This window comes from Pseudomonas sp. PDM01, from assembly GCF_014852325.1.
Classification (GTDB): domain Bacteria; phylum Pseudomonadota; class Gammaproteobacteria; order Pseudomonadales; family Pseudomonadaceae; genus Aquipseudomonas; species Aquipseudomonas migulae.
In genome coordinates this window covers 858,410-916,080 of the sequence record NZ_JACVBK010000001.1, presented here as the reverse complement: position 1 = coordinate 916,080, position 57,671 = coordinate 858,410, and the positions used below count along the sequence as shown (strand labels likewise).

Annotated in this window: 47 protein-coding genes and 1 pseudogene (2 of these 48 running past the window's edge); 19 read left to right on the top strand and 29 right to left on the bottom strand. The window is 58.8% G+C overall.

Going from position 1 to position 57,671, the window contains the following annotated elements:
• The 7 genes from IB246_RS04090 to IB246_RS04060 form a co-directional block, all read right to left on the bottom strand.
• On the bottom strand, positions 1 to 618 hold the 5' end (the start) of the coding sequence (locus IB246_RS04090) for a BatD family protein (RefSeq protein ID WP_008042888.1). Its footprint begins 1,023 nt before the window's first position; 618 of the gene's 1,641 nt are visible here — the first part of the coding sequence; it begins with the start codon at positions 616 to 618; the stop codon falls past the left edge of the window.
• A complete protein-coding gene (locus IB246_RS04085) occupies positions 615 to 2,351 on the bottom strand; it encodes a VWA domain-containing protein (protein ID WP_008042894.1) in 1,737 nt (578 codons plus the stop codon). Before IB246_RS04085 ends, IB246_RS04090 begins: the two co-directional genes overlap by 4 nt.
• On the bottom strand, positions 2,348 to 3,427 hold the full coding sequence (locus tag IB246_RS04080) for a vWA domain-containing protein (RefSeq protein WP_008042895.1): 1,080 nt from the start codon (positions 3,425 to 3,427) through the stop codon (positions 2,348 to 2,350). The genes IB246_RS04085 and IB246_RS04080 overlap by 4 nt, the downstream gene beginning before the upstream one ends.
• Positions 3,420 to 3,914 (bottom strand): DUF4381 domain-containing protein, encoded by a 495-nt coding sequence (locus IB246_RS04075; RefSeq protein WP_008030120.1) that lies wholly within the window; start codon positions 3,912 to 3,914, stop codon positions 3,420 to 3,422. The genes IB246_RS04080 and IB246_RS04075 overlap by 8 nt, the downstream gene beginning before the upstream one ends.
• Positions 3,911 to 4,855, bottom strand: coding sequence for a DUF58 domain-containing protein (locus IB246_RS04070; RefSeq protein ID WP_008042897.1), 945 nt, complete (start codon positions 4,853 to 4,855; stop codon positions 3,911 to 3,913). The genes IB246_RS04075 and IB246_RS04070 overlap by 4 nt, the downstream gene beginning before the upstream one ends.
• 5 nt (positions 4,856 to 4,860) lie before the next feature.
• Positions 4,861 to 5,820 (bottom strand): AAA family ATPase, encoded by a 960-nt coding sequence (locus IB246_RS04065; protein WP_008030123.1) that lies wholly within the window; start codon positions 5,818 to 5,820, stop codon positions 4,861 to 4,863.
• Between the two features lie 276 nt (positions 5,821 to 6,096).
• Entirely contained in the window at positions 6,097 to 6,450 is a 354-nt protein-coding gene (locus IB246_RS04060) for a hypothetical protein (protein WP_008042899.1), read from the bottom strand.
• 503 nt (positions 6,451 to 6,953) lie between these two features.
• On the opposite strand from IB246_RS04060, the gene IB246_RS04055 reads away from it, so the two are divergent.
• The gene (locus IB246_RS04055) at positions 6,954 to 11,858 is read left to right on the top strand and encodes an NAD-glutamate dehydrogenase (protein ID WP_008042900.1); all 4,905 of its coding nucleotides are present in this window, start codon (positions 6,954 to 6,956) and stop codon (positions 11,856 to 11,858) included.
• Positions 11,859 to 12,041: 183 nt separating this feature from the next.
• On the opposite strand, the gene IB246_RS04050 is transcribed toward IB246_RS04055, so the two are convergent.
• The 4 genes from IB246_RS04050 to IB246_RS04035 all read right to left on the bottom strand — a co-directional run bounded on the left by IB246_RS04050 (position 12,042) and on the right by IB246_RS04035 (position 15,597).
• Positions 12,042 to 12,752 (bottom strand): hypothetical protein, encoded by a 711-nt coding sequence (locus IB246_RS04050; RefSeq protein ID WP_008042901.1) that lies wholly within the window; start codon positions 12,750 to 12,752, stop codon positions 12,042 to 12,044.
• Positions 12,753 to 12,977: 225 nt separating this feature from the next.
• Positions 12,978 to 13,388 carry a cupin domain-containing protein gene (locus IB246_RS04045; RefSeq protein ID WP_008030133.1) on the bottom strand — a complete coding sequence of 137 codons (411 nt, stop codon included), beginning with the start codon at positions 13,386 to 13,388 and terminating at the stop codon, positions 12,978 to 12,980.
• A gap of 359 nt (positions 13,389 to 13,747) precedes the next feature.
• Positions 13,748 to 14,041, bottom strand: coding sequence for a putative quinol monooxygenase (locus IB246_RS04040; protein WP_008042903.1), 294 nt, complete (start codon positions 14,039 to 14,041; stop codon positions 13,748 to 13,750).
• A 122-nt stretch (positions 14,042 to 14,163) separates the two neighbouring features.
• The gene (locus IB246_RS04035; protein ID WP_008042905.1) at positions 14,164 to 15,597 is read right to left on the bottom strand and encodes a PLP-dependent aminotransferase family protein; all 1,434 of its coding nucleotides are present in this window, start codon (positions 15,595 to 15,597) and stop codon (positions 14,164 to 14,166) included.
• 201 nt (positions 15,598 to 15,798) lie between these two features.
• Here IB246_RS04035 and IB246_RS04030 point away from each other — a divergent pair, with 201 nt between their 5' ends.
• From IB246_RS04030 to IB246_RS04020, 3 genes are all read left to right on the top strand, one after another.
• Positions 15,799 to 16,239, top strand: a complete 441-nt coding sequence (locus tag IB246_RS04030; protein ID WP_008030139.1) for a carboxymuconolactone decarboxylase family protein — start codon at positions 15,799 to 15,801, stop codon at positions 16,237 to 16,239.
• 75 nt (positions 16,240 to 16,314) lie between these two features.
• The gene (locus IB246_RS04025) at positions 16,315 to 17,295 is read left to right on the top strand and encodes a LysR family transcriptional regulator (protein ID WP_008042907.1); all 981 of its coding nucleotides are present in this window, start codon (positions 16,315 to 16,317) and stop codon (positions 17,293 to 17,295) included.
• A 173-nt stretch (positions 17,296 to 17,468) separates the two neighbouring features.
• Positions 17,469 to 17,990, top strand: coding sequence for a GNAT family N-acetyltransferase (locus IB246_RS04020; protein WP_008042908.1), 522 nt, complete (start codon positions 17,469 to 17,471; stop codon positions 17,988 to 17,990).
• 1 nt (position 17,991) lies between these two features.
• On the opposite strand, the gene IB246_RS04015 is transcribed toward IB246_RS04020, so the two are convergent.
• On the bottom strand, positions 17,992 to 18,684 hold the full coding sequence (locus IB246_RS04015) for an aspartate/glutamate racemase family protein (RefSeq protein WP_008042910.1): 693 nt from the start codon (positions 18,682 to 18,684) through the stop codon (positions 17,992 to 17,994).
• Positions 18,685 to 18,762: 78 nt separating this feature from the next.
• Here IB246_RS04015 and IB246_RS04010 point away from each other — a divergent pair, with 78 nt between their 5' ends.
• Together IB246_RS04010 and IB246_RS04005 are read left to right on the top strand one after the other, a co-directional pair.
• Positions 18,763 to 19,530 (top strand): helix-turn-helix domain-containing protein, encoded by a 768-nt coding sequence (locus IB246_RS04010; protein ID WP_008042912.1) that lies wholly within the window; start codon positions 18,763 to 18,765, stop codon positions 19,528 to 19,530.
• 69 nt (positions 19,531 to 19,599) lie between these two features.
• On the top strand, positions 19,600 to 20,094 hold the full coding sequence (locus IB246_RS04005) for a hypothetical protein (protein WP_008042914.1): 495 nt from the start codon (positions 19,600 to 19,602) through the stop codon (positions 20,092 to 20,094).
• 94 nt (positions 20,095 to 20,188) lie between these two features.
• Here the strand turns inward: IB246_RS04005 and IB246_RS04000 are convergent, their stop codons facing one another.
• Together IB246_RS04000 and ccoN are read right to left on the bottom strand one after the other, a co-directional pair.
• The gene (locus tag IB246_RS04000; RefSeq protein ID WP_008042916.1) at positions 20,189 to 20,410 is read right to left on the bottom strand and encodes a hypothetical protein; all 222 of its coding nucleotides are present in this window, start codon (positions 20,408 to 20,410) and stop codon (positions 20,189 to 20,191) included.
• A 14-nt stretch (positions 20,411 to 20,424) separates the two neighbouring features.
• On the bottom strand, positions 20,425 to 21,852 hold the full coding sequence (gene ccoN / locus IB246_RS03995; RefSeq protein ID WP_008030155.1) for a cytochrome-c oxidase, cbb3-type subunit I: 1,428 nt from the start codon (positions 21,850 to 21,852) through the stop codon (positions 20,425 to 20,427).
• 304 nt (positions 21,853 to 22,156) lie between these two features.
• Here ccoN and IB246_RS03990 point away from each other — a divergent pair, with 304 nt between their 5' ends.
• The 4 genes from IB246_RS03990 to IB246_RS03975 all read left to right on the top strand — a co-directional run bounded on the left by IB246_RS03990 (position 22,157) and on the right by IB246_RS03975 (position 26,554).
• Complete coding sequence (locus tag IB246_RS03990; protein ID WP_008042918.1) at positions 22,157 to 23,221, top strand: glycosyl hydrolase family 18 protein; 1,065 nt, start codon at positions 22,157 to 22,159, stop codon at positions 23,219 to 23,221.
• 125 nt (positions 23,222 to 23,346) lie between these two features.
• On the top strand, positions 23,347 to 25,020 hold the full coding sequence (locus IB246_RS03985) for a nitrite/sulfite reductase (protein ID WP_008042920.1): 1,674 nt from the start codon (positions 23,347 to 23,349) through the stop codon (positions 25,018 to 25,020).
• Positions 25,017 to 25,496, top strand: a complete 480-nt coding sequence (locus IB246_RS03980) for a DUF934 domain-containing protein (RefSeq protein ID WP_008042922.1) — start codon at positions 25,017 to 25,019, stop codon at positions 25,494 to 25,496. The genes IB246_RS03985 and IB246_RS03980 overlap by 4 nt, the downstream gene beginning before the upstream one ends.
• Before the next feature lie 89 nt (positions 25,497 to 25,585).
• Positions 25,586 to 26,554 carry a hypothetical protein gene (locus IB246_RS03975; RefSeq protein WP_008042927.1) on the top strand — a complete coding sequence of 323 codons (969 nt, stop codon included), beginning with the start codon at positions 25,586 to 25,588 and terminating at the stop codon, positions 26,552 to 26,554.
• Between the two features lie 131 nt (positions 26,555 to 26,685).
• Here IB246_RS03975 and IB246_RS03970 read toward each other — a convergent pair whose 3' ends face one another.
• Complete coding sequence (locus tag IB246_RS03970; protein WP_008036346.1) at positions 26,686 to 29,040, bottom strand: tetratricopeptide repeat protein; 2,355 nt, start codon at positions 29,038 to 29,040, stop codon at positions 26,686 to 26,688.
• Between the two features lie 213 nt (positions 29,041 to 29,253).
• On the opposite strand from IB246_RS03970, the gene IB246_RS03965 reads away from it, so the two are divergent.
• On the top strand, positions 29,254 to 29,925 hold the full coding sequence (locus tag IB246_RS03965; protein ID WP_008036344.1) for a DUF3313 domain-containing protein: 672 nt from the start codon (positions 29,254 to 29,256) through the stop codon (positions 29,923 to 29,925).
• A 117-nt stretch (positions 29,926 to 30,042) separates the two neighbouring features.
• Here IB246_RS03965 and IB246_RS03960 read toward each other — a convergent pair whose 3' ends face one another.
• The 12 genes from IB246_RS03960 to IB246_RS03905 form a co-directional block, all read right to left on the bottom strand.
• The gene (locus IB246_RS03960) at positions 30,043 to 32,556 is read right to left on the bottom strand and encodes a fused MFS/spermidine synthase (protein WP_008036342.1); all 2,514 of its coding nucleotides are present in this window, start codon (positions 32,554 to 32,556) and stop codon (positions 30,043 to 30,045) included.
• Positions 32,557 to 32,753: 197 nt separating this feature from the next.
• Positions 32,754 to 34,328, bottom strand: a complete 1,575-nt coding sequence (locus tag IB246_RS03955) for an arylsulfatase (RefSeq protein ID WP_008036341.1) — start codon at positions 34,326 to 34,328, stop codon at positions 32,754 to 32,756.
• 70 nt (positions 34,329 to 34,398) lie between these two features.
• Complete coding sequence (locus tag IB246_RS03950; protein ID WP_008030176.1) at positions 34,399 to 35,424, bottom strand: HAD family hydrolase; 1,026 nt, start codon at positions 35,422 to 35,424, stop codon at positions 34,399 to 34,401.
• A complete protein-coding gene (locus IB246_RS03945; RefSeq protein WP_008036340.1) occupies positions 35,421 to 36,851 on the bottom strand; it encodes a BatD family protein in 1,431 nt (476 codons plus the stop codon). The genes IB246_RS03950 and IB246_RS03945 overlap by 4 nt, the downstream gene beginning before the upstream one ends.
• On the bottom strand, positions 36,848 to 38,428 hold the full coding sequence (locus IB246_RS03940) for a VWA domain-containing protein (protein WP_008036339.1): 1,581 nt from the start codon (positions 38,426 to 38,428) through the stop codon (positions 36,848 to 36,850). The genes IB246_RS03945 and IB246_RS03940 overlap by 4 nt, the downstream gene beginning before the upstream one ends.
• A 1-nt stretch (position 38,429) precedes the next feature.
• Entirely contained in the window at positions 38,430 to 39,422 is a 993-nt protein-coding gene (locus IB246_RS03935; RefSeq protein WP_008036337.1) for a vWA domain-containing protein, read from the bottom strand.
• A complete protein-coding gene (locus IB246_RS03930; RefSeq protein WP_008036335.1) occupies positions 39,409 to 39,984 on the bottom strand; it encodes a DUF4381 domain-containing protein in 576 nt (191 codons plus the stop codon). Before IB246_RS03930 ends, IB246_RS03935 begins: the two co-directional genes overlap by 14 nt.
• Positions 39,981 to 40,928 carry a DUF58 domain-containing protein gene (locus tag IB246_RS03925; RefSeq protein WP_008036333.1) on the bottom strand — a complete coding sequence of 316 codons (948 nt, stop codon included), beginning with the start codon at positions 40,926 to 40,928 and terminating at the stop codon, positions 39,981 to 39,983. The genes IB246_RS03930 and IB246_RS03925 overlap by 4 nt, the downstream gene beginning before the upstream one ends.
• Positions 40,928 to 41,908: an AAA family ATPase gene (locus tag IB246_RS03920; protein WP_008036331.1), complete on the bottom strand. Its 981-nt coding sequence runs from the start codon at positions 41,906 to 41,908 to the stop codon at positions 40,928 to 40,930. The genes IB246_RS03925 and IB246_RS03920 overlap by 1 nt, the downstream gene beginning before the upstream one ends.
• 72 nt (positions 41,909 to 41,980) lie before the next feature.
• A complete protein-coding gene (locus tag IB246_RS03915) occupies positions 41,981 to 42,928 on the bottom strand; it encodes a transporter (RefSeq protein WP_008036329.1) in 948 nt (315 codons plus the stop codon).
• Positions 42,929 to 42,940: 12 nt separating this feature from the next.
• Positions 42,941 to 44,380: a DUF1254 domain-containing protein gene (locus IB246_RS03910; protein ID WP_008036319.1), complete on the bottom strand. Its 1,440-nt coding sequence runs from the start codon at positions 44,378 to 44,380 to the stop codon at positions 42,941 to 42,943.
• 14 nt (positions 44,381 to 44,394) lie between these two features.
• Entirely contained in the window at positions 44,395 to 45,186 is a 792-nt protein-coding gene (locus IB246_RS03905; protein WP_008036310.1) for a hypothetical protein, read from the bottom strand.
• A 343-nt stretch (positions 45,187 to 45,529) separates the two neighbouring features.
• On the opposite strand from IB246_RS03905, the gene IB246_RS03900 reads away from it, so the two are divergent.
• Positions 45,530 to 46,498 carry a hypothetical protein gene (locus IB246_RS03900; RefSeq protein ID WP_008036308.1) on the top strand — a complete coding sequence of 323 codons (969 nt, stop codon included), beginning with the start codon at positions 45,530 to 45,532 and terminating at the stop codon, positions 46,496 to 46,498.
• Between the two features lie 166 nt (positions 46,499 to 46,664).
• Here the strand turns inward: IB246_RS03900 and IB246_RS03895 are convergent, their stop codons facing one another.
• On the bottom strand, positions 46,665 to 47,090 hold the full coding sequence (locus tag IB246_RS03895) for a YciI family protein (RefSeq protein WP_008036306.1): 426 nt from the start codon (positions 47,088 to 47,090) through the stop codon (positions 46,665 to 46,667).
• A gap of 35 nt (positions 47,091 to 47,125) precedes the next feature.
• Between IB246_RS03895 and IB246_RS03890 the strand changes: the two genes are divergently transcribed.
• From IB246_RS03890 to IB246_RS03875, 4 genes are all read left to right on the top strand, one after another.
• The gene (locus tag IB246_RS03890) at positions 47,126 to 49,261 is read left to right on the top strand and encodes a hypothetical protein (protein WP_157222750.1); all 2,136 of its coding nucleotides are present in this window, start codon (positions 47,126 to 47,128) and stop codon (positions 49,259 to 49,261) included.
• A 415-nt stretch (positions 49,262 to 49,676) separates the two neighbouring features.
• On the top strand, positions 49,677 to 52,241 hold the full coding sequence (locus IB246_RS03885; RefSeq protein WP_008036300.1) for a hypothetical protein: 2,565 nt from the start codon (positions 49,677 to 49,679) through the stop codon (positions 52,239 to 52,241).
• Positions 52,242 to 52,306: 65 nt separating this feature from the next.
• Positions 52,307 to 52,663, top strand: coding sequence for a hypothetical protein (locus tag IB246_RS03880; protein WP_008036299.1), 357 nt, complete (start codon positions 52,307 to 52,309; stop codon positions 52,661 to 52,663).
• Positions 52,664 to 52,712: 49 nt separating this feature from the next.
• On the top strand, positions 52,713 to 53,294 hold the full coding sequence (locus tag IB246_RS03875) for a hypothetical protein (protein ID WP_008036297.1): 582 nt from the start codon (positions 52,713 to 52,715) through the stop codon (positions 53,292 to 53,294).
• Between the two features lie 268 nt (positions 53,295 to 53,562).
• Here the strand turns inward: IB246_RS03875 and IB246_RS03870 are convergent.
• A pseudogene (locus IB246_RS03870) lies at positions 53,563 to 53,631 on the bottom strand (YciI family protein); the annotation flags it as partial.
• Positions 53,632 to 53,666: 35 nt separating this feature from the next.
• Here IB246_RS03870 and IB246_RS03865 point away from each other — a divergent pair.
• From IB246_RS03865 to IB246_RS03855, 3 genes are all read left to right on the top strand, one after another.
• Complete coding sequence (locus IB246_RS03865; protein ID WP_177318154.1) at positions 53,667 to 56,135, top strand: hypothetical protein; 2,469 nt, start codon at positions 53,667 to 53,669, stop codon at positions 56,133 to 56,135.
• Positions 56,136 to 56,518: 383 nt separating this feature from the next.
• Positions 56,519 to 57,019, top strand: a complete 501-nt coding sequence (gene tpx, locus IB246_RS03860; RefSeq protein WP_008030203.1) for a thiol peroxidase — start codon at positions 56,519 to 56,521, stop codon at positions 57,017 to 57,019.
• A gap of 178 nt (positions 57,020 to 57,197) precedes the next feature.
• Positions 57,198 to 57,671: the 5' portion of an MdtA/MuxA family multidrug efflux RND transporter periplasmic adaptor subunit gene (locus tag IB246_RS03855; protein ID WP_032832279.1), read on the top strand. The gene runs 843 nt beyond the window's last position; the window shows 474 of its 1,317 coding nt (coding positions 1–474); it begins with the start codon at positions 57,198 to 57,200; the stop codon falls past the right edge of the window.

Below are 57,671 nucleotides of genomic sequence, written 5' to 3'. Positions count from 1 at the left end.
CGGGTAGATCGCGTAGCGCAATTCGATCACGCCATGGCGCAGGCCGTTGATGTCTTTTTCGTAAGTGCGCGACTCGCCCAACTGCTCGATGCGCGCATCGGGAATCTGCAGCGGAGTCAGGCTGCTGTCGTCATACAGCGACACGGAATGGTAGATGCGCAAGGTCAGGAGCGCCTGGGCCTGCACGTACACGCTGTTTTGATCGAGGCTGGCTTCGATGAATACCGGGGCCAGTTTTTGCGTGCTGTCCTGGGTTTCGCTCTCGACCACTTGCAAGGTGATCGGCTGGCTCTGCACATCGCCCAGTTGCAGCGACGGAATCACCACGCTGCCGTTCTGGCGAGGCAGCAGGGTGATGATCCAGCGGGTGGTGGCGCCGTTGCCGCCGTTAAGGGTCGTCAACTGGTTGACCTGGCGGGTGCCGCGCACTTCAAACAGCGGCTCCAGCGCCGTCAGGTCGGGCTTGCCGAACTGGGTGACATCGTTGGACTCCAGGGTCAGCTCGACCGTTTCGCCGGAGTTCAGGCGACTGCGGTCGACACTGGCGACCAGTTGCGCAGCCTGGGCCTGAACGGTCCAGATAAACAGAGCAAGCATGAAAGCGGTGAAGCGGGTCATCGGGTTTTTTCCTGATCCTGATGTTGCTGCTGTTCGTACCAGAATTTGCGCCTGAGCAATTCGCCCGGGTCGTCCGGGATCTTGCGCAGCCATTGTTCCAGCGCCTGGCGCTGTTCGCCATCGATGGTATCGCTGGCAGGGCGCAACGGCGGGGTGGTGCTTTGTTCGTCGCCCAACTCGCTGCCGGGCACCTCATTGGTGCCGGGGCGCGCCGGTGTCGTATCCGACTGTTCTGCATCGGGTGCCGTGGTCTGGGCATCGGACTTCGGTTCGCCACTGTTCGACTGTTGGGTGGCTGCGCCCGGCGGTGGTTCCTGCGGGGTCCCGGCCTCGTCGCCTTCGGTTTTGTCCGGTTCAACGGGTGCCGGCGTATTTTTCTGCTTGATCAAGCTTTCCACCAAGGCCTTGTTGGTCTGCGCCGGGCGCAGATCCGGTTGCCGCTCCAGTGCCTGATCGTAAGCATCCAGCGCGGCTTCCAACTCACCGCCTTTGGCCAGGGCGTTGCCACGATTGTAGTGGGCGTGGGCATCATTGCCTTCGGCGAACCGCTGGGCGGCGCCACTGTAGTCGCCGGCCTCGTAGAGCGCCACGCCTTGCCATTGCCGATCCTGGAAATGCTGCGCGGCCTCGGCCGGACGCTTCTTTTTCAACAGATGCAGGCCTTGCTGGTCAGGGCGCAACCACAAGTCTTCGAAGTCGAAGGCATAGCTCGGCTGCGGCAACAGGAACAGCAGCGGCAGGCAGAGCAACCAGCCGCGTCGCCCGGCGCAGGCCGCCAACAGCAACAGCGGCAACAACAGCCAATAACCCTGATCGGCCCAGCTATCGAGACGCAGGGTCTGGCCGTCATTGCGCAAGTTGCGCGGGCCATCGAGCAAACCGAGGGCGCGCAGGTCGGCATCGTCCAGGCGCGCGTGGCGATAGCGCCCATCGAGGCCGTTGACGAACGCTTTCAGGTTCGGCTCGTCGAGGTGCGGCACCAGAATCGCGCCCTGATCATCTTTGAGGAAACTGCCATCTTCCTGAGTGATCGGTGCGCCTTCGGCGGTGCCGATGCCGAGCATCAAAAACCGGGTCGACTTGCCGTCGAGCGCCTGTTGAATGCCTTCGCGTTCCAGTTCAGTCAGGGACGAACCGATCAGCAGAATCCGGCCGTCACCCAGCGCGGCCTGATTCAGCAGCGCAAGGGCTTTGGTCACCGCGAGATCGGCGCGATGGCCGGTCTGGGGCATCAACGACGGTTTGAGCGCCTCCAGCAGATTGCGGCTGGTAGACAGGTCATCCGACAGCGGCACCAGCGTGTGTGCGCTGCCGGCGTAGACGACGATGGCGGTCTGGGCGTCGCTGCGGTTTTGCAGCAGGTCGAACAGCTTGCGCCGGGCCTGTTCCAGTCGGTTTGGCGTCACGTCGGTGGCGAGCATCTCCGGGGTCAGCTCAAGGATCACCACCAGCGGGTCGGCGGGTTTCTGGCTGGCTTGCTCGACGCGCTCCCAGCTCGGCCCCAACAGCGCCAGAATCGTCAGCAGCCACGCCACACCGAGGGCGACCCACGGCAATTTACTGTCGCGACCGTTGCCGCCACTGAGCAGCGCAGAATGAAAGGCCGGCGGCAGAATCATCTGCCAGCGCCCGGCGCGCTTCTGTCGATGCCAGAGTTGCCAGAGCAACCAGCCGAGCAGCGGCAACAGCAGCAGCCACCAGGGACGGAACCAGTAAGGCCACAGCGCACTCATCGGCGCCTCCGCAGGCGCAGGCGCTTGAGTCGCTGACGCCAGTCAGGCAGTTGCGTTTGCAAGAACAGATCCTTGGTAAACAGGCGCTGCAACGGGTTATCCGGCCAGCGTTCGCGCGCCACCAGCAACAGGCTCAACAGCAGCGCCATCGCCAACGGCCAGTGATACAACGCCTGCGCCGGGCGGGCCTGGGTCGGTTGCTGGGTCACGGGTTCCAGTTGATCGAGGGTTTCCTTGATCGTTTGCAATTCCTTGCCGTCGCGAGCGCGGAAATACTGGCCGCCCGTGGCGGCGGCAATGGCTTTCAGCGCAGGCTCGTCGAGGTCCAGGCTCGGGTTGATGCCGAGGAATCCTGCGGTGCCGCTTTGCTCGGGATCGGCGCCGATGCCGATCGGGTAGATTTTCACGCCTTCCTTGGCCGCCAGCCGCGCGGCGGTCAGCGGGTCGATTTCGCCGCCGTTGTTGGCACCATCGGTGACCAGAATCAGCACACGGCTTTGCGCCGGACGCAGGCGCAGGCGTTTGAGCGCGAGACCGATGGCGTCGCCGATGGCGGTGTTCTTGCCGGCGATGCCGATGCGCGCTTCGTCGAGCCAGACCCGCACGGTGCGCCGGTCAAAGGTCAGCGGTGCTTGCAGGTACGCTCTGCTGCCGAACAGGATCAGGCCGACACGGTCGCCTTCGCGTCGCTCGAGAAAATCACCGAGCAAATGTTGCACCAGCGTAAGGCGGCTGACCTCATCGTCCTGCCACTGCATGTCAGGGAAATCCATGGAACCGGAAACGTCCACCGCCACCAGCAAGTCACGGCCACTGGCGGCAATCGGCAACGGTTCGCCGAGCCATTGTGGGCGCGCTGCAGCGATCAGCAAAAACAGCCACAGCAGGATGAACGGCGCTTGTTGCCGCCAGGCTGGCAGGTTGGCCCGGGCACGGCGCCGGGCCAGGCCTTCGAGGTCACTGAGGAAACTGACTTTTAGCGCCGGTTCGCCGCTGTCGGCCACCGGCAGCACGATGCGCATCAACCACGGCAGCGGCAGCAGGGCGAAGATCCACGGCCAGGCGAACTCAAACATGTTTGCGAATCCACGTGTCGACGGCTTGGGTCAGGCCGGCGATGGCCTTGTCGTCGAGTTTGCATTCGGGTTTGTAGGCGCCTTCGACCAGTACCATCCAGCGCGTCAGCCCGGCGGCCGGGCAACGGTTGTCGAGAAACGCCAGCCATTTGCGCCCGTTGAGGGTGTGGCTCTGGCTGTAGGGGTAATGGTTGCGGCACAGGCGTTTGAGCAAGCCATTGAGTTGCTGCAGCCAGGCACCGGCCGGTGCGCCGTCGTAAGGTTTGGGCATCAGCGCCAGTTCGGCCAGTGCGGCGATGCGCACCGGGTCCAGCGGTTGTTCGGCGCGCACGATGGGGCGCTTGTTCGGCAGGAAACGCCGGGCCTTCCACAGGCCGAAGCCGATCAGCGGCAGTAACAACAGCAAAAACCACCAGCCCGGTGCCGGTGGCCAAAAGCCAATCGGCGGCGGGGAAATCAGCGGTTGCAGTTGATCGAGGCTGCTCATCGATATTTCCCCGGTTTTTGCGGGTTCAGGTACTCGCGCAGTTGTTCGACCATCTCGCTCTGGGTGCTCAGGGGCATCAACAACACCCGCAGTTTTTGCGCGAGCAATTCCCAATGGGCGATGCGCGCTTCGGCCTGGGCGCGGTAAGTCTGGCGCAGGTCGAAATTCAACGTGTCGAGTTCCAGTTGCGCGCCGCGTTCGGCAAAGCGCAAAAGGCCGGCAGCGGGCAGGGCGTGGTCCAGTGGGTCGGACAGTGGCAGCAGCAACAGGTCGCAATGGCGCGACAGCAGGCTCAATTGCTGCTCGGAGCCCTCAGTCAGCGCGCGCTCGTCGCAGATCACGATCACCAGGCTGCCGGGGCGCAGCACCTCCCGGGCACGACGCAAGGCCAGGTTGAGGGCATCGCGGTTCTGCTCGCTTTCGGTGTGCAACGACTGATTGACACGCACCAGGCGGTTGAGAAATTGCAGCAGGCTTTGTTTGCTGCGCCGGGGCTTGATTTCGTAGTGTTCGTTATCGCCGAACACCAGCCCGCCGACCCGATCATTATGGCCGAGCGCGGCCCAGCCGATCAGGCTGGCGGCCTGGGCGGCGAGCACCGATTTGAACATCAGCCCCGAACCGAAAAACAGCCGTCGGCTCTGTTCGACCATGATGAAAATCGGTCGTTCGCGTTCTTCGTGGAACAGCTTGGTGTGCGGCTCCTGGGTTCGGGCGGTGACGCGCCAGTCGATGCTGCGCACGTCGTCGCCGGCCTGATAGACCCGCACCTGATCGAAATCGACACCACGACCACGCAGCTTGGAGTGGTGCAGGCCGATCAGCGGGCTGCGCTGGCTCGGCGTGGAAAACAGCTGCACTTCACGCACACGATGGCGCATCTCGATCAGCTCGGCGAGGCTGACGCGGATGCCCGGCTCGGGCGGCAGAATGACGTTCATCGGGGTCAAGCGACGGCTACGACGTCGAGAATCCGCTGGACCACCCGGTCCTGGTCGATGCCAGCGGCTTCGGCTTCAAAGGACAGAATGATGCGGTGACGCAACACGTCGAACAGCACCGCTTGAATGTCTTCCGGGCTGACGAAGTCGCGACCGGCCAGCCAGGCGTGGGCGCGGGCACAGCGGTCGAGGGCAATCGAACCGCGCGGGCTGGCGCCGTAGGCAATCCACTCGGCCATCTCCGGGTCGAACTTGGCCGGCGTGCGCGTGGCCATGACCAGTTGCACCAGGTATTCCTCCACGGCGTCGGCCATGTACAGACCGAGGATTTCCTTGCGGGCGGCGAAAATGGCCTGCTGGCTGACCCGGCGCTCCGGTTTGGTTTCACCGTTCAAGGCTTCGCCACGGGCCTGTTGCAGGATGCGGCGTTCGACGGTGGCGTCCGGGAAGCCGATTTTCACGTGCATCAGGAAGCGGTCCAGCTGCGCTTCGGGCAGCGGGTATGTGCCTTCCTGCTCGATCGGGTTTTGCGTGGCCATCACCAGGAACAGCGGCGACAGCTCGTAGGTGCTGCGCCCGACACTGACCTGACGCTCGCCCATGGCTTCAAGCAAAGCCGACTGAACCTTGGCCGGGGCACGGTTGATTTCGTCCGCCAATACCAGGTTGTGGAAGATCGGGCCTTGCTGGAACACGAAACTGCCGGTTTCCGGGCGATAGATTTCCGTGCCGGTGATGTCGGCAGGCAACAGGTCAGGGGTGAACTGGATGCGATGGAACTGGGCTTCGATGCCTTCGGCGAGTTCTTTGATGGCCTTGGTCTTGGCCAGGCCGGGAGCGCCCTCGACCAGCATGTGGCCGTCGGCAAGCAGGGCGATGAGCAAGCGCTCGATGAGTTTTTCCTGGCCGAGAATCTGCGTTGAAAGAAAGGTTCGCAGCGCGAGCAGCGCTTCACGATGTTCCATCGATGACTGTTCCTGGAAAGGGTGACCGAAGACGTTCGAATAACGCCAGGGCTGGGGGCGTTACTTTAATCTATCGCGGGGGGCGGCGACTAACGGCATTTTGTGCAAATGTGCGCAGGAGGTGGGTTATCGATGTTGTTTCGGAGAATGTGGCGATCTTGCGGACGCCTTCGCGGGCAAGCCTCGCTCCTACAGGATCAGGGTAGCCGCGATATTGCGGCCGGCCTAAACCTGTAGGAGCGAGGCTTGCCCGCGAAGAGGCCCGTCCAGGCAACATCAAATCTTGCTGATGTAAGTCCCGGTCCCCTTAAGGATGTTCTGCAAGGTTTCTTCCACTTCCGCCAGATCACTCGCACTCGTGCTGTGCGTAATCTCCAGCGAATCATCCCCATTCAACGCATCCGCATCCGCCGCAGCGATTTCGATCAGCAAGCGGGTAGGGCTCAGCGTCACTTTCACGCCGTCCAGCGTTGAAGGTTCGCCATCAAGGGTGATCTCCAGCTCGTCCTCGTCCGGGTAGCGGCTCATCAGGAACATTTCACCCTGATCGCTGTGGCAGGCGAGCATGGCCATGTTGTCTTCTTCCTCGTCACACGGGTTGACGATCAACAGGGCGGTGGTCATTTTCATGGGTATTTCCTGGCTCGGCGAGCGTTGTGAACACAACAAAAGGCAATTCTGCCAGCCCTCGGGAATTTCTGCTCGGCTGACTGTCAGAGAATGTGACGTGAACATTCAGGGCGCTGTTGGTCATTTCTGGCACGAAGGTGCTGTAAATCCGGGCATAAAACGCCCAATTTCCTACACGGCTGCTAGTGTTGTCCGATGCGCAGGGCGTTGGCTGCGTGCCGATGACCGAATATGTCGCAGCGCTGCAAGCACGGGCCTTGCCGCACTGGTTAAGCTGCGCAACGGATGAGCACCTGTAAAGACATTGCGCTGTCGATCTGCCAGTCGTTTTTGCAGATGCCCATTCATGGAAGGTGAATGTGACCTGAGTGTCTCGTCCAGCTTCACCCACCTGTCACCCTGTTTCCTCTGCCCGAGAATCAGGAACCGGGTGACGGATCGCCCCGAAAGGGGTTTTGCACGCGACGCTTCCATCAATAACAAGCCCAAGCGGAGTACCACAGATGGCGTTCTTCACCGCAGCCAGCAAAGCCGACTTCCAGCACCAACTGCAAGCGGCACTGGCGCAGCACATCAGTGAACAGGCACTGCCACAAGTGGCGCTGTTCGCTGAACAATTCTTCGGCATCATTTCCCTTGACGAGCTGACCCAGCGTCGGCTGTCCGACCTCGCCGGCTGCACCCTTTCTGCGTGGCGCCTGCTTGAGCGCTTCGATCACGCGCAACCGCAGGTTCGCGTCTTCAACCCTGATTACGAACGCCACGGCTGGCAGTCGACCCACACCGCGGTCGAAGTGCTGCACCACGACCTGCCTTTCCTGGTGGACTCGGTGCGCACCGAGCTGAACCGTCGCGGCTACAGCATTCATACCCTGCAAACCACTGTGCTGAGCGTGCGTCGCGGCAGCAAAGGCGAGTTGCTGGAAATCCTGCCTAAAGGCACCCAGGGCGAAGGGATCCTGCAAGAATCCCTGATGTACCTGGAAATCGACCGCTGCGCGAACACCGCAGAACTGAATGTTCTGAGCAAAGAGCTGGAACAGGTTCTCGGTGAAGTCCGCGTCGCGGTTGCCGATTTCGAGCCGATGAAAGCCAAGGTCCAGGAAATCCTGACCGGCCTCGACAACAGCAAATTTGCGGTCGACGGCGAAGAAAAAGCTGAAATCAAAAGCTTCCTGGAATGGCTGGTGGGCAACCACTTCACCTTCCTCGGCTACGAAGAATTCGTGGTTCAGGATGAAGCCGATGGCGGCCACATCGTTTACGACCAGAATTCCTTCCTCGGCCTGACCAAACTGCTGCGCACCGGCCTGACCTACGATGACCTGCGCATCGAAGACTACGCCGTGAACTACCTGCGCGAACCGACCCTGCTGTCGTTCGCCAAGGCTGCGCACCCAAGCCGTGTACACCGTCCGGCTTACCCGGACTACGTGTCGATCCGCGAGATCGACGCCGATGGCAAGGTCATCAAGGAATGCCGTTTCATGGGCCTGTACACCTCGTCGGTGTATGGCGAGAGCGTGCGGGTCATTCCGTACATCCGCCGCAAGGTCGAAGAGATCGAACGCCGTTCCGGCTTCCAGGCCAAGGCTCACCTGGGCAAGGAACTGGCGCAGGTGGTCGAAGTGCTGCCGCGTGATGACCTGTTCCAGACCCCGGTCGACGAGCTGTTCAGCACCGTGATGTCGATCGTGCAGATCCAGGAACGCAACAAGATTCGCGTGTTCCTGCGCAAAGACCCGTACGGCCGTTTCTGCTACTGCCTGGCCTACGTGCCACGTGATATCTACTCCACCGAAGTGCGCCAGAAGATCCAGCAAGTGCTGATGGATCGCCTGAAAGCCTCGGACTGCGAGTTCTGGACCTTCTTCTCCGAGTCCGTACTGGCCCGCGTGCAACTGATTCTGCGCGTCGATCCGAAGAACCGTCTGGACATCGACCCGCTGCAACTGGAAAACGAAGTGATCCAGGCCTGCCGCAGCTGGCAGGACGACTACGCCAGCCTGGTAGTGGAAAGCTTCGGCGAAGCCCACGGCACCAACGTGCTGGCGGACTTCCCGAAAGGCTTCCCGGCCGGTTATCGCGAGCGTTTCGCTGCGCATTCGGCTGTGGTCGACATGCAGCACCTGCTGAGCCTGAACGAAAAAAATCCATTGGTGATGAGCTTCTATCAGCCACTGGGTCAGGTCTCCGGCCAGCGCGAGTTGCACTGCAAGCTGTATCACGCCGATACCCCGCTGGCCCTGTCCGACGTGTTGCCGATTCTGGAAAACCTCGGCCTGCGTGTGCTGGGTGAGTTCCCGTATCGCCTGCGTCACAACAATGGCCGCGAGTTCTGGATTCACGACTTCGCGTTCACCGCTGCCGAAGGCCTGGAACTCGACATCCAGCAACTCAACGACACCTTGCAGGACGCCTTCGTCCACATCGTGCGTGGCGATGCCGAGAACGATGCGTTCAACCGTCTGGTATTGACCGCCGGCCTGCCATGGCGCGATGTTGCGCTGCTGCGTGCCTACGCACGCTACATGAAGCAGATTCGCCTGGGCTTCGACCTCGGCTACATCGCCAGCACCCTGAACAACCACACCGACATCGCTCGCGAATTGACCCGGTTGTTCAAGACCCGTTTCTACCTGGCGCGCAAGCTGGCCACCGATGATCTGGAAGACAAGCAGCAACGTCTGGAACACGCGATTCTGGCAGCACTGGACGACGTCCAGGTGTTGAACGAAGACCGCATCCTGCGTCGCTACCTCGACCTGATCAAAGCGACCCTGCGGACCAACTTCTACCAGACCGATGCCCACGGTCAGAACAAGTCCTACTTCAGCTTCAAGTTCAACCCGCACCAGATTCCAGAGCTGCCGAAGCCGGTTCCGAAGTTCGAAATCTTCGTCTACTCGCCTCGCGTCGAAGGCGTGCACCTGCGCTTCGGCAACGTGGCTCGCGGCGGTCTGCGCTGGTCTGACCGTGAAGAAGACTTCCGTACCGAAGTCCTGGGCCTGGTAAAAGCCCAGCAAGTGAAGAACTCGGTCATCGTGCCAGTCGGCGCGAAGGGCGGCTTCCTGCCGCGTCGCCTGCCATTGGGCGGCAGCCGTGACGAGATCGCGGCCGAGGGCATCGCTTGCTACCGCATCTTCATTTCGGGCCTGTTGGACATCACCGACAACCTGAAAGACGGCGCACTGGTACCGCCGGCCAACGTCGTGCGTCATGACGACGATGACCCGTACCTGGTAGTCGCTGCGGACAAGGGCACTGCAACCTTCTCCGACATCGCCAACGGCATCGCCATCGACTACGGTTTCTGGCTGGGTGACGCGTTCGCCTCCGGTGGTTCTGCCGGTTACGACCACAAGAAAATGGGCATCACCGCCAAAGGCGCGTGGGTTGGCGTACAACGTCACTTCCGCGAGCGCGGCATCAATGTCCAGGAAGACAGCATCACCGTGGTTGGCGTCGGCGACATGGCCGGTGACGTGTTCGGTAACGGCTTGCTGATGTCCGACAAGCTGCAACTGGTCGCTGCGTTCAACCACCTGCACATCTTCATCGACCCGAACCCTGAGCCGGCGAACAGCTTCGCCGAGCGTCAGCGCCTGTTCGATCTGCCACGTTCGGCATGGTCGGATTACGACACCAGCATCATGTCGGAAGGCGGCGGGATCTTCTCGCGCAGCGCGAAAAGCATCGCGATTTCCCCGCAGATGAAAGAGCGCTTCGACATTCAGGCCGACAAGCTGACCCCGACCGAACTGCTGAATGCCTTGCTCAAGGCACCGGTAGACCTGTTGTGGAACGGCGGTATCGGTACTTACGTCAAAGCCAGCAGCGAAAGCCACGCCGATGTCGGCGACAAGGCCAACGATGCACTGCGTGTGAACGGCAACGAACTGCGCTGCAAAGTCGTGGGCGAGGGCGGTAACCTCGGTATGACCCAATTGGGTCGTGTCGAATTCGGTCTCAATGGCGGCGGTTCCAACACCGACTTCATCGACAACGCCGGTGGCGTGGATTGCTCCGACCACGAAGTGAACATCAAGATCCTGCTGAACGAAGTGGTTCACGCCGGTGACATGACCGACAAGCAACGTAACCAGTTGCTGGCGAGCATGACCGACGAAGTCGGCAGCCTGGTGCTGGGCAACAACTACAAGCAGACTCAGGCCCTGTCCCTGGCGGCCCGCCGTGCCTTCGTGCGGATTGCCGAATACAAGCGCCTGATGAACGATCTGGAAGGCCGTGGCAAGCTGGATCGCGCCATCGAGTTCCTGCCGTCGGAAGACGCGATCAACGAACGCCTCGCGGAAGGCCACGGCCTGACCCGTGCCGAGCTGTCGGTGCTGATCTCCTACAGCAAGATCGACCTCAAGGCGCAGTTGCTGGACTCCCGTGTACCGGACGACGACTACCTGACCCGCGACATGGAAACCGCTTTCCCGCCAACACTGGTGAGCAAGTTCTCCGAAGCCATGCGTCGTCACCGTCTGAAGCGCGAGATCGTCAGCACCCAGATCGCCAACGATCTGGTGAACCACATGGGCATCACCTTCGTTCAGCGACTCAAAGAGTCGACCGGCATGAGCCCGGCGAACGTGGCCGGTGCGTACGTGATCGTGCGTGACATCTTCCACCTCCCGCACTGGTTCCGTCAGATCGAAGCCCTGGATTACCAGGTTTCCGCTGACGTACAACTGGAGCTGATGGACGAGCTGATGCGTCTGGGCCGTCGCGCTACGCGCTGGTTCCTGCGTGCCCGCCGCAACGAGCAGAACGCTGCCCGTGACGTTGCGCACTTTGGTCCGCACCTGAAGGAGTTGGGTCTCAAGCTCGACGAACTGCTGAGCGGCGAGATCCACGAAAACTGGCAGTCCCGTTATCAGGCGTACGTCGAAGCCGGTGTGCCGGAGTTGCTGGCGCGCATGGTGGCTGGTACTTCACACCTGTACACGCTGCTGCCGATCATCGAGGCCTCCGACGTGACCGGCCAGAACCCTGCGGACGTGGCCAAGGCCTACTTCGCCGTGGGCAGCGCGCTGGACGTCACCTGGTACCTGCAACAGATCAGCGCTCTGCCGGTTGAAAACAACTGGCAGGCCCTGGCCCGTGAAGCGTTCCGCGATGACGTCGACTGGCAGCAACGTGCGATCACCATCTCTGTCCTGCAACAGGGCGGCGGCACTCAGGATGTGGAAACACGCCTGGCGCTGTGGATGGAAGAGAACGAAAGCATGATCGAACGCTGGCGCGCCATGCTGGTGGAAATCCGTGCAGCGAGCGGCACTGACTACGCGATGTATGCGGTAGCCAACCGTGAGTTGCTGGACCTGGCGTTGAGCGGGCAAGCGGTGGTGCCTGCCGCTGCTGTCACCGCCAGTGCCGAGCTGGAACCGGCGGCCTGATCAGTCGCTGAATGAAAAAGCCCCGCATTGAGAGATGCGGGGCTTTTTTTTCGGAGGTTTTGTGGTGTTTGGGCAGGCCTCATCGCCAGCAAGCCGGCTCCTACAGGTTTTGTGTCGATCACAGGGGCTGCGAACGACATAAAATCTGTAGGAGCCGGCTTGCTGGCGATGGGGCCATCTGCCTCAATACAACTTCCAGCCAGCTTTATTATCAATCATCGACACTTTATCTGTCGGTCTGGTCAATAAATTACTGAGCGACTGGTCAAACTTCTGCAATGCCCGAACTTGCACATTCTGCTGTTCATTAATATCCGCCACGATCTCTTCGCTGCGTTTATAGTCCGCCCACACCGGGCTCAATGCTTTGGCGTCATGCCCTTGTGCAGTCCCGATGTAATTGAAGTTGGCATCATAAAAGTCCGCACTTACATCGGCCTTGATGTCCGAACTGCGTGAGGTGATCAATTGGCTGCGGGTGTCGACAATCGCGACCACGTCCGGTTTCGCCGCCCTGAGGCTTTGCATGTCCGGGTACACCGTGACCGAGCCGAACTGGCGTTGCAACGAGGCCTTGACCCAATCCACCGCCAGGTCGGGTTTGGAGGTGGCGACATAGGCATCATGTATCGGTTGCACCAGCAGGCTCTGGCCGAAACCGGTGCCGGCATTGGCCTGATAGTCCTGCAGGTAGGCGCGGTTAGTCTGGGTGTTGCGGCTGTAGACGATGCCCAGCGAGACCTGTCTGCCGCTGGCGACATGGGTGGCGTTGCTGCGGCCGACGGGTGCGCTGAAGATACCGTCGAGTGAAGAAACTGCCGTCGGTGCAGTGGGAATTGAGCAGCCGGTTAAAACAGCGGCAAACGACAAGGTGCTGACAAGTGCAAGTTTCATGGGCGTCTCTCCAGTGAAACAACTTGAGTCGGAAGTTAAAGTTGCCGGTGTCGGCAGTGACTTCAGACTAAACCTGTGGCGGCTGAATGAAATAGCCAATTCATGAACTTGTCAGGTGACCAATAGTATTGTTTGGTTTAAAAGTTTCCTGTTAATTGCGTCGGGCAATAAAAAGGCCCGAACTTTCGATTCGGGCCTGTTTATTTATGGCTGTACGTTCAGCTATCAGTTTTCCAATGGGATCAACACTTTCTCGTCGGGGGACAACACCATGAACACCAGGAGTTTGGCCGGCTTGGTTGCGCTGGCATTTTTCGAGACCAGATGCTCCGAACCGGCGGCTTCATACCAGTACTCGCCAGCCTTGTAGGTTTTCGGTTGCTCGCCTTTCACCTGGGAAGTGATCGAGCCCGAAATCACATACGCCATTGCGGTGCCTTCGTGCTTGTGGGCGATGGAGGACTGGCCCGGCTTGTAGTCGACTTCGATCATCAGCGCCTTTTTGCCCGGGACGTTCTTCAGTACTTCATCTTGCAGAATCGTGACTTTTTCCGAAGGGTCGTGGGCGAATGCCGAGGCAGAAACGCTCAGGGCGAGGACGGCAAGCGGGGTGGCCAATAAACGCAAAACTTTCATGATTCATCACCTGCGGGGGGTTAGTTGTCGCAAACAACGTTAGTCCGCCAGTGACCGCAATCAAACAGCCAATTCAGCAGAAGGTCAGGGGACCAATCCGGATTTACGCAAGGCAATGCAAAACCTGTAGGAGCCGGCTTGCCGGCGATCGCATCACCGCAGTGCATCAGGCACACCGAGGTGAATGGATCGCCTTGTAGGAGCCGGCTTGCCGGCGATAGCATCACCGCAGTGCATCAGGCACACCGAGGTGAATGGATCGCCTGTAGGAGCCGGCTTGCCGGCCATAGCATCACCGCGGTGCATCAGGTACACCGCGGTGATGCTATGGCCGGCAAGCCGGCTCCTACAGGGGGTGTTTAACGGATCGGGAAGCTGTTGAAGTCCACGGCGTTCGCCAATTGGCAATCGATCAGGTCGATGAAACCTTGCGCCTGTGGGGTGTTGAAATGCGATTGCATGGCCGCTTCCGATTGCCAGCGGGCGCTGACGTTCCAGCGGTTGCTGTCCTCGGGGCAGCGGTCGACCATATAGGATTCGCAGCCCGGTTGTTCACGCAGGGTTTCGACAATCTTTTGCAGTTGCTTACCCAGTTCGTCCGAGCGGCCGGCTGCGGCCTGCACCTTTACGGTGTTGATCACTTCGTTGGACATTGCTCACACTCCTGAATCAGGCCGGACGAATCCTGCTCATTGAGGGATAACGCTTACGAGGATAGGCCTGCGCTTGCGGACCGCCAATAGCCAATTGCCGGATAAAAACCCAGACCAATCGCTCAGGCGATTTGCTGAAAAATGTCGCGCAAACGGTCCAGCGCGGTGTCGATGTCCAGGGTTTCAATGGCGCCAAACCCCATGAGAAGCCCGGCCTGTGGGGCCCGCTGGTAGTAAAAGGTATCGATGGAATACAGCCCGACTTCGACCTTTTTCGCCAGTTCGATCAGCAATGGCATATCGATAGGCACTTTGCACATAAGCACCATGTGGAAACCCGCCGTGCTCGGGATCGCTTCGAGCCAGGGTGACAGGTCACCGGCGATACGAGTGAGGATGCGTTCGCGACGCCCGGCGTAGATCGTATGACAGCGCCGGATGTGCTTGAGCAAGCAGCCTTCGGCAATGAATTTGGCCAGTGCCCATTGGGGCAGGGTGGAGGTGTGCAGGTCGGTGAGTTGCTTGGCGCGGATCACCGCTTCGAGAATCGCCGGCGGCAAAATCGCGTAGCCGAGGCGCAGTTCCGGCAGCAGGGTTTTCGAAAAGGTCCCGACGTAGGCGACGATCCCCCGTTCATCCATGCTTTGCAGCGAGTCGGTGGGTCGGCCTTCGTAGCGGAATTCGCTGTCGTAATCGTCCTCGATGATGATCGCGCCCAACTCGTAGGCGCGCTCCAGCAGCGCCACGCGACGTGCCTGGCTCATCGGCATGCCGAGCGGAAACTGGTGGGACGGCGTGACATAAATCAGCCGGGTGCCCAGGGGGATTTGGTCGACCTGGATGCCGTCTGCGTCGACCGGTACGCCGATCACCGTGGCGCCGTGGCTGCCGAACAGCAGGCGCGCGGGCGGGTAACCGGGGTCTTCCATGGCGACGATGCTGCCGGGGCGCGTGATCACGCGGGAGATCAGGTCCAGCGCTTGTTGCGCACCGTTGCACACCACCACGTCTTCGTCCTGGCAATTCACCCCACGGGAAAACGCGATGTGCCGGGCGATCGCATTGCGCAGCGCCGGCAGGCCTTCAGGCAAGCTGTAGAAGCCTTTGGAACCGGACATCTGACGCAGCGCGTGGGAGGTACAGCGCCGCCAATCGTCCTGCGGAAACTGGCCCTTGCTGGTGGCGCCACCGATGAAGTCATAACGCAGCGAGCCTTCCAGCGTCGGATGACGCAAAAACACCGGCAAATTGCGCCACGACTCGATGACCTCGGCGCTCGCCAACTGCGAATGGCTTTGCTTGGGCTGCGCTTTGGCCGTCCGGGCATTGACGTAGGTGCCTTTGCCGATCACCCCGGTCAGGAAGTTTTCATAGGTCAGTTGCGCGTACGTGTCGGAAATGGTCTTGCGCGAGATGCCCAGCTGTTCGGCCAGCAGACGGCTGGGCGGCAGTTGCGTCCCGGCTGCCAGGCGACCGGATTCGATGGCGCTGCGCAGTTGGTTGTACAACTGGCCTGCCAGGTCCTTGCGGCCGTTGATGACAACATGAAGTTCCATACCGGCGGGGCTCCTGGGCGGTTAAGGCGCGTGTGCGTCGCGCCAGATTACGCGCAAGCGCCGCCGTGCAGAAGTTGCGTGGGGGAAAAAGCGCGGATTGGTCTGCTCGGAGTGGTCCACCGGTATTTCGCGCAATTGGATCTGTAACACCGGCGCATCAGCGCCTACCGTGAAAACATCTATCAATCCAAGAGGCACGCCATGACTTCCCGTCTGGATTACTACAGCGCGTCGCCCAAAGCGATGAAAGCCATGATCGCCATGGAGGCGCTGACCAGCAACTTGAGCATCGAGCCGGCGCTGCTGCACCTGATCAAGATCCGCGCCTCGCAGCTCAATGGCTGCGCCTTCTGCACCGACATGCACTCGGTGGACGCGCGACGCCTCGGCGAGACCGACCGGCGTCTGTATTCGATTGTGGTCTGGCGCGACAGCGGCTTTTTCAACCCGCGCGAGCGCGCGGCGCTGGCCTGGACCGAAGCGGTCACCTTGCTCTCGCAAAGCCATGTGCCGGACGACGTCTACGCCCAGGCTCGGGAACAGTTCAGCGAGAGCGAAATGGTCGACCTGACCATTGCCGTCACCACCATCAACAGCTGGAATCGCCTGGCGGTGAGTTTCCGCCAGTCCCCCAGCGCGTGATGACGCTGTCACATCAGGTTCATGAACGTTGCGCAGGATGAGGTTTTCAAAGGACAGATCGACAGGGAGTCATTGATGTCATTCATGGAAACCGCCGGGCGCCAAAGCCCTGCCGAATACCGCTCGCCGGTAAACACCTCGTCATCCATACATGCGCAGGCCGCCGCGCTTGACCCGCAACTGGCGCAAGCGTTCATGGTCAGTGCCCGCTGCGGTTGTTTCATGCAGGCGTCGCGCAGTCTCAACATCAAGGCGACGTTGCTGCGCAAGCAGTTGGCGCAACTCGAAGCGCACCTGCAGTGCTCGCTGTTCAGCCATGGCGACAATGGGGTTGCCCTCAGTCGTGAAGGCTTGCAGCTTCAGGCGCAGCTGATTGCCTTGGCCCATGAACGCGACTTGCCGGTGATCGAACAGCCCTTGGTGCGCCTGGCCGTCGCCGAATCGATCCTGCATGACATCCTCGGTCGCGACCTGGTGGGCTTGCTGCGCCGCAACGCCAGTGTGCGTCTGGAGATCATCTCCCTCGACAGCGAGCTGGCCCTGCGCGCCGTCAGCGCCGATGTGGTGGTGTGGCTGGCGGGCACCGATTCACCGCTGCCGGGCCCGAGTTTTGCCGTCGGCGAGCCTCGACGCCTGGCGCGGCTCGACTACCTGCCGCACATTGCCAAGCGTTATTCACGCACTGCGTCACGCCCGGACAACCTCGATGACCTCGCTGATTTCCTGCTGGTGCAATGGCAGCCGCATCGTCAGGTCGAGAGCTTTGTGCCGTGGAATGCGCTGGTGGATCAGCGCCTCGCCGGGGTGGTGCAGTTGCATGCCTATGAGCTGATGCTGGAGATGATCCGATGCAGCGCCTGTATCGGTTTGCTGCCTGGTTACATGAGCCATTTCGACCGTGGTCTGATCGCTCTGCCGGGGTTGTTTGGCCAGCCGATGCAGCGCCAGGTGTGGATGGCGGTCAATGCGCAATCGCAGGATGAGGCGCAGGTGCAGATGATCGTCGAGCTGATTCAAAACACCTTCAATGAGCGCCGGGATTGGTTCGAAGCCTGAGCAATACCAACTGTAGGAGTGAGCCTGCTCGCGATAGGGCCATAACATTCAACATTGATGTTGACTGTCCGGACGCTATCGCGAGCAGGCTCACTCCTACAGTAGGTTCTCGTCATGCTGGAAGATTGCGTTGTAGAGTGGGCGGCCATGTCTGTATCAAGGATGAATCACCCATGCCCGTCACTGACGCTGTCATTACGCTTGAACGCTTCAACGAATCCCACCTCGAAGGCATCACCGCGCTTTACAACGAGCCAGCGATTACCCGGCAAGTGCTGCAAATGCCGTTTCAGTCCATCGAGGTCTGGCGCAAACGCCTGGATCCGGGCAACGAACGGCATGTGCAACTGGTGGCGCTGAGTCAGGGGAGGGTGATCGGCAACATCGGCCTTGAGCAGTTCTCGCGCATCCGCCGCAGTCATGCTGCCAATTTCGGCATGGGAGTCTCTGAGGCGTGGCAGGGCAAGGGTGTTGGCTCGAAGCTGCTGGCCACCGCGCTGGACATCGCCGACAACTGGATGAATCTGCAACGGGTCGAGCTGTCGGTGTACGCCGACAACGAAGCAGCCATCGGTTTGTACCGCAAGTTTGGTTTTGAAACCGAAGGCCTGTTTCGGGACTACGCCGTGCGTGACGGAGTGTTGGTGGACACCTTGAGCATGGCGCGTCTGCGCCGCACGCCCAAGGCCGGTTGATTCACTCGCCCAGTGCAAACGCCACCGCCGCCTGCGCATGCAGTTCGGTGGTGTCGAGCAGGGGCAGGGTGCTGTGTTCGGGTTTGATCAGCAGGCCGATTTCGGTGCAGCCAAGGATGATGACCTGGGCGCCGCGCTGGCTCAGGGATTCGATCACCTGCCGATAAATCCGGCGTGACGCCTCGCTGATCACCCCGACGCACAACTCGTCGTAGATGATCCGGTGCACGGCTTGACGCTCCTCGGCGTCCGGCACCAGTACGGTCAGCCCCATCGACGTCAGGCGCTCCTTGAGAAAGTCCTGTTCCATGGTGAACGCAGTCCCCAGCAACCCGACGTTCAGTGCGCCGGCATCGACCGCCGCCTGTCCGGCCGGGTCGGCGATGTGCAGGAACGGAATGTTGATCGCCGCCTGAATCTGCCCGGCGACCTTGTGCATGGTGTTGGTGCACAGCACCACGCAATCGGCGCCGCCAGCCTCCAGCCGCCGCGCGGCATCCACCAGAATCAGCGCCGCATCGTCCCAGCGACCGGCATGCTGGGCCTGTTCGACAGGCCCGAAGTCGACGCTGTACATTAGCAGTTTCGCCGAACGCAACGGCCCGAGCCGGTCGCGTACCTGTTGGTTGATGAGGCGGTAATACTCGGCGCTGGACTCCCAGCTCATGCCGCCGATAAGGCCGATGGTGCGCATGGCGTGCTCCTGTTGATGGCAACCCTTTGTCTGGGAGTATCCCGTGGCGCTTCACGGCTTTCTATCAGGAAATTTCACATGCTGAGCCAAAGGCTGCCGGGCGCTAAAGTCAGCTTGCAACTTCTGCCCCGTGCCGCATACAGCGCCCGCGATCCGGCGCAGTCGCGCACCCTTGGGGTGACGCTGGAGCGCCAGCAGGGTGTGCACGCGATTGACTCGGATCGGCGGGTGGATTTCGATACGTTGCCCGGTGTTCTGGCGTATACCCCGGTGGGCGTCGAAGTGTTTTCCGAATCGTCCAGCGGTGGCGAATATTTGCTGATGCGGCTGGACGAATCGTTTGCCGATGAACATTTGCCCGCCATTGGCCATCGCGTCCAGTCTTGCGGCAATCGACAGGCGCTGAGCCTGGCGCGTGAAGTGCGGCGTTTGTTGCTGGCGCCACAACCCGACCTTCTGGCACTGGAGCAATGTGCCCTGGGATTTGTGGGTTTGGCGCAACCTAAGGTCGAAATGGCTCATCGGCCCGCGCCAGCCGCACTCGCCCAAGTGCTGGACCTGATCGCCGGACAATTCCATCAGCCCCTCACGCTGCAACAACTGGCGGCGGCCTACGGCCAGAACGAGCTGCGCTTTCTGCGCGACTTTACCCGGGCCATCGGCCTGACACCGCACGCTTACCTCGTTGAAGTACGACTTCAGGCGGCACGGCGGATGATCGAGCACACCCGGCTGAGCCTGGCTGACATCGCCCTTGATGCCGGTTTCGCCCACCAGTCGCACATGGGCAGCGCCTTCCGCAAATTCCTCGCCATGACCCCCAGCCAATACCGCTCACGCTTTTAGTCGTACGCCCGCCGCGCGCATCTGCCATGCTCAAAGTCCGCAGCACTGTTTCAACAAAGGAACACCGCAATGGACGACGTACAACAACTGGGCGAGATGCTTCGCCACTACGCAGACAGCGAAGCGCACAAAAAACAATTGTTCGAGTCGCAATCGGCCGTGTGGGCGACGCGCATTGGCGAGCTGTTCGATCAGATCCAGCAATGGCTGGAACCGGTCCGGGCGCCGAACCTGCTGGAAGTCAGCCGTGAGGCGTATGTCGCCTCGGGGCCGAGTGTTCCGGTCGAGACGTCAACGTTCAAGACCGAGAAACTGGGCATCGTGATCGCCGGCAAACCCGTGGAGTTCGTGCCGGACGTGATGGGTACCGGTGGGCAGATTTCCCTGGCGGTGATGGGCCTGACCGCCGCGCGGTATGGCAGCATTTCGCTGGTGTGCCTGCCGCCGTCCAACAACTGGCAATGGCGCAAGACCAATGGTTTGAAGGACCCGGACACCTTTGCCTTCGACGCGAATTTTCTGGCGCAGCAGTTGCAGAATCTGATCCCTAGAGATCGCGGCTGATCCGAGACCGCCATCGCTGGCAAGCCAGCTCCTACAGGGGATGCGTCGCACTTGTAGGAGCTGGCTTGCCAGCGATGGGGTCATCAGCTTCGAATCACATATCCAGATTCACCCATCCCGGTTTTGCCACTTCCGGCGCAACCGCCTTCACCACTTTCCCCGTCGCCAACTCCACCCGTCGTGCCACCTCCGGGTCATCGGCAAACGGGATCAGGCTCGCTTCCTCCAGACTCTCCGTTGTCTGCTGCTTCAGGCAGTACTCGACCGCCAGCCAAAGCCCCGCAACACCCACGATATTCAGCACGATCTCGAACATCTCAGCTCCTCGCCTCAGGCAATCCGTGCATCACGTTCAGCCATCGCCACGTCGGAAACCCGTACCGTGCGCCAGGCGTTGTACGCCATCAACAGCATGCCGCTGAGGAAGAACACGCCACCGGCAAACCGCACCACAAATCCGGGATGACTGGCCTGCAAGGCTTCGACGAAGGAATAGGTCAGCGTGCCGTCGTCGTTGATCGCGCGCCACATCAGGCCCTGGGTGATGCCGTTGACCCACATCGAGGCGATGTACAGCACAGTGCCGATGGTCGCCAGCCAGAAATGCAGGTTGATCAGCGGCGTGCTGTACATCTGCTCGCGGCCGAAGACTTTCGGAATCATGTGGTAGACCGCGCCGAAGGTGATCATCGCCACCCAACCGAGGGCGCCGGCGTGCACGTGGCCGATGGTCCAGTCGGTGTAGTGGGAGAGGGCGTTCACGGTTTTGATCGCCATCATCGGCCCCTCGAAGGTCGACATGCCGTAGAAGGCCAGCGACAGCACCAGAAAACGCAAAATCGGATCGGTGCGCAATTTATGCCAGGCGCCCGAGAGCGTCATCATGCCGTTGATCATCCCGCCCCAGCTCGGCGCCAACAGGATCAGCGACATGGCCATGCCCAACGACTGCGCCCAGTCCGGCAACGCGGTGTAGTGCAAATGGTGCGGGCCGGCCCAGATGTACAGGGTGATCAACGCCCAGAAATGCACGATGGACAAGCGATAGGAGTACACCGGCCGCCCGACCTGTTTCGGCACGAAGTAATACATCATCCCGAGGAACCCGGTCGTCAGGAAAAACCCCACCGCGTTATGCCCGTACCACCACTGCACCATGGCGTCGGTGGCGCCGGAATACACCGGGTAGGACTTGAACCAGTCCACCGGAATCGACAGGTGATTGACCACGTGCAGCATGGCGATCACCACGATGAACGCGCCGAAAAACCAGTTGCCGACGTAAATGTGATGGGTCTTGCGTTGCACCACCGTCGTGAAAAACACCACGGCGTACGCCACCCAGACCACGGTCATCCACACCGCGCCGGAGAACTCGATCTCGGCGTATTCCTTGGTGGTGGTGTAGCCCAGCGGCAGGGTGATCAGCATCACCACGATTACCGATTGCCAACCCCAGAAGGTGAAGGCGGCGAGGGTGTCCGAGTACAGCCGCACCTGGCAGGTACGCTGCACTGCGTAATAACTGGCGGCGAACTGCGCGCTGCCGGCAAAGCCGAAAATCACCAGGCTGGTGTGCAGCGGACGCAAACGCCCGAACGAGGTCCACGGCAGGTCGAGGTTCATCTCGGGCCACACCAGTTGCGAGGCGATCCACACCCCCATCGCCATCCCCACGACGCCCCAGAAAATGGTCGCCACGACGAATTGGCGGACGACCTTGTAGTTATAGGCCTGTCCGATTGTTGCTGTGCTCATGGTCAATGCTTCCACGGTTGCAAAGTCTTGCCAGGCCACCCGGACTGGCATGCCGTGAACTGTAGAAACCTCATCGAAAACAAAACAGATTCAGGAAAGCGCAATTAATACGGATCAGATAAAGGCGCCGTACCTGTCAGAGTTGACAGTATCGGCGGATTGAATCCAGCGGTTTAATAAACCCGCTGACGCATTGGGTAGTGGTGAGTTCCAGTGGTTGCGTTCAAGGCAAGTCAGCCCTGCCGGTCATGGCGATCAGGAGGGGCACTTTCATACAGGATGTTCTGAACACAAGGGTGAACCAATGACAACTTTCACTTATACAGGCCCCAAGGTGCCTGCCGATGACGCGTCTGTGATGCCCGATGTTCGCGGTAAAAAGATATTCATGGGTTTTTGGCATAACTGGGGACGTGCACAAAGCGAGTATGCCGGGGGATGGACCGGCGAAGTAGAACTCAAGGACATCCCCGTCGAATACAACGTTGTTGCCGTCGCGTTCATGAAGGGGGCCGGTATCCCGACATTCAAGCCATACAATCAAACCGATGCGGAGTTTCGGCGTCAGGTCGGCGTACTCAACAAGCAAGGTCGCGCGGTGCTGATTTCACTGGGGGGCGCCGATGCTCACATTGAGCTGCGCAACGGTCAGGAACAGGCGCTTGCCACTGAGATTATCCGATTGGCGGAAGTCTATGGTTTTGATGGGCTGGACATCGATCTGGAGCAGACTGCTATCGACTTTGCCGATAACAATAAGGTGATTCCGGCGGCGCTTAAACTGGTCAGGGAACACTACGGGAAAGAGGGTAAACACTTCATCATCAGCATGGCGCCAGAGTTCCCGCACTTGACACAAAGCGGCAGGAACGTTCGAGGGCAGGCCGAAGGCGAATTTATCGAATTGCTTGCGGACGGGAAATACATACCGTATCTGACTGCGCTGAAGGACCATTACGACTTCATTGCCCCGCAATACTACAACCAGAACGGTGATGGGCTTTATGTGCCAGGCCTTAATCCACCCTGGCTGGCGCAAAACGATGGCGTGCGCAAGGAAGAGTTCCTCTACTACCTGACCACCGCATTGGTAACAGGTACTTATGGGTTCACCAAAATCCCTGCCGACAAATTCGTTATCGGCTTGCCCAGCAGTATCGATGCAGCCGCCAACGGGTATGTAGTTGATCCCGCTTTTGTGAAAAATGCACTCAAGCGACTGGCAAAAGACGGCAACGGGATCAGAGGCTTGATGACGTGGTCGTGCAGTTGGGAGTGTGGCACCAACAAGGCCGGTGATTCGTACGATTGGCGCTTCAAAAGGATTTACGCACCCATCGTTGATGAGATGTCGAAACAACCTCAGTAGTGATCCATAAAACTGATATGGTTTTTTTGAAGTCTCCTGAATCTGTAATGTTTTTCCGGTGCCCCTCATAGTCGCCTCATCGAAAACGAGCCACAGAGCCCGTCCCATCCTGATGAGGTAGCCACATGTATCAGTACGACGACTATGACCGGGCGCTGGTCTTCGAGCGGGTTGCGCAGTTTCGTGATCAGGTCGAACGCTTCACGGCAGGCGAGTTGAGCGAAGAGGAATTCCTGCCATTGCGCTTGCAGAATGGCCTGTACATGCAAAAGCACGCGTACATGCTGCGCGTGGCCATTCCCTACGGCACGCTGAGCGCGCAACAGATGCGTACGCTGGCGAGCATCGCCCGGGATTACGACCGTGGCTACGGCCACTTCACCACCCGCCAGAACATGCAGTTCAACTGGATCGAACTGGCCCAGGTACCGGAAATCCTCGAACGCCTGGCCCAGGTAGAAATGCACGCGATCCAGACGTCCGGCAACTGCGTGCGCAACATCACCACCGAAGCCTTCGCCGGAGTTGCGGCGGACGAGTTGATCGACCCGCGACCGCTGGCGGAAATCCTGCGCCAATGGTCGACGATCAACCCGGAGTTCCTGTTCCTGCCACGCAAATTCAAGATCGCCATCTGCTCGGCCGTACAGGACCGCGCGGCGATCATGATGCACGACATCGGTCTTTATCTTTACCCCGGCGCCGACGGACAAATGCTCCTGCGGGTGATCGTTGGCGGTGGTTTGGGACGCACGCCGATTCTTGGCCTGCAGATTCGCGAAGGCTTGCCGTGGCAGCATTTGCTGTCGTATGTCGAAGCGGTGCTGCGGGTCTACAACCGCCACGGTCGGCGGGACAACAAGTACAAGGCGCGGATCAAGATTCTGGTCAAGGCACTCGGGATCGACGCTTTCGCCAGGGAAGTGGAGGAGGAGTGGCAGCATCTCAAAGACGGTCCGGCGCAGTTGACCGGCGATGAATATGCGCGTGTCGCCAGTGCCTTCGTGCCGCCGGATTACCGTTCGCTGTCCAGTACCGACCTGGAGTTCGGCACCCGCCTGGCCGAAAACAGTGCATTCGCCCGCTGGGTCTCGCGCAACGTCCAGCCGCACAAGGTGCCGGGCTACGCCAGTGTGGTGCTGTCGACCAAACCGGGCAGTGCTTCGCCGCCGGGAGATGTCACCGGCGAACAAATGGATGCCGTGGCCGCGTGGTCCGAGCAATTCGGTTTCGGCGAAATCCGGATTGCCCATGAACAGAACATCGTCCTGCCGGACGTACCGAAGTCGGACCTGTTCACGCTCTGGCGTGTGGCTTGCGAGCACGGGTTGGGCAGTGCCAATGTCGGTTTGCTGACCGACATCATCGCGTGCCCCGGCGGCGATTTCTGTGCATTGGCCAACGCCAAGTCGATCCCCATTGCGCAAGGCATTCAGGCGCGTTTTGACGACCTGGATTATCTGCACGATCTGGGCGACATCAGCCTCAACATTTCTGGTTGCATGAACGCCTGCGGTCATCACCACATCGGCAATATCGGCATTCTTGGCGTCGACAAGAACGGCAGCGAGTGGTACCAGATCACCCTCGGCGGCGCTCAGGGCAAGAACAGCGCGTTGGGCAAAGTCATCGGCCCATCCTTCAGCGCGGCTGAAGTGCCCGACGTGATCGAGCGGATCATCGCCACGTTCGTGCGTTACCGCGAGAGTGAGGAACTGTTCGTCGACACGTTGCAGCGCCTTGGTCTGGAGCCGTTCAAAGAGGCGGTCTATCCGAAGTTGCTGGAGGTGTCGGCATGAACAATTTGCTACGACTGGAGGCCGGTGTGGCGCGGATCGATAGCGCCGATCCGTGGACCCTGGTCAGGGATCCAGCCACCGGATTACCTTCAGGTCCGGTGATAGTGCCGCTGGCCTGCTGGCTGGAGGAACCCGGGCAGCAGGGCGTGTGGCTGGGGCCGGACGATGAGGTGGAAAGCCTCAAGCCGTGGTTCGACCAACTGCCGCTGATTGCGCTGGACTTCCCGAGTTTTCGCGACGGTCGTGGTTACAGCCAGGCGTATTTGCTGCGCACCCGATTGGGCTGGACCGGCGAACTGCGCGCGGTCGGCGATGTCCTGCGCGATCAACTCAGCCACATGCGCCAATGCGGGTTCGACAGCTTTGCGGTGCGCGAGGACAAGTCCGCCGAGGACGCGCTCAAGGGGCTCGCGGGCATGAGTGTGTTTTATGGCCGCTCGGTGATCGAGCCTCGACCGTTGTTTCGGCGCCGCTGACAACCACACGACTTTTTGCTTTGGCCGGGGACCTCGTTTTGATAGAGTCCGCGCCTCATAAGGAAGCGGGTCAAAGAAAGGAGTCTGGTTTGAGCGCGGGCAAGAAAGTTTTAGGGCTGGTCGCAGTGTTGCTGATGGCGGCCCTGTGGGGCAGTTATGTGTATCTGTTCCAGGAGAACCGTGACGGGCAACTCGGGGCGTCAGCCGACAGTTCCGCCTGGTGCGGTACGCCACCGGCCGGCGATGCGGCGGCGCTGGGCAAGGATCACCTGACCCTGCGCATCACCAACAATGTACGGGGCGATTTCATGCTCTCGGGTGCGGTCATCGTCTCCGAGCGCACTTTCGATCGGTATGACCTGGGCCGCAACGAGTTGCGCCTGCGCCTGGAACCTCTTCAATGGTCCTACGGCGTCACGCCGATCTTCCTTGAGCAGGTCAGGATCAAACCGCTGAGTCGCAACCTCTCTTCGCTCGACAAAAGCGCCTACGCCGAGCTTGAATCCCGGCCCATCGGCGTGCAGGGGCGGGCGGCGGCGTTTCCGTTCGACACCTGGCGCTACGGCTACAAACCGGTGCTGTACATCCTCAAGGGCAATGAACGGATCGACCTGAAGTTCAAGCGCATCACCACCCTCATGGAGATGTCCAACACCTTCACGCCGATTCAAAAATACAACCGGGTCGAGTACATCAACGAGAAAAATTCATTGGTTCGCGAGGACGATTACAAGCCCTACGCGGCCAATGAGTGCGCCTTCAGTGTCGAGCGCAAAGGCTCGTTCAAGGTGATTGTGCTGCTGTTGTTGCTGGTGATCTGCCTGCCGCTGATGCACGTGTTTTATCGTGACGAACCGGGCATCGATTTTCTCGCGACACTGGTGAGTATCGGCGCGATCCGCGTACTGTTGGTGGGACCGCTGGAGGACTTCCAGCTGTACAACATCGACTTCCTTTTTGGCGCCGCGATTCTGCTGGTGGGCACGGTGTCGTTGATCAAGGCGATGCGGGCGAACAGTCGGCGGGAGTTGGCGTTGAAGAGTGGTTCTTCGTGGTGACACAAGGTTAAGACCGTGGCGACGCTTTCGCGGGCAAGTCGGATCGCCGCACCGCTCGCTCCTACAAGGATTACGCAATACCTGTAGGAGCGAGGCTTGCCCGCGAAGGGGCCCTCGAATCAACCCTCGGATCACTTCAACGCAGGATCCCCCATGTTCATCTTCTTCCAGCCTTGCAACAGCACCTGGGCCTTGGGCTCCTGTCCGTTTTCCAGGTAGTACTGGATCAACGACAACCGCGCATTGCGGTTCGCCGGTTGTACCTTCAACAACCGTTCCAGTTCCTCGCAGGCCTCATCGACCTTGCCGCTGTCATGCAGCGCCACCGCCAGCACGTAGCCGAACTGCGCGCTCTGGGGTTCCAGGCCAGCGGCTTTGCGCAGCACCGGCATGGCCTGGGCCGTTTTGCCCGCTCGTATCAGCGACAACCCTTGGGTATGCAGCAGCAAAGCGGCGTCCGGATGCTCCTTGATGCCCTGTTCCAGCAGGGCCTGTGCCTCCTGACTACGCCCACTGGCTTCGAGCCACTGCACCAGCGTCACCAGCGCCGGGTAAAAGTCCGGATCGCGCTGGAGCGCCGTGCGCAGCAGCGCTTCAACTTCAGCGCTGCGACCGCTGGCCTGATACAGCATGGCGAGGTTGAGGTTGGCTTCCGCGCGTTCGGCCAGGCTCTTTTGCACATCCTCATACTCGGCGATGGCGGCGTTCCAGTTCGTCTGAGCGCTGCCCAAACCGTCGCGGGCGACGCTGAGCAGATCCCGGGCGGCAGCGATGCGTACCGCTTTGACCGGGTCACCCAGTAACGGTGTCAGCAGTGGTGCGCGCTCCGGCGGCGGGAGGAACGCGCTGATCGCCCGAACGGCGCTTTCACGCACTTGCGGTGCCGGGTTGCGCAAGTCCTGAGTCGCCAGTTTCAACGCCTGTTCGCTGGGGTACAGCGGCAACTCGGCCAGCAGCGTTGCGCGCTGGATCGCCGGCAGGTTGCTGCGTTGCAGCTGTTCGTACAAGGCTTGCGCCGCGCCGGGCTGACCGTTGCGAATCAGCCACAGGCTTTCGTCGTAACGCGGCGCCTGGGGGGCGGTGGCTGCGGTGTTCCAGAGCTTGAATTGTTCAGTGATTTTGTCACCGGCCTTGCCCTGATGGCAGGTCAGGCAGGCGTCCGGCGTGCCGAGTTTTTTCGCCCGCTCAGGGTTGGGAATGCTGAAGCTGTGGTCATGCCGAAAGTCATTGCCCATGTAGAACTTGCCGGGCATGTGGCAATCCACGCACTGCGAACCCGGTTGCCCCATGACGTGGCGGGTGTGCTCGACAGAATCGTAGTTTTTCGCCTGCAAGCCCTTGCCCTCGACACCGGCCACCGAGGTTTTGCCGGCGCTGTTGTGGCATTGCAGGCAGACGCCGTTGCCCGGTGCCTTGAGTTCGTTGCTGTGGGGGTTGTGGCAGTTGCTGCAGCGCACGCCCTTGTCGAACATTTTGCTCTGGGCGAAGGAGCCGTGTTCGAACACTTCGTCCTTGATCTTGCCATCCAGCGCATACAACTCGCGGGTCAGGGGGCTGGGCAGATAGTCATCCATCAGCCGCTTGCCAACGGTGAAGCCATCGCCCAGCGGCGCGCGCCGTGAGTGGCAGCGGGCGCAGGTTTCGATCTCGACGGTCGCGTCCTTGTCCTTGAGGTCGACGGCGAAACCGGCGTGGATCAGATCAGTCTTTTTTGCGGTCCATTCCAGGTGGCTGGACGCCGGACCGTGGCACGCCTGACAACCCACGCCAAGGCTGTTCCACTGACTGTCAAAGGTGTTTTTAGCCGCGTCGAAGTTGCGTTTGTAGCCGGTGGTATGGCACTCGACGCACATGAAATTGGCGTTCTGGCTCGGCTTGCTCCAGTGCAACGGGTTCTTGAAGTTCACACCCTGGCCCGGATAGAGGTGAAACCAGCGGTGTTTCTCGGTATCCCAGGCAACGGCCAACGCCTGCAACCGACCGTCACCGACTTCAATCAAATACTGCTGCAACGGCGCGATGCCAAAGGTGTAGGCGACCTTGAAATCAGCGTTGTTGCCATCAATGCCCGGCGTGTTGACCCAGAATTCGTCGTTCTTGCGCGAAAACCGGGTCGTTTCGTTTTCGGCCTTGAAGGTGACGTTGTTGAAGTCGCCGAGCATCGTCCCGGCACTGGCTTCCTGCATCGCCAATTGGTGATGCGAGCCTTGCCAGTCCTTCACTTGTTCGCTGTGGCAAGCCTGGCACTGTTGCTCATCGACCATCTTCGCCGGCGCGGCGACCACGGGTTTTTCAGGAGCAACGACCGGTGTACTGAGCGGCGGCGCATAGGTCACCGGGGCCGGTTGGCTGCTGAACAGAAACCAGCCAATGCCCGCGATCGCCAGGAGCAGCACGCTGATGAGAACGGGAAACAGATAACGAGAAAACGAAGTCGGTGACGAATCAGGGTTTGGGGCGACTGCATTATTTTTATGTTTCGGCATTGCGACTTCCATAGTCCGGGTGCGTTTGCCGTCAGGCGCGCGTTCTAGCTCGATGCAGCTTTGACGGATGCCGGGCGTCTGTCAAATGACAGGTGTGATCCTCTGCGCGGCGATAGATGAATGTTGTGATTCTGCACAACAAAACGCGCTGCATTAGCTATACCTGTTAAACCGTTTCCAAACCGTAGTCGACCGCCCTACAGGAGTTACCGCATGAAGCTTGCATTGATGATGAGTACATTGTGTATTGCCTCGATCGGCGTAGTTGGCTGCGCCAGCAAAAAGGTCGAGCCAGACGAGTATTCAGGCTTCCTCAAAAATTACAGCCAGCTCCAGGAAGCCAAGTCACCTTCGGGTGCCGTAGTGATGCGCTGGATCGATCCGAAAGTTGACATCAAGAAATTCCAAAGCGTGTACATCGAGCCGACCCAGCTGTATCCCAAGCCTCAGCCGACGGCAAAAATCCCTCAGACCACCCTGAACGGAATCACCAGTTATTACGATCAGGCGCTCAAACGCGAAATCGGCAAATCCCTGCCTCTGGCCTCAGGCCCTGGCCCGGGTGTGATTGTGGTGCGCGCCGCGATCACTGCCGTGAGCAGCAAGACCGAAGGGCTGAAACCTTATGAAGTGATCCCGATTGCGTTGGTGGCAGCGGCGGTGAGTACTGCCAGCGGTATTCGTGATCAGCAGACCGACCTGGCCACCGAAGCGGTGTTCCTCGACGGCGGCAGCAATAAAGTCGTGGCCCAGGTCGTGCGCAAGGGCACCGGCAAACCGCTGGAAAACGAATCGCAGGTGATGAAGGCCGATGACGTGAAAAGCGTGATCGATGGCTGGGCTGCGGATATGCATCAGTCGTATCTGAAACTCAAATCCAAATAATTTGTCGGGGCTGAGGGCCTCATCGCGAGCAGGCTCGCTCCCACATTGGATTTGTGATCGACACACAATCCATGTGGGAGCGAGCCTGCTCGCGATGGCGGACTCACACACGCCGCATCACTCCCCGACAAACCACCGGTAATACGGATTCCCCCCATCCCCGCGCATCACCTCGCGAATATCCCTGGCCCACGCATCACGGTCGCCGTCATAGGCATGCAGGCTCGCCCGATAGAACTGCATCAAGCGCTGCTGGTGCGCATTCATCCGCTCGATGAATCCCGCATCGGCATTCACTAACGGTGGCGCGACGTGCAAGTCCAGCAGGGCCGGGAGCACCCGACTGATCTCTTTGGCCCGCACCCACGGAGCATATTCGATACGCGGCTGGTCGTCGGTCACTGGCGGGGTATCGGCGGCGAAACGCTCCAGCCCCGTGCGATCGGTGACCCACGTGGCGAGCAAGGCGTTGGCGGAACCGATGCCCACGTCCTGCAACGTGCTGCGCACGCTGTCCTGCTGGAAGCGCTCGCTGATTTTCGCCGCATCCAGCGCAATCGGCTCCATCGAACCCACCAGCAGCATTTCGTGGAACTCGCTGGTCCACACGTTGGCGTACGGGAAAACATCGAGAAAGCTGCGCACCAGGGCGCGTGAATCGTCGATGTTCTGCGTGGGCAGCGGCAGCCACTGCGCGACCAGCCCCTGTTTCTCAAGGCGACTGGCAGCCAGTTGGTAGAAGTCCCTGGAGTAAAGATTGACCACGCCGGCCGCGGAGGGTGGTGGCGGCTCAAGGGTGATCAAGTCATAGCGCTGCGGGTTGCGCAGCAGTTCCTGGCGCCCGTCGCGCAGGCGTACGTCAACGCCGGGATCGGCGGCGGCATTGAAGTTGCCTTTGAACAGCGGCGCAGCCTTGACCACCGAAGGCAGCAACTCGGCCACCACCCGGTGTTCGAGCCCCGGATAACGGGTCAATGCGCCTGCGGTGATACCGGTGCCAAAACCGATCACCAGCGCCGAGCGCGGTTCGCCGTTGTGGATCAGCAGCGGCAGCAGCGCCTGAATGCGCATGTAACGCAAGGACGGCATGGCGTCGCCGGTGTTGGACACGCCTTGAATGTACAAGCGCTGGAAGGCTTTCTGCCCCTTGCCCTGGGTGACCACCGCCACGGTCCCGCCGCGTCCTTCCTCATAGAAGGCCAGCGTGGCGTTGCGAGCACCGGGGAGCAGGCTGGCGAGTTTGTTCACCGGGGTAAATACCGCCACCGCCACCGACAACAAGCCGATAGCCACCACCGCTTGCCGCCGACCTTTCTTGACCCCGTGACCCTTGCGCACCGCGAAGTACCCGATCCCGGCGGCGACAATGGCCAACAGCCCCAATGTGCGTACCAGGCCCAGCCACGGGATCAGCACAAACCCGCAGAGCATCACCCCGACAATCCCGCCCAGCGTATTGAACGCCACGACAGCGCCGACATCCTGGCCGACCCGCTCGCGGCCAACGCTAAGGCGCAGGGCGAGGGGGAACGCCGCGCCCAACAACAGCGTCGGCACAAACACGATGCTTAACGCCGCCACCGCAAACCGCGCGCTCATGCCCGGCAACTCACTCGCACCCAGCGACAACACCCAGGCTTCGGCGAGGCTTTGCGCGACCACCAACCAGCGACCGAGCAGGGCGATTTCCAGCAACGCGACTAGCCCGGCGCCGGCGATCAGCAAACCGAATACTCCCCAGGGATCACGAATGCGCTCCACCCGACGGGCCAGCAGCACACTGCCGAGAAACAGCCCGGTGAGGTACGTCGCCAGCACCACGGCAAAGGCGTAGGTGCGGGTGCTCATGAACTGCACGATTGATTGCGACCAGACCACCTCATAACCGAGGGCCACGCCGCCGGCAATCGAGTACAGCCACAAGGCCAGTCGGTCGGGCGCTTTGCTCGACGTGTGTTTCGCCGGCGCAACGGCCGGCAGTGAACGGTGACGCTGAAACCACAAGGCGCCGGCGGCGGCCAGCAGGTTCAGCATCGCGGCCGCCAGGGCACTGCCGCGCACGCCGAGGGTGGCAATCAGCACGAATGCGGCAAGCAGGGTGCCGGCGATGGCCCCGGCGGTGTTCGCCGCGTAAAGCTGGCCGCCAGCCTTGCCCAGATTTAGCGGGTCAGTGGCCAGCGAGCGCACCAGCACCGGCAAGGTGCCGCCCATCAACAGCGCCGGGATGCCGACTAATGCGAAGGGCAACAGCCAAGCGGCCAGACCGATGTGTTGTTCCAGCCAGGCAAACGGGCTGGCCGCGAGGCTCATGGCAAAGGTCGCGCCGACACCCAACACGGCCACGACCACTTCCAGTCCTGCATACAGCAGAACGGGCTGCTGCAAGCGATCCGCCCAGCGTCCGAACAGCCATCCACCCAAGGCCAGCCCGGCAAAAAAAGCGCTGATACCGGTGGTGATTGCATAAACCTCGACGCCGACCACCAGCGACAGTTGCTTGATCCACAAGACCTGATACACCAGCGCTGCGGCACCGGAGACGAACAGCAACAGGGCCGGGATCAGCAGCGCGGGGGAGGCGGCATGAGGAACAGGAATGGCCGACGACTTGCTGGCGACACGTGAGGACATAGGGCTATTGCCTTGTACAAATTTCGAATTAAACACAAAACCATTGTAGGAGCCGGCTTGCCGGCGATAGCGGCCGTCCAGTCGATAAAAGTGTCGCCTGAAAAAACGCCATCGCCAGCAAGCCGGCTCCTACAGGGTTTGTGTTTGCACCATGGAATAGGGCCGCTTGCCCGGTCAGGGCGAGCGGCGGTCAAACGTTATTTCTTGGCTTTTTCTTCAATCCGCCGATCCACATCCGCGCGGATCTGATCGATGCTGAAGCTCGCCGGTTTCTGGCTAGGCGGATACTCGACGAAGGTTTCCAGGAATCTCGCGGCCTGGGTGGACGCTAGCGATACGAGGTACGCATTCTTGGCCGTCCAGTCGTAATACTGGTCGGAAACCACGTCGGCACGTTCATACGGATCCATGCGCAGGTTGAAGATTTTCGGTACGCGCAGGCAGACGAACGGTTCGGCCCAGACTTCGAAACCACCTGGTTTGCGTTGTTCGCAGAACACCGCTTTCCAGTTGCCGGAGCGCATGGACACGAGCACGCCATCATCGTTGAAGTAGAAGAACTGCGTGCGCTCACTCTTAGGCGATTGGCCGGTCAGGTACGGTAGTTGGTTGTACCCGTCCAGGTGCACCTTGAAACTGGTGCCGCCTGAAGCCGGCGCCCAGCCCTTGAGCAGCTTGTCCTTGACCCCGTCGTCGCCAGCAGCCGCCAGCAAGGTCGGGAACCAGTCGAGGCCCGAGAACAGTTCGTTGGAAACCTCGCCCGGTTTGATCTTGCCCGGCCAACGCACCATGGCCGGAACGCGGTAGGCACCTTCCCAGTTGGAGTTCTTCTCGTTACGGAACGGCGTGGTCGCCGCGTCCGGCCAGGACCATTGATTCGGGCCGTTGTCGGTGGTGTAGACCACGATGGTGTTGTCGGTGATTTTCAGGTCATCGAGGGTCTTGAGCAGTTTGCCGACATCCCCGTCGTGCTCGAGCATGCCGTCGGCGTACTCGTTGCCTGGCATGCCGCTCTGGCCCGCCATCGATTCACGCACATGAGTGAAGGCGTGCATGCGCGTGGTGTTCATCCAGACGAAGAACGGCTTATCGGCCTTGGCCTGTTTCTCGATGAACGCTTGCGCAGCGGCGGTGGTTTCGTCGTCGATGGTTTCCATGCGCTTGGTCGTCAAGGCGCCGGTGTCCTCGATCTTGCCATCGGCAAAGCTGTGGATCACGCCGCGTGGAGAGTTGGCCTTGACCCACTCGGGGTCATCTTTGGGCCAATACGGTCGTTGCGGCTCTTCTTCGGCATTGAGGTGGTACAGGTTGCCGAAAAATTCGTCAAAGCCGTGGTTTGTCGGCAGGTATTCATCCCGGTCGCCCAAGTGATTTTTGCCGAACTGGCCTGTCGCGTAGCCTTGCGATTTGAGTGCCTGAGCAATGGTGATGTCGCGTTTCTGAATGCCGACCGGCGCACCTGGAACGCCGACTTTCGACAGGCCGGTACGCAACGGCGTCTGGCCAGTGATGAACGATGAGCGTCCGGCCGTGCAGCTGTTCTCCGCGTAATAGTCGGTGAACAGCATGCCTTCCTTGGCAATCCGGTCGATGTTCGGAGTCTTGTACCCGACCACGCCCATGGAGTAGGCGCTGATGTTGGTCTGGCCGATGTCATCGCCGAAGATCACCAGGATATTGGGTTTTTCGGCGGCCCCGGCAGTCGCCGAAATCGCCATCACCGAGGCCGCCACCAGGGCGAGTTTCGGTAGCCACTTGCGTATGCGAGTCATCTGACTTGCTCCTTTTGCGCTAGTGTCGCGTGGTGCGACAAACGTTTATTGCAGTCCTGCGTCACGCTTTTTATTGCACTTGCTCGGGAGTGGCGGCTGCCTCGAACGGATAGATCCGGCGCCATTCGGACGCCATGTCGACGATAGTCCAGCCACGGGTTTTTGCTTCGTCCAGGGCTTTGTCCAGGCGCCCGATATCGGACTTGCGGTCATAGGCCCATTCGCGTTTGGCGTCGGTGTGGTGCACCAACCCCATGAATCGTTTGCCGGGGCCGGCGGCAGTCCACTGCAACATTTGCAGGTCGCCGTCGGAATTGCCGAACGCCAGGATTGGCCGCTTGCCGATCACCGCGTCGATGCTTTCCGGTTTGCCCGGACCATCGTCGTTGTGGGCCAGTTTGGGCGTGCGCACGATCGAGGCTTTGCCGTCCTTGAACTGGAACGCCGTGACGAAGGTGGTGCCGATCACTTGCTCGGGCGGGATGCCATAGACCTTCTCGGCGAAGGCGCGCATGAACCCGGTGTCGCCACCGGAGACGATGTAGGTCTTGAAATCCTGGCCGCGCAGGTAGTCGAGCATTTCCAGCATCGGCTGGAAGATCATCTCGGTGTACGGCTTGCCGGTCTTCGGATGCCGGGCCTGGCTCAGCCAGGTCTTGGCGTAGTCGTCGAAAGCTTCGGTGGTCATGCCGGTGTGGGTCGCACCGAAGATCTTCATGATGCCGTCCATGCCGGCGGCGGCGAGTGCCTGGTGATCGTTTTCCAGGACGGCCTTGAAGGGCTGGGTGGTTTTCCATTCCGGGTGCTGCGGCGCGGTGCGCTTGACCTCTTCCAGGGCAAACAGCAGTTCGAAGTACATCGGCTGCTCGCTCCACAAGGTGCCGTCGTTGTCGAACACGGCGATGCGGTCAGCGGGTTTGACGAAGTCCCTGCTGGATTGGTCGGTGACCGTCTGGACGAACTCGATGATGTGCTTTTTCGCCGGGCCGTCATTCCACGACGGCAATGGCTCGTTGGCGTGCGCCAGCAGCGGCAGGATCAGCGTGAAGAGCAGCGTCAGCCCGAAACGATGGTGGCTTGATGTCGCGTTCGTCATGGGAATTCCTTCTCGTGGACGGGGTTGAGCGGCCGCAGTGCGGGAACGGTCCGGACGTTGCTGCCTCGCGCCTGACTATGCAGCGTAGACAAGGATTGCCCGAGTTGGCGCAGCGCCTGATCTTCGGTCGATTGACGGCTGTAACAGGCGCGTAACAGGTCTTGCAGGCGCGGGCCGAGGACGCTCAATTTCAGGCCCCCTCGGCTACGTTTGAGCCACAGGTACAGGGCGCTGAGTTGCGCCGGTCGGGCATTGATTTGCGGTGGAATCTGCCGCCAGGCGTAGTCGGCGGATTGCAGCCACGCGGCGTGTCGGGCACGGCGTCGGTCGCGCACGGACAGGTAAACGCGATGCATGAAAGGCCTTGCGAACCAGCCCAGTAGCAGCGCTGCCGGCAGCAGCAAGACAACCAGCCAGTGCCTGGAAAAACGCACGCGACTGTGTTCGCCCATTTGCTTCAGGTCTTCGGCAATCGAGAACACTGGCGTGTAAGCGCTGTTGGCGATGGCCTCGAAGCTCACTGCCGGCACTTGCGCGGTGCGGGTTTGCTGGCTGCTGGCGTCCCACCATTTCAGCTCGATCGCGGGCAAGCTGTGATGGCCTTCGCTGTCGATACGGTAAGTCACGGTGTCGATGCGTTGGCCGCCGGTGAAATTGCCTCGGCCGTCGTCCAGGCCGCTGATTTGCGGGTTTTTTGGGTAACGGCTCAGGCCGCTGACATCGCCCAATGACGGCGCAGGCAGCGACATGGCCATGGCGTTGTCGGCCTGTAAGGTCAGTTGCCGGGTCAGGCTGTCGCCGACCTTCAAAGGCGTTGCCGAGTCGATGACTTTTTGCGTGAAACGCAGCCCTTGCGCCACCAGTACCGGCTCGCCAGGCTTGAACCCCGGCGGTTGCTTGGCGGTGAAATGCAGCGGCTGGCTTTGCGCACTCAACGGGGCGCTGGCCTGGCCCGGCGTGGCCTGCACGGTCAGCGCCGGAATATCGAAACCCCGGGCCTGATTCGGGCTGATCCGGTAGCTGTAGCGCATGCCGTTGAACGCCTTGCCGTCCAGCGTCTGGTTGATGTGCTCGGCGTGGCCGTCGGGCGGCAGCACCAGCGCGCCGGGCAGTTTCAGGTCGGGCAGGGCGGGGGCGTCGGTGAACCAACTGTCGGTGAGGACGTCGAGTTGCAGTTCCAGGAGGCCGCCGACCATGACCGGGTCAGCGGGTTGCAGGCGGGTCTGGATGCGCAGTTCGGGTTCGGCGGCGAGGGCAGATGTGGTGATCAGGCAGCAGAGCAAAGCGCAGAGATTTGCGGTGAGTGAACTGACGCCATCGCGAGCAGGCTCGCTCCCACATTTGATTGGATTGAAATCAAATTTTTGTGATCGCCACAAATCCTCTGTAGGAGCCGGCTTGCCGGCGATGGCCATCACCCGATTCATGGCTTGCCCCCCGCCTGATCCTGCAAGCTGAACTTCTGCTTGAGGAATTTCGCTGGCGATGTCGTCAGGTTCTGCAACCACAACGCGTCCGACGTTGCCTGCTCGGTCTCCACGGCTTTGCTTTGTCCCTTGCCCGGCGCCTTGTCCATCTTGATTTCGTCGGGTTTGACCTCAGGCGCGTTCTGTTCGGCGCTCTCGGTGTCTTTCTCCAGAGCGATGGCCAACGCCAGGTTGGCCGTCGCCTCCGGGAACTGTGGTTGCAGCTTCAGCGCCTGGGTGTAGGCCGCGATGGCCTGATCAAACTTGAAACGGCGCACGTAAATATTGCCCAGGTAGAAATACGCCTGGGGTGTTTCCAACCGCGCAAAACTCGCCAGCGCGAGGTCAAAATCCGCCGCGTTATAGGCTGCGATGCCTTTCCAGTACGGATCGACAAAAAGGGCGGCAGCCTGCGGGAAATGCTCATGTTCGAAGGCCCAGCGACCTTGCTGGTCAGGGGTGAAAAATGCATCGGTCAAAGCGTTGGCCTGGGCATTTGTCGGCTGAAAACCGACACCCAGCGCCAGCAGCAAACCGGCCGTCCAGTTCAGGCTCCAGCCTTTGCGCACGCAGAAAAACGCGATCAGCAGCAGCGGCCAGCACAGCCAGTATCCGGCGTCTTTCCAATGCAACTCACGCTGCTCGTCACTGGCCGCCTGGAAATGTTGACGGGCGTGCAGTTCGATCCAGTCCAGATCGTTGTCATTGAGCGTCAGGCTGCCCAGCGGCGCCGCCATGGCTGATGCCAACTGCTTCAGCGCGGCCTGGTCGAAACGGCCAAGGGCCGGGCGGCCATTACTGTCGGTGCGCGGCTGGCCATTGGCGTCACGAATGATCCCGCCATCCTCGCTGCCGACGGCGAGGATCAACACTTGCAGCGTGCTGTCGTTCAGTTGCTTGCCCAGGCCGGCGAGTTGCGAGGTGTCGGCGCCGTCGGTGATCAGCAACAACGTGCCCGGCGTTTTCTCCGCCGCCAACAGGCGTTTGGCCTCGTCGATCACCGCGCCGACATCCTTCCCAGGTTTGCCGATCAGGTCACTGCTCAATGCCTGGATAAACGTATCGAGCAACGCCGGATCGTCGGTTGGCGGCAACACCAGATGCGCGCTGCCGGCGTAGGCGATCAGCGCGTTGCGGGCACCGGCGCGGCGCTGGATCAGGTCGTGCAGTTTGTGTTTGACCGCTTCCAGGCGACTGGGCGGCACGTCGCTGGCGTCCATCGAGGACGAGAGGTCGATGGCAATGATCAGCGGCGCACGATTTTCCAGAAAGTCCGGCCGGTCCTGCTCCCAGGTCGGCCCGGCAGCGGCGAGGGCGCCCAACATCAACAGCGCGCATACCAGATGCACCGGCCGCAAGCGCTGTTGGTCCTGCGGGGTTATCAGCAAGTGCGGCAGCAAGTGCCCGGCAATGTTGCTGCGCAAACGCCGCTGCACATCCCGGCTGCGCCTCCAGAGCCACGGCAGCAAGGCACCCAACGGCACGAGCAAGAGCCACAGCGGACGGAGGAAGTGCAAGTCGCTGAGGTTGATCTCCATCTCAAGCCTCCTGCCGCTGACGCGCGAGGGTCAGGTGCGGACGCAGCAGGGCGCCGAGGTGGTAGAGCGCGAGCAAACCGATAGCGGCGCCGAGCGGCCACCAGAACAGATCCTTTTTCGGTTGGTGGCTGAGGGTTTTCACCTGGTGCGGGGTCAGCGTGTCGAGGGTGCTGTAAACCTGATCCAGCGCCGTGCGGTCTTCGGCGCGGAAGAACTTGCCGCCCGTGGCGTCGGCAATCTGCTGCAAGCTTTGCAGGTTGACCTTGGCTTCGCCTTCGGCGCTCGGGTCGCCAATGCCGATGGTGTGAATCACCACACCTTTGGCGGCGGCCATCGACGCCGCGTGATCCGGGGTGATGGCGCTGCTGGTGTCGTTGCCGTCGGTGAGCAGGATCAGGACTTTTTCCTGTTCGTGGGCCTGATCCAGCAACTTCAGGCTCAGGCCAATCGCATCGCCGATGGCGGTGTTGGGCCCGGCCATGCCGATGCCGGTGTCGTCCAGCAACAGCGACAGGCTGGCGTGATCCAGTGTCAGTGGCGCCTGCGGATACGCGCCGCTGCCGAACACGATCAGGCCCAGGCGATCCTCTTTACGCTTGTCGATAAAACCGTGGACCACGTCCTTGACCGCCGCCAGACGATTGATCTTCTGCCCGTTGGCATCGGTGAAATCAGTGGTTTCCATTGACTGGGAGATGTCGATGGCCAGCATCAGATCGCGCACCGGTTGCTGGCGTTCGATGGGTTTTTCCACGAACACCGGGCGTGCGGCCGCGAGCAGCAACAGCGCCCAGACCAGCAGGTTCAGGAGCAATTGCCAGCGATTGTTGCGTGTGCCGGCGGCGCTTGGCGCCTGTCCGACCGCGCGGCTCATGGCGCCAAAAAACGGCACCCGCACGGCGCTGCGGGCTTCGCGGTAGTCGGGCAGGTAGCGGTAACCCAACCAGGGCAACGGCAGGAGCAGTAACAGCCAGGGGTAATCAAGCTGCCACATGGTGCGACTCCACCCAGTGTTTGCAGGTGTCGAACAGCTGCTGACGCTGATCATCGGGCAACGCCAGCAATGTTGCATCCGGCGCATAGGCCAGCAACGCCAATTGCCGGCTGAAATCCGCAGGCAACGGCTGCGCACTGTGCTGCGCCAGAAATGCCTGCCAACGCTCATTACCTAACGCCGCAGGACCTTGTAGGAGCGAGGCTTGCCCGCGAAGAACGATTACACGGTTTGTCTGGGATACCGTGGGGCCTGGTTCGCGGGCAAGCCTCGCTCCTACGGGATCTGGCATCGACAGGGCTACGCGTTTGAGCAGTTCGGGGAGTTCGCGCAGGGCGCTGATTTGATCATCGCTGCTTTGCAGTTCAGCCAACCGCACCAGCGCCTCGCGCCGATACCGATCCCGCTGCCACTGCCAATACCGCCGTGCACCCACCAGCAACACAGCAGCCATCAACACCGCCAACAACACCCACCAGCCCCACGTCTGCGGCGCATAACTGACGGGCGCCGGCAGGGCCATTTCCTTGAGTTGCTCAATGCTCGGCACGTTGGGATTCATCGCCGCCCCCCGCCGAGTTTGCCCAGTTCCGCGCGCAGTTGTGCCTGCACCTCGGTCGCCGTACTGAACATCATCAACGGCACCTGACTGCGTCGCAGCAGCGTGGCGACGTCCTTGAGCCGACCACTGAGAAAATCCCCCAGCGGCTGATGAACACTGCGTTGCTCGACCGCCAGCTCGACTTGCAACTGACCTTGAGTAATCAGCAAACGACCATTTTTCGGCAGGTTCAACGCCAACGGGTCGTACACCTGCATGGCGATCACATCGTTATGCGCCGCCAGTTGCCGCATCAGTTGCAAGGTGCGTTCGCCCGCACCGGCAAAGTCGCTGACGATGCAGATCAGGTGATCGTGACCGGCCACTGCCAGACACTGTTGCAGGACTTTATCGAGCTGATCCTCGCCCTCGGCGTCCGGGTTGGCCGCGCTCAATGACTGATTCTGCTGGACGATGCGACTGCACAGCGCTTCGATCCGTTTGCGGCTGCGCAACGGGGCAATCGCGTCGATCCGTGAGTCGTTGAATACCAACCCTCCAACCCGGTCGCCCGCGTTGAACACCATCCACGCCGCCAGTGCGCCGAGTTCGGCGGCAAACGCGGATTTGAAACTGCGTTGCGAGCCGAAAAACATCGACATGCGCTGGTCCACGAGGATCAACGCCGGGCGATCGCGCTCTTCGGTGAACGTGCGCACCACCGGTTTGCCGGTGCGCAGTGAGGCGCGCCAATCGAGGTGACGCAAGTCGTCCCCCGGTTGATAGCGGCGCAGCTCATCGAAATTCAGCCCGCGCCCCCGCAGCCGCGAGGCGTGGTTGCCAGCGAGGATGCTGCCTTGCGGCTGGCGTGCGAGGAAACTCAGGTCACGGGCCTTGAATTCCAGCGCCATCAATTGCGCGAGAGAGACATAGACCAGACCGTCGACACTTTTTATTTTCAACATCAGGCAGGAATCGCAACGTTATCGAGCAGGCGATCCAGCACCTGATCGGCCGTGACGCCATCGGCGACCGCGTCATAACTCAGCTGCAAACGATGCCGCAGCACCGGATGCACCACGGCGCGCACGTTGTCCGGCGAGACAAAATCCTGCCCCTGCAGCCAGGCATCGGCGCGGGCGCAACGGTCCAGGCCGATGCCGCCGCGCGGGCTGGCGCCGATGGCGATCCAGCGGCCCAGGTCCGCGTCGTAATCCGTCGGATGGCGGGTGGCGTTGATCAGGTCGATCAGGTAACGATCGATGGCCGGGGACACATGGATGGCGCTGACTTCCCGGCGTGCAGCGAAAATCACGTCCTGCGACAGCGCGAAACCCTGCACCGGCGCGGTCTTGGCGCCTGTCGCAAACTCCTCTTCACGCAGCAGTCGCAGCACTTGGCTCTCGTTTTCCGCACTCGGGTAATCGAGCAGCACCTTCATCAGAAAACGGTCCATCTGCGCTTCCGGAAGCGGGTAAGTGCCTTCCTGTTCGATGGGGTTTTGGGTGGCGACCACGATGAACAACTCCGGCAGCCCATGGCTGTTGCCGGCCACGGTGATTTGCCGTTCTTCCATCGCTTCCAGCAGGGCTGCCTGGACCTTGGCCGGTGCGCGGTTGATTTCGTCAGCCAGAATCAGGTTGCCGAACAGTGGGCCGGGCTGGAACCGGATCTCGTTTTTGCCATCGATCTGGTGCAGCACTTCGGCCCCGGTGATGTCCGACGGCAGGAGATCAGGGGTGAACTGGATGCGGCTCATCTTCGCGTCCAGGTGTTTGGCCAGCGCTTTCACCGTGCGGGTCTTGGCCAGCCCGGGCAAGCTTTCCAGGAGCAAATGGCCGTTAGCGAGAAGACCCAGCAGAATCTGCCGGATCACTTGATCCTGGCCCAGCACCGCTTCGGCGATGCTGGCTTGCAGGGCATTGAGGTCGTTGAGTGCGGTCATTGAGGGGCCTTTATTCAAGTCGCCAAAGGCGTTGGCAGGTTGATCGATAAAACTGGCGATCCCTGTTCACTTCTAGAAGAACGCCAAAGTCAGGTTGACGCTGAATCCGTTGCCTTCAGGCCGGTTCTTGGTGTCGAACTCCGGGATCCAGCGAGCGTTGACGCTGGCCTGGGCGTCGGCGAATTTGCCCGCCCAGCCCACCGTCGGTCCGGCGCCCACCGAGCGTCCGCGAAAGCCGCTGTTGGCGCCTGACCCGGAGTCGTCGGTGAGCTGCTGGATGTAGCCCGCGGCCATGCCGGCGTTCCAGCCATTGCCGAAGCCGTGGGTCCATAGCGCATCGAGGGTGAAGAGGTTGCCGTTCTTGTAGTCCGTGGCGTCGTTTTCGGTGTAGAACTCAAGCCCGCCAGACAAGGTGAACTCGCCGCCCTTGCCGTCGAGGTGAGTGAAGGCCACGGTGGGCATGAAGGTGTAGGTGTTCTGCCCGGCGTTGGCCAGGCGATCATCGTTGTAAGCGCCGGTCGGCAGGTAGATCGGCAAGGACAACGAGAGGTGGTTGACCTCGTCGAAGTGGTAGCCGGCGGCAATGGGCGTCACCAGCAGGTCGGCGAACTGGGTGCCGGTATCTTCCGTTCCCAGCGTCCGGCCACGAGGCCCGGTGACGCTCGCGGTAATGTCGGTGTACTGCACCGGCACGCCAATCGCCGACGCGTAGTTCCAGCGACCCTTGCCGGTGTCCCAGACATGGGTGAAGTTGGCCATGGTGTAAGACACTTGCAGCTCAAGCCCGGCACTCAATGCGCCAACGATAGGCACTTGCACGTTGCCCTTGAGTTCACCGTCGTACCAGAAACTGCTCAACGACATCACCCAGCCGGGTTCCGGCGGCACGATCCCGGCATTGGAAAACACCTGCAAGCCGGTCATCGGCCGGCCGCCACCGCCTTCTGCCGCCAGTGCCAGCGGGCTGCTGCCGACCACGCAGAGGGCCAACAAAGGACGTACCACAAAAGACCTGACCATGGCTGGCTCCGCTTATTGATTTTGTGGGGTGACTGGCGTCAACGAGGGCATTTTCCACTCGCCGCTGGAGACTTCCGGTCTTGGCAGGTACAGGCGCAGGACACCGTAGAAAGGCCCGTTCGGCGCTGGCAGCCAATTACTTTGCAGGTCCTTGGCCGGGGCTTTGTGCTGCACATAGAGGGTCAGGCCGCCGTCGGCATCCAGCTTGAGATCCGGCAGCATTCGCGAATTGATCAGGTAACGATTCAACGGGTTGGCGACCAGCAATTTGTTCTTGCCGTCGTACATTGTCAGCGACCAGAACGCGTCGGCCGGGGGCAGGGCGCCTTTGTCGAAATGCAGCGTGTAATCGTGTTTCGAGGCGTCGACCGGCTGGCCGTCCTTATCGACGAAATAGCCGATGTAATTCGCCTCCTCGGCAGAGTTGCCGAAGATCCCCATGTTGGCGCCGGCGTAGCGGTACAGGTAGTTACCGTTGAGGTGGTCACGGGTGCCGAACAAATCGCCGCTGCTGACCTGATGGCTGTCGACCTTGTCCTTTTTAAACTGTGCGAATTCGGCCTTGGCGTCGGCGATGCCGTCTTCCAGGGCTTTGCGCTGACTGGCAGGCAGCTCGTTGGGTTTGAACGGCTTGCCGGCTCCGATGCCGATTTTGGCGAAGCGCGCCAGCAAGTCTTTTTCCGCGTCCTGGGGCGGGGCAAACGACAGCATGAAATTCAGGTAGCCGAACAGCTCCGGGGTTTCGCTCATGGTCGGCGTGGGCTTGGGCCAGTCGACCTTCGGCGCGGCAGGCGGGGCCTTTTGTTTAACGTAGTGGCTCAGCGGCTCGATCGTGTAGCCCTTCTGGATGTTCTTGACCTTGCCCAGGTCTTTTTCGTCGAACAACTGCGTGCGATACAGCGCGTAGGCGATGTTGGTTTCACTGCGCAGCAGACGGTCGATTTCAACCGGTTGCTGACCTTGCCAATTCGGCCCGGCGATCATGAAATGCCCGCCGGCGTTGCCCGTGCTGCGGGTGCCCAGATACGCAAAATTCTGCGTGTAGGCGTCGATCAGTTGCACCGAGTAGTAACGGTGTTCTTCGATGGGCGGCAGGGTCAGCACCACCGGTTCGGCACGCAGGTCCATCCAGATAAACGAGTAGGGCGTGTCGGCGTTGGGCGTGACGAAGGCCGTGTCCTTGGCGGTGAAAGCCTGTGCGGTGTTGCCGATCCGGTTGAGCGGTGCCTTGAAGTTCGGGCTCTTCTTGTCGACCGCCTGGGTGTAGAGGGTCTTGTACATTTCCACCACCGGGTAGCCATACAAATAAGCTTCCTTGGCGATGGCCCGCGCTTCTTCCGGGCTGGCGGTGAATCCGGTCTTTTGGCTGACGCTGACGTCTTGAGCGCCAACGCCGCAACTGACAAACATGCTCATCAAGCTGTAACCGGCTGCGCGAATTGCACCGTGCATAAATAGGGTCCTTATTATTTGCCGAAGGTGACGTTGATCCCCGCGAACAGCGTGAACTGCGGCAAGCCATCGCCCTTGCGCTCGACGGTCCACTGCGGCTCGATGAAGGCGTTGAGAATATTGGACCCGGACTTCCAGACCTTGCCGGCACCCAGACCGAGGGGGATGTAATGGGTGTCGTTTTTCAGGTCGAAGGTCCAGATGGCAGTGGAGCGCAGGTACCAGCCTCTATCGAGGTTGTGAATGACAAACGGCTGCAGGGTTGCCGATTCGACATGCGGGCGGTCGCTGTCGCCGGCAAAAGAACTCTGGTATTGCACTAACGCACCGAGCAAGCCACGGGGCGATGAATCAATCGCAATGGCCGCCAGCCCCGCTTGCCACTTGCCGGTGCCGAGCTCGTCCCGATCGGCGTAGGGCGCGGTGATCATCGGGCCAATGCCCAACTGCACGCCTTCGGTCTTGAGCAGGAAGATATCAAACAGGTTCAGATCGCCTTCGCCGGTGCTGTAGCCACCGTGCGGATCGGGACGGGTGCTGATCGGTGCGGTGGCGCGCAGCAACTGCGGGACGCCGATGAAGTCGTTGGGCGCAATCGGCAGTGTCCCGCGCACCAGCAAATCGTTGGTGTGGATATTCGAGTCGTAGTACTTCGGGGTGTAGTAGTCCTGCAGGTTCATCCCCGGTGCGAGGTTCAACGGGTTGTTACTTTTGTTGGCCGTGTCAGCGTTGTCCGCCTGGGCACACACGGCGGACGTTATTGAAACCGCCAACAAAAGGGCGCTCGCTCCTGGAGTGTTCGACATGATTCCCCGGTTCCTTGGTGGCTCATTGGCCTACTCGGCACTTGGCGGCCGTTATGCGTAATCTCTTTCCTATCAAGCCTGTAGGACATGTCTGATGACGTTAGCAGTTGTCGGCGGGTAATCCAGTCGAAGGGCGCACTTCTCTGCCTGTGAAGTGGTTGTTGATGATGATCAAGCGCTTCAAACAAAACGTGGGATGGCATTCCGTATTCGAATAAAAAGCAGCCGGCATATTGCCGATCAGTCTTTGGGACCTGTGATTTGTGACAGTTATCGGCGGCGTGTTTTTCGCTGATAGTTAAACGCCCAGTTTTCAATCACCGACGATTATCGAGAGCACACCATGATGAACCAGCCCAATAAAAAATCAGCCCCCGATCGTTCCTGGGACGAAGCCACGATACTCTTAAACGGCAATCCGGTATTGCCGGGCGAGACAATCGCCCTGCTTTATGGAAAGGTCAGTACTCTCGAAATAGAAGCTGCGCCGGAAGTTGCTGAAGAGATTTATCTGGCGGTCGTGGATAATAATGAGGGCGTTAAACTCCTGGTGGAACCGGAATTGGAATCCTGGCACAAGCTGGTCGACGGAAAGTTAAGTTATAAAATCAGTCCGGAAGTTGGAAAGAGCGGTGCTCTTGTGCTCGTTCTAATGAGTCGGCAATTGAATATGCCATTGGAGATTTCATGTCAGGTCATGTCGCCCAAGCCAATTGAACAGTTAGTCATCCGGATTAATGGCTCAGAGCTCAAGTCTGGAGATATTGTTTATGCGGTGAGGGGTAGCAGTAATTTAATTGAGGTGGAACCTCTTCGCGGTAGCCCGTTAATAGGCCAGAACATTGAATTGTCTTCGGATGCGGCGACACCGCCGAAACTGGTTCCAGTGTTCGAACCGCCAGAAGGATCTCAAACACTTAACCCCGTTGCTCGTTGGAGCCTGGATTGCGGTGACGAAACGGATGGAAATCTATCAATCAGATTGAGTCTGGAGAGTATCCCGCTAGAATTTATTGATCTGCCAGTGGACGTGGGCTATCAAGACAGTGGTGTCATACTGACAACCATTGTTCAGCTGACGGTTGGCAGGTCAATAACATTGACGACTAGCGTCATGAAGGGGTTTCAGTTGGGGGCGGGGGTTAAAGTTGAATGGCTAAGGGCCGATGCTAGTCGTCTGAAACTTGAATACACCGGTGAAAATGCAAAAAGCTCTATACAGTTTAAACAGGGTGAATTGGTCGGCGTGATTACTGCCCGCATCTTTGTTCGCGGAAAACCTAGTTTTTCAAGAACCGTTAATATCGTTTAACCGTAAAAAAGTTGCAGCTATAGTGGGGGGCGTTACCCACGCGAAAGATTGCTCCTCGAGTATGCCGCCCCGATAAATATCAGGTTAAACGTGTGAACGTAGAGTTCCCGATCACGTCCGTTCAATGGCACAGGACCTGGACGTGATCGCGGCGCTATGGCGGGGCTCAGCGCTTGTCCATCTGCTCTCGTTGCCGCTCCTCCTGCTCCCGCAGTTCCGGCGTGAACTCTGCACCAAAATCCTCCGCCTCGAACACCTGGCGGATCTCGATCTCAGCTTCGGTACCCGGCATCGGGTTAGGGCAGCGCTTGACCCATTCGATCGCTTCCTCTTTCGACTTCACTTGCCACAGCCAGTAGCCGGCGATCAATTCCTTGGTCTCGATAAACGGACCGTCGATCACCGTGCGCTGGTCGCCCGAAAAACGCACGCGCGCGCCTTTACTGCTTGGGTGCAGGCCTTCGCCGGCCAGCATGATCCCGGCCTTGATCAGCTCCTCGTTGTAATTGCCCATCGCGGTCAACAGTTCTTCGCTGGGCATGACGCCCGCCTCGGAGTCTGGGCTGGCTTTGACAATGATCATGAATCGCATGGGGTTGTCTCCAATGGATGTGAGTGACTCACAGCATGGTCGATTGGCCGAGGTTTAAATCGACAGCACTTCCCAAAGTATCGCGCGTCATCGGAACAACGCGGCTCAAGTCCTTATTCCAATACAACGGTATTTCTCGAACATTTATTGTGAATGGATCTTATCAACTGTCATTTCTGACAGTGCCCCCCGCTGCTTTATTTCTCGATAGTCGAGTGGCCAGTTTTTTGTCCACTTCCAACTATCGGAAACGTGTCATGACCTCGAATCTTAAAATCGGAGCTACCGAAACTTCTCCCGTTTATTTTTGTTACGGGGCTTCAGGCGAGCGCGGGCATACGCTCACCGCAGTCGGCGAAGCCAGCAGCCCGTGGGTCGGACACGGCGTCAGCGTAAATCCCGCTGCCGGGCAAACCCTTCCGTTCCAGACCGTCCCCGCGTCTGGCGATTACCAGAAGTTTTCGGAGCAGGGATGTGAGTGGAAGGTCAATTGTCCGAACGACGGCGAAGAGCTCGCCTTCGATTGCAGGATACAGACCGAGTTTACCGCCGAGCCCTACAGTATTCCGGTGAAGTTGGGGCATTACCTGCGTGAATTCCTGGGCAGGCGCAATCCGATCGGTGCGCCACTGATCGGTGATGAAGTCACCGCCGAGGTCCAGGTCGTGTCTGCCTACACCCAAAAACTACTGAAAGATGTCGAGGTTCAGTGGTTCGTTGGTGGGGAACCCGCAGTCTCCAAAAAAACCAACGATCTGGGCTGGAGCACATTCAGTCACACCTTCACAGCGGACGGCGAACAGTCGATTACAGCCAAGGTGTTCAACCCCTATGACGACACCACGATCGAACACGGTTTTGCAATCAGGGTGTACGCCGATAGTCCCTGGAAACAAGCGGACCTTAAAGTCAACGGTCTACCCGTGGCGTGGCGTTCACCCGTGGTATTGCGCCGTGGGCACGCGAACGAAGTAACCGTGAAAGTTGAGCCGGCAATCGCAAAAAAACTCAGGCTTGCGTTGATTAATGAAGAAGGACTGAACATTGTTTCCGCGCCTGACGGCACTGTATGGCAGCTACGGGATCCAGTGTCCGGAGAGTTCAAGTGGACCCTCACCTCGAACGAGCAGAAGAGTGGTCGAGTCAGGTTAGTCATCTATAGCCAGGAAGTGGCTCAGCCTTGGGAGCACGACGGACGGGTGCTTGCAGGCGATCTCGCTGATGAAGTGGAGGTCCGGATTGACGGCAAACCTGTCACGTTGGACAGCAACTTTTTCTTCCGCGGTCAGCCTGGTGTTATTACGTTGGTGCCCAAGGAGGGCAGTTCGGTAATAGAGGGCGTTGGGGTGACGCAGATCTGCGTGATCACCAGCGGTCTTGATGACGCAGATTTGGTGTCCAGCCCTGTATTTGGCGTTCCAACTCCAGATCATCGCTGGAGCGTAACCGGATACAGCAAGAGTGGTACTTTCCGGATATTATTTGCATGCCAAGGCATCCCTGAGCCGATTACGCTAGAACACAATGTATTGTTATCGAACGATCTGGCTGATGAGGTGACTATTGAATATCGCTCGTTTCCCATCAAACAGGGTCAGGTTTTTTCTAAATATATACCAAACATATTGAGGGCGGTCACCAAGCCTGACAGCCCACTACCATCGGACTATCCCATCAGTTTGTCTTGTGATTCGCCAACGATTGTTAATTGCAAACAATTTGGTCCGCATGGCTGGTTGCTAACGGGCGCGGGCACAAAAAAAAGCGGTGCGTTCGGGATGAGCTTCTCGGGTAAGGGAATGGCGGAGCCAATGAGCCTGCCTGAAAACTTCCTATTGTCTGACAAGATGGTCGAAGAAGTTGACGTTCTGATTGACGGTAATCCTGTAAGTGATCCACGAACCATTTTTGTCCACAACCGCCCCCGTATCGTGACGGCGACTCCCAAAAATGATACGCCCTTACTTGGTCGAAAAGTGACGCTCAAGAGACTGCGTTTTGATGGCGTTGGCGTAGGAGATTTAATAAGTGAGCCTGGATTTGACCTCGCGCAAACGCAGCCAGTATGGAAGGTGACTGGTAATACCGGCAGCGGGGGGTTCGCGTTGGTCTTGGAATTCGCTGGAGTTTCAATGCAGGTTGTTGTTCAGTGTGTTCTTGAATCAGGTTAACTAAAAGATGACGTTGTTTGTGTCGGAGGTGCTGCTTTTAGTGGAAAAACTTGAACTTAAGCACGCTTTGTAACCTCTCGCGATCAGCAGTCCTTCGTTGGGCATGAGGCCCGCCTCGGAATCGGGGCTGGTTTTGACAATCATCACGAATCGCATGGGGTTGTCTCCAATGGATGTGAGTGACTCACAGCATGGTCGATTGGCCGACGTTTAAATCGACAGCGCTTCCCAAAGATATTGCCTGTCATCGGAACATCGTGGTTCAAGCCGCTTATTCCAAGACAACTGTCTTTCTCGGGCATTTATTGTAAATGGATCTTATAAACTGTCATTTCTGACAGTGCCCACTGCTGCTTTTTTTCTCGATAGTCGAGTGGCCAGTTTTTTGTCCACTTCCAACTATCGGATACGCGTCATGACCTCGAACCTTAAAATCGAAACGATAGATCCTGCTGTGTATCTCTGCTATGGCGCCAAGGATGCTCGCAGCCATAGGTTGACATTTGTAGGGCAGGCAGACAGCCCATGGGTTGGGCAAAGCGTCAGTTTAAATGCGCTCGGAACATTCCCTGTATCGACTGCCCCCGCGATAGGTCTATACCAACCATTTCCACTGGATGGAGGAGAGTGGACGATCTCCTGCCCGGACGATGGAGAACCAGTCAGTTTCGTAGGTCAGTTACAAAGCGAGTTCACTGCAGCGCCTTATCCAATATCTTTCGAATTAGGGCATTACCTGCGTGCATTTCTGGGCAAACGTAATCCGATCGGTGCGCCACTGATAAATGAAGAAGTCACCGCCGAGGTGCAGGTAGTGTCTGCCTATACCCAAAAATCTCTGAAAGACATCGATGTTCAGTGGTTTGTCGGTGGGGAACCCGCAAGCCCGAAAAAAACCAACGATCTGGGCTGGAGCACGTTCAGTCACACCTTCACAGCGGACGGCGAACAGTCGATTACGGCCAAGGTGTTCAACCCCTATGACGACACCTGGGTCGAACACAGTTTTCCAATCAAGGTGTACGCCGATAGTCCCTGGAAACAAGCGGACCTTAAAGTCAACGGTGTACCCGTGACGTGGCGTTCATTCGTTCCATTGCGACGAGGGCAAGCGAACGAAGTGACCGTGAAAGTTGAGCCGGCAATCGCAAAAAAACTCAGGCTTGCGTTGATTAATGAAGAAGGGCTGAACATTGTTTCCGCGCCTGACGGCACTGTATGGCAGCTACCGGATCCAGTGTCCAGAGAGTTCAAATGGACCCTCACCTCGAACGAGCAGAAGAGTGGCCGGGTCAGGTTAGTCATCTATAGCCAGGAAGTGGCTCAGCCTTGGGAGCACAACGGACGGGTGCTTGCAGGCGATCTCGCTGAGGAAGTGGAGGTCAGGATTGACGGCAAACCTGTCGCGTCTGACGTCAACTTTTTTGTCCGCGACCAAGCCGGCGTCCTTACCTTGGAACCCAAAGAGGGCAGCTCGATAGCAGGCCTTAATGTCACGCTGACACGCGTGATTCTAGACGGCATCGGTGAAGACGACCTGGTCAGTAGCCCTGGGTTTGGTGAGGAGAATCGCGATCACCACCGTTGGGTCGTCACCGGGTCGAAAACCAGAGGCACATTCCAATTGATACTGACATGCGAGGGCGTCCCCGGGTCGATGACGCTGGCACTCAATGCATTGTTGTCGGATGACCTCACCGATGAAGCGATAGCCCAGATTGGGGGTGTCGATATTCCGGCAGAGGGGCTGGTTTTCTTCAGGGGCATAGCACAAACGCTGACGCTCGTGCCCAAGCTGGGCAGTCTATTTCGCCGCCTGCCTGTGATGCTGCAATGGGTCGCCGGGACGGCGCTGGAGGCCGAGGACATCACTTGCGAACCAGATTTTGACGCAGAGAGCCTAGATTACAGTTGGAGTATTACCGGTCCAGCGAACAAGAGCGGAAAATTTCAGTTGAAGTTGGTCTGTAAGAAGATGCTTAAGCCCATCCAGCTACCAACCTGCATATTGCTGTCGACCAGTCTTGCGGATGAGGCATACGTGAAGGTAGATGATGAGGCCGTACCAGAAAACGGTAACTACTTCTTACGTGATAAATCCCGAGCAGTCTCTTTGGTATTGAAAAATGGTAGCCCATTGGTCGGCTTTCCTGTTACGGCGAAGTGCGACCTCATCAGCGGTATCCAACCAGGAAATTTGCGAAGTGAACCGGACTTTGGCACCAGTCAATCCACTTATCTCTGGATGATCACTGGGACTAGAAATAGCGGAACTTTTCAACTCTCCTTTTCATCAGCGCTTACCACGAAACCGATAGAGGTGGTGGTCAGCAGGCTGATTTCACAAAGTATTGAAGACGAAGCTGAGCTGCATCTGGATGGAGATGGAAGTAATATTTTTTGGCGGGGTAAACCGCGCGCACTCACATTGCATCCGAAAGCCGGCAGTCCTTTTGCTGGCGCCCCGGTGGCTTTGCGCTGGGTCTCAGGAGCTGGACTTGTAAATACAGATATTCGCTGGGATCAAACCGCTATGAGCCATGTATGGAATATCACAGGTTCAGAGATAAAAAGCGGGAGTTTTATATTGGACTTGATAGTAGATGGTTCAAGAATTCCCTTGACACTTCCGACTTTTACTTTGTTGTCTGAGCGTTACGCGGACGAAGTAGAGATAAAACTTGATGGTGTCGAAATTGCAGAGGCGGGGGGCATATTTCATCGCGGAGTATTGCATAAACTATCATTGAATCCAAGGTTTAACAGCCCTTTCGAGTATATGCCGGTGAGCTTGAAGTGGGGAGAGGGAGCAGCATTGACTCAGCAGGATTTTATATGTTCTCCGTCGTTTGACGCTCCTGGCATGAAGTTTGTTTGGGATGTTAAAGGGAGTGAAAAAAAATCCGGAAAATTCAGCTTGAAATTCAAGTGGGTTCAGTTGCCCGAGGTGATGGAAGTCAGGGCGCTTGAGTTGAAGTAGATATTTTGCGTAGTGCTAGGATTTTATTTGTGCTGGGAGTACTTTTCATTATATAGGAAGTGGCTATGAAGAAGCTTAAAAGGGGTGAGCGAATGACGACCGATGATGAGTCGGTGGCGAAAGTGGACTACTACATTGCCAATGCAGAATTAATACCGGTTGAGGGAGGGCATTTCAGGGTTAAATTCAGGGTACTGCATAAAGAGACGCACCAGCCAGGAACCCAATATAATTCAGTGTTTATTCTTTCTTTTGACGGTTGGGAATACTGTGTGGGGGGAGGTCCTCGTGATGATGGTTGGCATGATAGTGTTTATACCCCCAGCAAACCAGGCCCGACCTGGGTAAAAATCAGCACTTCGGGTGTTTGCCCGATCACGGATGAAGATCAGGTGCGGCTGGTTTATCCCCCAGCGCGATGATAACGATAGTTGGAAAGCTCTTTAATGTTAATTGACAGGGGTGGTCATCATGGCGGGTAATTTTCTTGCACCGGTTGTTATTGTATTTCCTGAGGCGGGAGGTGTGTATGAAGCTGATCTGAGTATGTCGGGTAGTGCGGAATCAGGAGGGGAGATTTATACGAAAAAAGTCCCCAATGATGGTGTTATTGATTTGTCACGGGTTGATAGTCATGGGCAGTGGTCGTTATGGGTTCCCCCTGGAAAACATACGGTTGTGGTTGGTCAAAAGGTTAATGGTCAATTTCATGGGTATGGAGATGAGTTTAGTTTCACGGTGCTCCCAGCCTTGCCTGATGTTCCAACAATTACAAGTCCGCATGCCAATGCAAGTGTGGGGGCGTACCCCACTTTTTATGCGAAAGTTCACTTCAATAGTGGTACTACTGAAGTGGAGGTGGCAGTTGGCCTGGAAGGTGGTGATGTAAAGTTTGCAGTAGGGCTGACGCCTTGGGGAACGGATGGCGTCTGGGGCGGGCAGTTGAAAGAAAGTCTCGATCTTGGCTACTATTTTGTCAAGGCAAGACGAACAGCGGGAGGTATTAAGTCTAGATGGACAGAAGATGTTCCGTTTAGAGTTGGTATGCCTTAATGTTCTATTTTATCCGACGCATAAGTGGAGTTGCTTTACCTTCCCCCTTCAATACGGTGCCGCATCACTTGCAATATATTGATGATGACAGAGTATGCATCAAAGTCGGTAGCCAGTGCTCCACATGCGGCATTGTATGCTCAATGTCATCCCGGCTAACTGGGCAGTAGTGGTTCGTGACGTCGGCAATCGCCATTTCACCGATGAAATGCTCAAGGGACCGATGGCTGCCTTTCGTCTTGAACACCAGGTCGAGGTTGGGGGGGGGCAGTTCTTCGCTGGGCATTATGCCGGCCTCGGAGTCTGGGCTGGCTTTGACAATGATCATGAATCGCATGGGGTTGTCTCCAATGGATGTGAGAGATTCACAGCATGGTCGATTGGCCGACGTTTAAATCGACAGCGCTTCCCGAAGTATCGCGCGTCATCGGAATAACGCGGCTCAAGCCCTTATTCCAAGATAACGGTATTTTTCGAACATTTGTTGTGAATGGATCTTATCAACTGTCATTTCTGACAGTACCCGTGCCAGCTCTTTTTCTCGATAGTCGAGTGGCCAGTTTTTTGTCCACTTCCAACTATCGGAAACGCGTCATGACCTCGAACGTTAAAATCGAAACGATAGATCCTGTTGTGTATCTCTGCTATGGCGCCAAGGATGCTCGCAGCCATAGGTTGACATTTGTAGGGCAGGCGGACAGTCCATGGATTGGGCAAAGCGTCAGTTTAAATGCGCTCGGAACATTCCCTGTATCGACTGTCCCTGCGATAGGTCTATATCAACCATTTCCACTGGATGGAGGAGAGTGGACGATCTCTTGCCCGGACGATGGAGAACCAGCCAGTTTCGTAGGTCAGTTGCAAAGTGAGTTCACCGCAGTGCCTTATCCAATATCTTTCGAATTAGGGCATTACCTGCGTGAATTGCTGGGCAAACGCAATCCGATCGGTGCGCCACTGATAAATGAAGAAGTCACCGCCGAGGTCCAGGTAGTGTCTGCCTACACCCAAAAACTACTGAAAGATGTCGAGGTTCATTGGTTTGTCGGTGGGAAACCGGCAGGCCCTAAAAAAACCAACGATCTGGGCTGGAGTACGTTCAGTCACACCTTCACTACGGACGGCGAACAGTCGATTACGGCTAAGGTGTTTAACCTCTATGACAGCACCTGGGTCGAACACGGTTTTCCAATCATGGTGTATACCGAAAGCCCTTGGAAACAAGCGGAGTTTAAAGTCAACGATGTTCTCGTAGCGTGGCGTTCACCCGTTCTATTGCGTCGCGGGCAAGCGAACGAAGTGACTGTGAAAGTTGAGCCGACAATCGCAAAAACACTCAGGCTGGCGTTGATTAATGAAGAAGGGCTGAACATTGTTGCCGTGCCTGCAGACACTGTTTGGCAGCAACCGGATCCAGTGTCCGGAGAGTTCAAATGGACCATTACCTCGAACGAGCAGAAGAGTGGCCGAGTCAGGTTAGTCATCTATAGCCAGGAAGTGGCCCAACCATGGGAGCACGACTGCCGGGTGCTTTCAGGGAATCTCGCAGATGAAGTGAAAGTCCTGGTTAACGGTGAGCCTGTTGCGTTGGACAGCAACTTTTTCTTTCGCCGCAAGCCCCGCTTTTTTACGTTATTGCCCAAAGAGGGCCGTTCGGTGATAGAAGGCCTCGCTGTGACGCTGACCTACGTGATCACCAGCGGCCTTGATCCAGCAGATTTGGAGTCCGGTTATGATTTTGGCCTTCCCACTTTGGATCATCGCTGGAACGTAATCGGATCTAACAAGAGTGGTACTTTCCAGCTGATATTTACGTGCCAGGGCATTGCCGTGCCACTCACGCTGGCACTCAATACCTTGTTGTCGACTGATCTGAATGATGAAGCCGATGTGCGGATCGGCGGTGTCGAAATCCCGGCAGAAGGGCGGGTCTTTTTCCGGGGTGAGGCACAAACGCTGACAGTGGTTGCCAAGCCGGGCAGTCCACTGGGCCGTCTTCCTCTGGCGTTGCGTTGGATCAAGGGGGTGGGGCCCGAAGAGTTTACTTGCGTACCCGCCCTCGGCATCTACACCGAGGGCCGCAGCTGGAGCATCATTGGTCCTGCGGACAAGAGCGGCACGTTCCAGTTCGAGTTGGTTGGCGAGGGCATGAGTACGCCAATTAAATTGCCAGAGTGTATATTGCTATCAAGTAACTTGGCTGACGAGGCTGACATAAAAATTGATGGACAAAATATTACTGCTGATGGAGTTGCTTTCCTAAGGAAAAAGACCAGAAAAATCCAGTTAGTGGCAAAATCAACAAGTCCGATCGACATGCTTCCATTAATGATGAAGTGTGAAATTGTAAGTGGGATCCCCCCCGGCACTATAAAAAGTACTCCGGCCTTTGGTTCTGAAACACTCAGTCGTGAATGGGAAGTTGGTTGCGTTAGTTCTGGCGAAGGGTTGTTCAGGCTTGAAGTATCTTATCCTTTGCAGAGTGGCTCATTATATATTGATTGTAGGCAGATTGATATTTGGTACTCAGTGGCTGGAAAATCCATTGAGTTGGTTGATGGGGTTGGATCTGCAAGAGTACGTAATTGGGGGCAGCATATATTTCTTGCGGGGTTTTCGGGTTCGGCGGTGGAGCGTGTAATACAAGTTAAAAAACTAGACGGGATGATGCTAGTTGAACCCGGGTTACCTCTTGTCAAGATCGTTGGTCCGGGGAAAATATTAAAGCTTGACATGAGTGCGAACAGGTATGCTGGTACTAACCGATTTGCCTTTAAGTTTGCTGACTTCAATGATTATGCCGATTATACCGATTTTATCGATATTCTAGTGGAAGATTAATATAGCGATGTTAGTGGGGCGGAGAAGCTTAATTAGATGCTGATGTTTAGTTTGCAGGGTTGTCCACGAGCTATGCGCTGGTTTGCCAAGCATAGCTCGTGGGCGCTTTTACCGATGCACTGCAAACCATCCCAATCTTTGCCGGCGTACTCGATTTGTTTTCAAGGCATGGTATCGCAACATGTTGCAGGAGCCGCGGTGCGGCGATCCGACTTCCAGTGATGAGTCGCCCTTACTCGTTGAAGGTTCAACCGCGATCATGAGCAAGCTTGCTCCTACCCGGCTTATCACGATTTGTATCCGCCCATAGGCCATCAGCGCAATCCATGGTTAACTTCTGCCTCGTCGAATTTTCCACATCAACGTTCAGAAGGACTCCGTTCATGGCTCAAGTCACTCTCAAAGGCAACCCGGTTCAAGTCAACGGCCAACTGCCACAAGCCGGTTCCAAGGCGCCAGCCTTTTCCCTGGTTGCCGGCAATCTGTCCGACGTGACCCTGGCGAGCTTCGCCGGCAAGCGCAAAGTGCTGAACATCTTCCCAAGCGTCGACACGCCGACCTGCGCCACGTCGGTGCGCAAGTTCAACGCCCAGGCCAATGACGTCGCCAACACCGTGGTGCTGTGCATCTCCGCTGACCTGCCGTTCGCCCAGGCCCGTTTCTGCGGCGCCGAAGGCCTGGAAAACGTGCAGAACCTGTCGACCCTGCGCGGTGCCGAGTTCATCGAGAACTACGGCGTTGCGATTGCCGATGGCCCGCTCAAAGGCCTGACCGCCCGTGCCGTTGTGGTACTGGACGAAAACGACAACGTGCTGCACAGCGAGCTGGTCAAGGAAATCGCTGAAGAACCGAACTACGAAGCGGCGCTCGCTGTTCTGAAATAACTCAGCTTTTACAATTGTTAACGGCCTGGCCCTGTCCAGGCCGTTTTCATTTGTGCTTCAGTGTCTTAGATAAATCTCCTGTTACGTAAGCCGAAGGTAAATTGCCGGTAAAGGCGCTTTGCTAAATCCCCGCCAGTGCTTATCGTTCAGCCTCCCGTAGAAAAAGCCCACGCGCCCAATGGTTGATCATTCAATGCAATCCTCTGCTCCCCGTAGTCCTCGTCGCTGGCTGTTCGGCCTGCTTGTCCTGTTGGTCATCGCCGGCCTGTGCTGGAAGTTCTGGCCTGGCAGTGCTGCGCCAAAAGAAGGCAACGGACAAAAAGCCGTGGCCGGGCACACTGGCCGCTCGGGTGGCATGCGTCCGGGTTTCGGTGGGGCGACCGGGCCGGTTCCAGTGCGTGTGGCGCCAGCGGTCAAGGGTGACTTCCCGCTGTACTACAAGGCGTTGGGCACCGTGACGGCGCTGAACACCATTAATGTGCGCAGTCGGGTGGGCGGCGAGCTGATCAAGGTATCGTTCGAAGAAGGGCAGATGGTCAAGGCCGGTGACTTGCTGGCGGAAATCGATCCGCGCCCTTACCAGAACGCCTTGCTGCAAGCCGAAGGCACCTTGTTGCAGAATCAGGCGCAACTGAAAAACGCGCAGGTCGAT

Bases quoted from the DNA above. Each gene is read 5' to 3' on its own strand.
- IB246_RS04010 (WP_008042912.1), top strand. From the start codon at position 18,763: ATGCTGAGCCAAAGGCTGCCGGGCGCTAAAGTCAGCTTGCAACTTCTG.
- IB246_RS03980 (WP_008042922.1), top strand. From the start codon at position 25,017: ATGAACAATTTGCTACGACTGGAGGCCGGTGTGGCGCGGATCGATAGC.
- IB246_RS04015 (WP_008042910.1), bottom strand. From the start codon at position 18,684: ATGCGCACCATCGGCCTTATCGGCGGCATGAGCTGGGAGTCCAGCGCC.
- IB246_RS04035 (WP_008042905.1), bottom strand. From the start codon at position 15,597: ATGGAACTTCATGTTGTCATCAACGGCCGCAAGGACCTGGCAGGCCAG.
- IB246_RS03905 (WP_008036310.1), bottom strand. From the start codon at position 45,186: ATGTCGAACACTCCAGGAGCGAGCGCCCTTTTGTTGGCGGTTTCAATA.
- IB246_RS04085 (WP_008042894.1), bottom strand. From the start codon at position 2,351: ATGAGTGCGCTGTGGCCTTACTGGTTCCGTCCCTGGTGGCTGCTGCTG.
- IB246_RS03990 (WP_008042918.1), top strand. From the start codon at position 22,157: ATGACAACTTTCACTTATACAGGCCCCAAGGTGCCTGCCGATGACGCG.
- IB246_RS03945 (WP_008036340.1), bottom strand. From the start codon at position 36,851: ATGAATCGGGTGATGGCCATCGCCGGCAAGCCGGCTCCTACAGAGGAT.
- IB246_RS03920 (WP_008036331.1), bottom strand. From the start codon at position 41,908: ATGACCGCACTCAACGACCTCAATGCCCTGCAAGCCAGCATCGCCGAA.
- IB246_RS04055 (WP_008042900.1), top strand. From the start codon at position 6,954: ATGGCGTTCTTCACCGCAGCCAGCAAAGCCGACTTCCAGCACCAACTG.
- IB246_RS04070 (WP_008042897.1), bottom strand. From the start codon at position 4,855: ATGAACGTCATTCTGCCGCCCGAGCCGGGCATCCGCGTCAGCCTCGCC.
- IB246_RS04075 (WP_008030120.1), bottom strand. From the start codon at position 3,914: ATGAGCAGCCTCGATCAACTGCAACCGCTGATTTCCCCGCCGCCGATT.
- IB246_RS04000 (WP_008042916.1), bottom strand. From the start codon at position 20,410: ATGTTCGAGATCGTGCTGAATATCGTGGGTGTTGCGGGGCTTTGGCTG.
- IB246_RS03965 (WP_008036344.1), top strand. From the start codon at position 29,254: ATGAAGCTTGCATTGATGATGAGTACATTGTGTATTGCCTCGATCGGC.
- IB246_RS03910 (WP_008036319.1), bottom strand. From the start codon at position 44,380: ATGCACGGTGCAATTCGCGCAGCCGGTTACAGCTTGATGAGCATGTTT.
- IB246_RS03930 (WP_008036335.1), bottom strand. From the start codon at position 39,984: ATGAATCCCAACGTGCCGAGCATTGAGCAACTCAAGGAAATGGCCCTG.
- IB246_RS03880 (WP_008036299.1), top strand. From the start codon at position 52,307: ATGAAGAAGCTTAAAAGGGGTGAGCGAATGACGACCGATGATGAGTCG.
- IB246_RS03885 (WP_008036300.1), top strand. From the start codon at position 49,677: ATGACCTCGAACCTTAAAATCGAAACGATAGATCCTGCTGTGTATCTC.
- IB246_RS04030 (WP_008030139.1), top strand. From the start codon at position 15,799: ATGACTTCCCGTCTGGATTACTACAGCGCGTCGCCCAAAGCGATGAAA.
- IB246_RS03925 (WP_008036333.1), bottom strand. From the start codon at position 40,928: ATGTTGAAAATAAAAAGTGTCGACGGTCTGGTCTATGTCTCTCTCGCG.
- IB246_RS03895 (WP_008036306.1), bottom strand. From the start codon at position 47,090: ATGCGATTCATGATCATTGTCAAAGCCAGCCCAGACTCCGAGGCGGGC.
- IB246_RS04080 (WP_008042895.1), bottom strand. From the start codon at position 3,427: ATGTTTGAGTTCGCCTGGCCGTGGATCTTCGCCCTGCTGCCGCTGCCG.
- ccoN (WP_008030155.1), bottom strand. From the start codon at position 21,852: ATGAGCACAGCAACAATCGGACAGGCCTATAACTACAAGGTCGTCCGC.
- IB246_RS04020 (WP_008042908.1), top strand. From the start codon at position 17,469: ATGCCCGTCACTGACGCTGTCATTACGCTTGAACGCTTCAACGAATCC.
- IB246_RS03935 (WP_008036337.1), bottom strand. From the start codon at position 39,422: ATGTGGCAGCTTGATTACCCCTGGCTGTTACTGCTCCTGCCGTTGCCC.
- IB246_RS03900 (WP_008036308.1), top strand. From the start codon at position 45,530: ATGATGAACCAGCCCAATAAAAAATCAGCCCCCGATCGTTCCTGGGAC.
- IB246_RS03890 (WP_157222750.1), top strand. From the start codon at position 47,126: ATGGTCGATTGGCCGAGGTTTAAATCGACAGCACTTCCCAAAGTATCG.
- IB246_RS03950 (WP_008030176.1), bottom strand. From the start codon at position 35,424: ATGACGAACGCGACATCAAGCCACCATCGTTTCGGGCTGACGCTGCTC.
- IB246_RS03875 (WP_008036297.1), top strand. From the start codon at position 52,713: ATGGCGGGTAATTTTCTTGCACCGGTTGTTATTGTATTTCCTGAGGCG.
- tpx (WP_008030203.1), top strand. From the start codon at position 56,519: ATGGCTCAAGTCACTCTCAAAGGCAACCCGGTTCAAGTCAACGGCCAA.
- IB246_RS04040 (WP_008042903.1), bottom strand. From the start codon at position 14,041: ATGTCCAACGAAGTGATCAACACCGTAAAGGTGCAGGCCGCAGCCGGC.
- IB246_RS03970 (WP_008036346.1), bottom strand. From the start codon at position 29,040: ATGCCGAAACATAAAAATAATGCAGTCGCCCCAAACCCTGATTCGTCA.
- IB246_RS03940 (WP_008036339.1), bottom strand. From the start codon at position 38,428: ATGGAGATCAACCTCAGCGACTTGCACTTCCTCCGTCCGCTGTGGCTC.
- IB246_RS03865 (WP_177318154.1), top strand. From the start codon at position 53,667: ATGGTCGATTGGCCGACGTTTAAATCGACAGCGCTTCCCGAAGTATCG.
- IB246_RS04005 (WP_008042914.1), top strand. From the start codon at position 19,600: ATGGACGACGTACAACAACTGGGCGAGATGCTTCGCCACTACGCAGAC.
- IB246_RS04065 (WP_008030123.1), bottom strand. From the start codon at position 5,820: ATGGAACATCGTGAAGCGCTGCTCGCGCTGCGAACCTTTCTTTCAACG.
- IB246_RS04050 (WP_008042901.1), bottom strand. From the start codon at position 12,752: ATGAAACTTGCACTTGTCAGCACCTTGTCGTTTGCCGCTGTTTTAACC.
- IB246_RS04025 (WP_008042907.1), top strand. From the start codon at position 16,315: ATGTCATTCATGGAAACCGCCGGGCGCCAAAGCCCTGCCGAATACCGC.
- IB246_RS03985 (WP_008042920.1), top strand. From the start codon at position 23,347: ATGTATCAGTACGACGACTATGACCGGGCGCTGGTCTTCGAGCGGGTT.
- IB246_RS03915 (WP_008036329.1), bottom strand. From the start codon at position 42,928: ATGGTCAGGTCTTTTGTGGTACGTCCTTTGTTGGCCCTCTGCGTGGTC.
- IB246_RS04060 (WP_008042899.1), bottom strand. From the start codon at position 6,450: ATGAAAATGACCACCGCCCTGTTGATCGTCAACCCGTGTGACGAGGAA.
- IB246_RS04045 (WP_008030133.1), bottom strand. From the start codon at position 13,388: ATGAAAGTTTTGCGTTTATTGGCCACCCCGCTTGCCGTCCTCGCCCTG.
- IB246_RS03955 (WP_008036341.1), bottom strand. From the start codon at position 34,328: ATGACTCGCATACGCAAGTGGCTACCGAAACTCGCCCTGGTGGCGGCC.
- IB246_RS03960 (WP_008036342.1), bottom strand. From the start codon at position 32,556: ATGTCCTCACGTGTCGCCAGCAAGTCGTCGGCCATTCCTGTTCCTCAT.